This is a genomic window from Nostoc sp., assembly GCF_036918015.1.
GTDB lineage: Bacteria > Cyanobacteriota > Cyanobacteriia > Cyanobacteriales > Nostocaceae > Nostoc.
Genome location: NZ_JBALEO010000074.1, coordinates 230406 through 282764 on the forward strand (window position 1 = coordinate 230406; position 52359 = coordinate 282764).

44 protein-coding genes, 1 tRNA gene and 2 pseudogenes (1 of these 47 cut by a window edge) are annotated in these 52359 nt (G+C 41.3%); 24 read left to right on the plus strand and 23 right to left on the minus strand.

Going from position 1 to position 52359, the window contains the following annotated elements:
• Positions 1–798, minus strand: partial view of an oligosaccharide flippase family protein gene (locus tag V7K61_RS21315; protein WP_335056261.1) — the 5' portion only. 636 nt of this gene lie to the left of the window's left edge; 798 of the gene's 1434 nt are visible here — the first part of the coding sequence; its start codon is at positions 796–798; the stop codon falls past the left edge of the window.
• Between the two features lie 240 nt (positions 799–1038).
• Positions 1039–2481, minus strand: a complete 1443-nt coding sequence (locus V7K61_RS21320; RefSeq protein ID WP_335056263.1) for a sugar transferase — start codon at positions 2479–2481, stop codon at positions 1039–1041.
• A 985-nt stretch (positions 2482–3466) separates the two neighbouring features.
• Between V7K61_RS21320 and V7K61_RS21325 the strand changes: the two genes are divergently transcribed.
• The 3 genes from V7K61_RS21325 (at position 3467) to V7K61_RS21335 (ending at position 12046) form a co-directional block, all read left to right on the plus strand.
• Positions 3467–4369, plus strand: a complete 903-nt coding sequence (locus tag V7K61_RS21325) for a methyltransferase domain-containing protein (RefSeq protein ID WP_335056265.1) — start codon at positions 3467–3469, stop codon at positions 4367–4369.
• Between the two features lie 259 nt (positions 4370–4628).
• Entirely contained in the window at positions 4629–10583 is a 5955-nt protein-coding gene (locus V7K61_RS21330) for an amino acid adenylation domain-containing protein (RefSeq protein ID WP_335056267.1), read from the plus strand.
• A gap of 281 nt (positions 10584–10864) precedes the next feature.
• Complete coding sequence (locus tag V7K61_RS21335; protein ID WP_335056269.1) at positions 10865–12046, plus strand: aldo/keto reductase; 1182 nt, start codon at positions 10865–10867, stop codon at positions 12044–12046.
• Positions 12047–12106: 60 nt separating this feature from the next.
• On the opposite strand, the gene V7K61_RS21340 is transcribed toward V7K61_RS21335, so the two are convergent.
• Entirely contained in the window at positions 12107–13435 is a 1329-nt protein-coding gene (locus tag V7K61_RS21340) for a hemolysin family protein (RefSeq protein WP_335056271.1), read from the minus strand.
• A 240-nt stretch (positions 13436–13675) separates the two neighbouring features.
• On the opposite strand from V7K61_RS21340, the gene mfd reads away from it, so the two are divergent.
• The 3 genes from mfd to V7K61_RS21355 all read left to right on the plus strand — a co-directional run bounded on the left by mfd (position 13676) and on the right by V7K61_RS21355 (position 17867).
• On the plus strand, positions 13676–17275 hold the full coding sequence (mfd, locus tag V7K61_RS21345; RefSeq protein ID WP_335056273.1) for a transcription-repair coupling factor: 3600 nt from the start codon (positions 13676–13678) through the stop codon (positions 17273–17275).
• 119 nt (positions 17276–17394) lie between these two features.
• Positions 17395–17607, plus strand: coding sequence for a hypothetical protein (locus V7K61_RS21350; RefSeq protein WP_335056275.1), 213 nt, complete (start codon positions 17395–17397; stop codon positions 17605–17607).
• 14 nt (positions 17608–17621) lie between these two features.
• A complete protein-coding gene (locus V7K61_RS21355; protein ID WP_335056348.1) occupies positions 17622–17867 on the plus strand; it encodes a type II toxin-antitoxin system RelE family toxin in 246 nt (81 codons plus the stop codon).
• Positions 17868–17940: 73 nt separating this feature from the next.
• On the opposite strand, the gene V7K61_RS21360 is transcribed toward V7K61_RS21355, so the two are convergent.
• Together V7K61_RS21360 and V7K61_RS21365 are read right to left on the minus strand one after the other, a co-directional pair.
• Positions 17941–18732 (minus strand): hypothetical protein, encoded by a 792-nt coding sequence (locus tag V7K61_RS21360; protein WP_335056277.1) that lies wholly within the window; start codon positions 18730–18732, stop codon positions 17941–17943.
• A 146-nt stretch (positions 18733–18878) separates the two neighbouring features.
• Positions 18879–20825, minus strand: a complete 1947-nt coding sequence (locus V7K61_RS21365; protein ID WP_335056279.1) for a DEAD/DEAH box helicase family protein — start codon at positions 20823–20825, stop codon at positions 18879–18881.
• A gap of 566 nt (positions 20826–21391) precedes the next feature.
• On the opposite strand from V7K61_RS21365, the gene V7K61_RS21370 reads away from it, so the two are divergent.
• From V7K61_RS21370 to V7K61_RS21380, 3 genes are read left to right on the plus strand one after another with little or no spacing between them, the layout of a single operon-like run.
• On the plus strand, positions 21392–21616 hold the full coding sequence (locus V7K61_RS21370) for a hypothetical protein (protein WP_335056281.1): 225 nt from the start codon (positions 21392–21394) through the stop codon (positions 21614–21616).
• Positions 21617–21745 carry a hypothetical protein gene (locus V7K61_RS21375; protein WP_335056283.1) on the plus strand — a complete coding sequence of 43 codons (129 nt, stop codon included), beginning with the start codon at positions 21617–21619 and terminating at the stop codon, positions 21743–21745. It abuts the gene before it with no gap.
• 3 nt (positions 21746–21748) lie between these two features.
• Positions 21749–22036 carry a type II toxin-antitoxin system VapC family toxin gene (locus tag V7K61_RS21380; RefSeq protein WP_335056285.1) on the plus strand — a complete coding sequence of 96 codons (288 nt, stop codon included), beginning with the start codon at positions 21749–21751 and terminating at the stop codon, positions 22034–22036.
• Positions 22037–22066: 30 nt separating this feature from the next.
• Here V7K61_RS21380 and V7K61_RS21385 read toward each other — a convergent pair whose 3' ends face one another.
• Positions 22067–22537 carry a DUF29 domain-containing protein gene (locus tag V7K61_RS21385; protein ID WP_335056287.1) on the minus strand — a complete coding sequence of 157 codons (471 nt, stop codon included), beginning with the start codon at positions 22535–22537 and terminating at the stop codon, positions 22067–22069.
• A 223-nt stretch (positions 22538–22760) separates the two neighbouring features.
• Here V7K61_RS21385 and V7K61_RS21390 point away from each other — a divergent pair, with 223 nt between their 5' ends.
• From V7K61_RS21390 to V7K61_RS21400, 3 genes and pseudogenes are all read left to right on the plus strand, one after another.
• Positions 22761–22979, plus strand: coding sequence for a hypothetical protein (locus tag V7K61_RS21390; protein ID WP_335056289.1), 219 nt, complete (start codon positions 22761–22763; stop codon positions 22977–22979).
• Between the two features lie 146 nt (positions 22980–23125).
• Positions 23126–23326: pseudogene (locus tag V7K61_RS21395) on the plus strand (type II toxin-antitoxin system HicA family toxin); the annotation flags it as partial.
• Positions 23292–23675 (plus strand): type II toxin-antitoxin system HicB family antitoxin, encoded by a 384-nt coding sequence (locus tag V7K61_RS21400; RefSeq protein ID WP_335056291.1) that lies wholly within the window; start codon positions 23292–23294, stop codon positions 23673–23675. The pseudogene V7K61_RS21395 and the gene V7K61_RS21400, both read left to right, overlap by 35 nt.
• Before the next feature lies 1 nt (position 23676).
• Here the strand turns inward: V7K61_RS21400 and V7K61_RS21405 are convergent, their stop codons facing one another.
• The 3 genes from V7K61_RS21405 to V7K61_RS21415 form a co-directional block, all read right to left on the minus strand.
• Positions 23677–24132 (minus strand): NUDIX hydrolase, encoded by a 456-nt coding sequence (locus V7K61_RS21405; RefSeq protein ID WP_335056293.1) that lies wholly within the window; start codon positions 24130–24132, stop codon positions 23677–23679.
• A gap of 8 nt (positions 24133–24140) precedes the next feature.
• Positions 24141–24593 carry a DUF3531 family protein gene (locus tag V7K61_RS21410; protein WP_190897349.1) on the minus strand — a complete coding sequence of 151 codons (453 nt, stop codon included), beginning with the start codon at positions 24591–24593 and terminating at the stop codon, positions 24141–24143.
• A 74-nt stretch (positions 24594–24667) separates the two neighbouring features.
• Complete coding sequence (locus V7K61_RS21415; RefSeq protein ID WP_335056295.1) at positions 24668–25624, minus strand: Sll0314/Alr1548 family TPR repeat-containing protein; 957 nt, start codon at positions 25622–25624, stop codon at positions 24668–24670.
• A gap of 307 nt (positions 25625–25931) precedes the next feature.
• On the opposite strand from V7K61_RS21415, the gene V7K61_RS21420 reads away from it, so the two are divergent.
• Positions 25932–26606, plus strand: coding sequence for an ABC transporter ATP-binding protein (locus V7K61_RS21420; RefSeq protein WP_094353410.1), 675 nt, complete (start codon positions 25932–25934; stop codon positions 26604–26606).
• A gap of 196 nt (positions 26607–26802) precedes the next feature.
• A complete protein-coding gene (gene rsmG, locus V7K61_RS21425) occupies positions 26803–27540 on the plus strand; it encodes a 16S rRNA (guanine(527)-N(7))-methyltransferase RsmG (RefSeq protein ID WP_335056297.1) in 738 nt (245 codons plus the stop codon).
• Between the two features lie 144 nt (positions 27541–27684).
• Here rsmG and V7K61_RS21430 read toward each other — a convergent pair whose 3' ends face one another.
• The gene (locus tag V7K61_RS21430) at positions 27685–28464 is read right to left on the minus strand and encodes a superoxide dismutase (protein WP_335056299.1); all 780 of its coding nucleotides are present in this window, start codon (positions 28462–28464) and stop codon (positions 27685–27687) included.
• Positions 28465–29167: 703 nt separating this feature from the next.
• A complete protein-coding gene (locus V7K61_RS21435; RefSeq protein ID WP_335056350.1) occupies positions 29168–29791 on the minus strand; it encodes a Uma2 family endonuclease in 624 nt (207 codons plus the stop codon).
• A gap of 161 nt (positions 29792–29952) precedes the next feature.
• Between V7K61_RS21435 and V7K61_RS21440 the strand changes: the two genes are divergently transcribed.
• Entirely contained in the window at positions 29953–30171 is a 219-nt protein-coding gene (locus V7K61_RS21440) for a hypothetical protein (protein ID WP_335056301.1), read from the plus strand.
• Here the strand turns inward: V7K61_RS21440 and V7K61_RS21445 are convergent.
• From V7K61_RS21445 to V7K61_RS21455, 3 genes are all read right to left on the minus strand, one after another.
• Complete coding sequence (locus tag V7K61_RS21445; RefSeq protein ID WP_335056303.1) at positions 30126–31247, minus strand: ABC transporter ATP-binding protein; 1122 nt, start codon at positions 31245–31247, stop codon at positions 30126–30128. The two genes, V7K61_RS21440 and V7K61_RS21445, sit on opposite strands and share 46 nt — an antisense overlap.
• A 316-nt stretch (positions 31248–31563) precedes the next feature.
• Positions 31564–31734 (minus strand): type II toxin-antitoxin system HicB family antitoxin, encoded by a 171-nt coding sequence (locus V7K61_RS21450; protein WP_335056305.1) that lies wholly within the window; start codon positions 31732–31734, stop codon positions 31564–31566.
• Positions 31735–31759: 25 nt separating this feature from the next.
• Positions 31760–32488 carry a GUN4 domain-containing protein gene (locus V7K61_RS21455; protein WP_335056307.1) on the minus strand — a complete coding sequence of 243 codons (729 nt, stop codon included), beginning with the start codon at positions 32486–32488 and terminating at the stop codon, positions 31760–31762.
• A 276-nt stretch (positions 32489–32764) separates the two neighbouring features.
• Between V7K61_RS21455 and V7K61_RS21460 the strand changes: the two genes are divergently transcribed.
• Positions 32765–34186, plus strand: coding sequence for an NADP-dependent isocitrate dehydrogenase (locus V7K61_RS21460; protein ID WP_335056353.1), 1422 nt, complete (start codon positions 32765–32767; stop codon positions 34184–34186).
• A gap of 888 nt (positions 34187–35074) precedes the next feature.
• Here the strand turns inward: V7K61_RS21460 and mtnA are convergent.
• Positions 35075–36154 carry an S-methyl-5-thioribose-1-phosphate isomerase gene (gene mtnA / locus V7K61_RS21465; RefSeq protein ID WP_335056309.1) on the minus strand — a complete coding sequence of 360 codons (1080 nt, stop codon included), beginning with the start codon at positions 36152–36154 and terminating at the stop codon, positions 35075–35077.
• 322 nt (positions 36155–36476) lie between these two features.
• On the opposite strand from mtnA, the gene V7K61_RS21470 reads away from it, so the two are divergent.
• The 3 genes from V7K61_RS21470 to V7K61_RS21480 all read left to right on the plus strand — a co-directional run bounded on the left by V7K61_RS21470 (position 36477) and on the right by V7K61_RS21480 (position 40747).
• A complete protein-coding gene (locus V7K61_RS21470) occupies positions 36477–37484 on the plus strand; it encodes a DUF2235 domain-containing protein (RefSeq protein WP_335056311.1) in 1008 nt (335 codons plus the stop codon).
• 77 nt (positions 37485–37561) lie between these two features.
• A complete protein-coding gene (locus V7K61_RS21475) occupies positions 37562–39193 on the plus strand; it encodes a peroxidase family protein (RefSeq protein WP_335056313.1) in 1632 nt (543 codons plus the stop codon).
• Positions 39194–39565: 372 nt separating this feature from the next.
• Positions 39566–40747: a catalase gene (locus tag V7K61_RS21480; protein ID WP_335056315.1), complete on the plus strand. Its 1182-nt coding sequence runs from the start codon at positions 39566–39568 to the stop codon at positions 40745–40747.
• A 167-nt stretch (positions 40748–40914) separates the two neighbouring features.
• Here V7K61_RS21480 and V7K61_RS21485 read toward each other — a convergent pair whose 3' ends face one another.
• From V7K61_RS21485 to murA, 4 genes are all read right to left on the minus strand, one after another.
• Positions 40915–42099, minus strand: coding sequence for an NAD(P)H-quinone oxidoreductase subunit H (locus V7K61_RS21485; protein ID WP_094353398.1), 1185 nt, complete (start codon positions 42097–42099; stop codon positions 40915–40917).
• Positions 42100–42742: 643 nt separating this feature from the next.
• The gene (locus V7K61_RS21490; protein ID WP_335056317.1) at positions 42743–43186 is read right to left on the minus strand and encodes a type II toxin-antitoxin system VapC family toxin; all 444 of its coding nucleotides are present in this window, start codon (positions 43184–43186) and stop codon (positions 42743–42745) included.
• Positions 43174–43395 carry a hypothetical protein gene (locus tag V7K61_RS21495; RefSeq protein ID WP_335056319.1) on the minus strand — a complete coding sequence of 74 codons (222 nt, stop codon included), beginning with the start codon at positions 43393–43395 and terminating at the stop codon, positions 43174–43176. Before V7K61_RS21495 ends, V7K61_RS21490 begins: the two co-directional genes overlap by 13 nt.
• 696 nt (positions 43396–44091) lie before the next feature.
• A complete protein-coding gene (gene murA / locus V7K61_RS21500) occupies positions 44092–45459 on the minus strand; it encodes a UDP-N-acetylglucosamine 1-carboxyvinyltransferase (RefSeq protein ID WP_335056355.1) in 1368 nt (455 codons plus the stop codon).
• A 411-nt stretch (positions 45460–45870) separates the two neighbouring features.
• On the opposite strand from murA, the gene V7K61_RS21505 reads away from it, so the two are divergent.
• Both V7K61_RS21505 and V7K61_RS21510 read left to right on the plus strand, forming a co-directional pair.
• Positions 45871–45951 (plus strand) — tRNA-Leu (locus V7K61_RS21505).
• Positions 45952–46030: 79 nt separating this feature from the next.
• On the plus strand, positions 46031–46813 hold the full coding sequence (locus V7K61_RS21510) for a TrmH family RNA methyltransferase (RefSeq protein WP_335056321.1): 783 nt from the start codon (positions 46031–46033) through the stop codon (positions 46811–46813).
• A 14-nt stretch (positions 46814–46827) separates the two neighbouring features.
• Here V7K61_RS21510 and V7K61_RS21515 read toward each other — a convergent pair whose 3' ends face one another.
• Positions 46828–47076 (minus strand): hypothetical protein, encoded by a 249-nt coding sequence (locus V7K61_RS21515; RefSeq protein ID WP_335056323.1) that lies wholly within the window; start codon positions 47074–47076, stop codon positions 46828–46830.
• A 372-nt stretch (positions 47077–47448) separates the two neighbouring features.
• On the opposite strand from V7K61_RS21515, the gene V7K61_RS21520 reads away from it, so the two are divergent.
• Both V7K61_RS21520 and V7K61_RS21525 read left to right on the plus strand, forming a co-directional pair.
• A complete protein-coding gene (locus V7K61_RS21520; RefSeq protein ID WP_335056325.1) occupies positions 47449–49119 on the plus strand; it encodes an ABC transporter ATP-binding protein in 1671 nt (556 codons plus the stop codon).
• A gap of 140 nt (positions 49120–49259) precedes the next feature.
• Positions 49260–49763, plus strand: a complete 504-nt coding sequence (locus V7K61_RS21525; RefSeq protein ID WP_335056327.1) for a GNAT family N-acetyltransferase — start codon at positions 49260–49262, stop codon at positions 49761–49763.
• Between the two features lie 39 nt (positions 49764–49802).
• Here V7K61_RS21525 and V7K61_RS21530 read toward each other — a convergent pair whose 3' ends face one another.
• Positions 49803–50030: a hypothetical protein gene (locus V7K61_RS21530; RefSeq protein ID WP_335056329.1), complete on the minus strand. Its 228-nt coding sequence runs from the start codon at positions 50028–50030 to the stop codon at positions 49803–49805.
• A gap of 24 nt (positions 50031–50054) precedes the next feature.
• Positions 50055–51161: an IS630 family transposase gene (locus V7K61_RS21535; protein ID WP_335056331.1), complete on the minus strand. Its 1107-nt coding sequence runs from the start codon at positions 51159–51161 to the stop codon at positions 50055–50057.
• A gap of 60 nt (positions 51162–51221) precedes the next feature.
• Here V7K61_RS21535 and V7K61_RS21540 point away from each other — a divergent pair.
• Positions 51222–51437: pseudogene (locus V7K61_RS21540) on the plus strand (XisI protein); the annotation flags it as partial.
• 15 nt (positions 51438–51452) lie between these two features.
• On the opposite strand, the gene nadC reads toward V7K61_RS21540, so the two are convergent.
• Positions 51453–52319: a carboxylating nicotinate-nucleotide diphosphorylase gene (gene nadC / locus V7K61_RS21545; RefSeq protein ID WP_335056357.1), complete on the minus strand. Its 867-nt coding sequence runs from the start codon at positions 52317–52319 to the stop codon at positions 51453–51455.
• Between the last annotated feature and the right edge of the window lie 40 nt (positions 52320–52359).

A 52359-nucleotide genomic window follows, 5' to 3' on the forward strand; every position in this document is an offset into this window, starting at 1 on the left:
TAAACCTATACTGTTAGCAATAATCATAAAGGGTTGTAATAATTGTGTTATACCGCCAAATAAACCTACTAAAATCTCATTTCCTAACAATGAAAGGATCAATATTTGAATTCTGCCACTTACTACAGCTATTGCTTCAATAGCAAAAAATGTACGTGCACTTTTAATTGTATTAAAGACAAAACTCCTATCAATTTGCCATTGTATTTTTACTAACCGGGCGATAAAAATCCATTCAATTACCAAAATTAGTGTTTCTGAAAAAACTAGGATCGCCCCCAAATATTCAATTCCATATTTTAGTTGCATCGCCCAAATCATGATTATTAGGCGTAAAATATAAACTGGCACTGTAGCGATCGCAATCAGATGCATCTTTTCTTTCGCTTGAAAAATTGCCTCTGTTATATTAGAAAGCGCAAAGGGAATGATCGTTAAACCCATTATGTAACAAACATCCGAAGTTTTGGAACTATAGGGAAGTAAAAATACTACAATCACCAATGCCGCATAACTGAAAAAACTAAATATTAACTGTAGGCAAGTACCACTGATTAAATAGACTGGTGTTTTTTGTGGCTCACGAGCTAGTTCTCTAGTAAACAATGTTTTTAGCCCTTGTGAAGCAATGCCCACAAAGATAAAATAGTAGCTATATGCTAGTAGATACTGCCCTAAAGCTTCAGCTCCTAGAGTACGAGCAATCGAAGCGGTTAATACAAAAGCTGTAACACTTTGTGCTAACCGATTGAGTATCATCGAGAAGGAATTACTTATGAATTTGTACTTTTCTACCATTCTTAATAATTCTTAATTCAGCTTAATTCTTTTATTTTGAGTCACCACAATTTTTCTCGGATATATCCTTATAGATTTTTCGAGAGCATCCTCAAACAAAACAAGTAACTAATTACTCAGTAATGTAGAAAAATCTAAACTTAATCCGCTATAAATTAAACTGAACACTGCAATAAATTTATTGATGGATACGGAAAGTAAATTCTATAATCCTAGCCGTCATGCTATGGATTTTTTCTGTTAGTAAGCACCATCTTTTTTCAAAACCACCATAACTGTTTTAAGGAGAATTTCAAAGTCTAACCCAAGCGACCAATTTTCGATATAGCTAATATCTAGATGAATCACTTGTTCAAAATCTAAAATATCTGAGCGACCTGAGACTTGCCAAAGACCTGTAATACCAGGTAAAATTTCATGCCGAATAAAATGGTGTTCAGAAAACTTTTCGACATCTCTGGTGGGTAAAGGTCGAGGTCCTACTATACTCATTTCTCCAAGGATAACGTTAAAAAGTTGAGGTAATTCGTCTAAACTGTAACGACGGAGAAATTTTCCAACACGGGTAATGCGAGGATCATCTTTAATTTTAAAGATAATTCCATCTTTTGTTTCATTTAAAGCTTCTAATTCTTTCTGTAATTTTTCCGCATCAGACCTCATCGTTCTGAATTTCCATACTTTAAACTGTTGTCCATGTAAACCTATACGCGTTTGTCTGTAGAATACTGTGCCTGGAGAGTCAAGTTTTATAGCTATAGCTATAGCTATATAAATCGGGAATAAGAACATTACAAATAAAGTCGCAAAACAAAAATCACAACTACGCTTGATCCAAAAATCTTTACCTGTAATTATCGGACAATCCAAACTCAGGCAAGGCATTCCCCCTATTTTGTTGAATTGTACATTTTTATAAATTGGTTTTAATTCCATCGGTAAAATATGTACTTGTATCCCAGATGCTTGAAATAACCAGCACAAAAACATTCTATTTTTTAGCGCATCCCAAGATATAAAAACTTCTGTCACTCCTAGTTGATTAAGTTGAGACAATGTTTGCTGACGCTGATATCTGTCTAGTGAATTAGCATTCGCCGTTCCAGATATAATGTAATGCTTTTCTTTTTTTATAAAACTCGCAATCTGCTCGTGATCTTGAGGATCGCAAATAATGAAAACAGAAGAACGAACTATTTTTTTCTGTTTGCGTAGATATTCAAGAGTAATATTTACAGCGTATCTACCAGTACAAACCAAAAATATACTTAGCAACCAAGGCAATAATATTAATCTTGGACGTGTGATATCAACAACTGGTTTATACAAAAAACTAACTAAAAGGATTAATCCATGAGCAAAAGTTAGCGATTTGATAATATTGAAATAGTCATAGCGTTTTTGACCTTCTCGATAAATACCTTCTATAGCTAGCGATCCTATTTGAATCCCAATAGCTGTTAATATTGGTAAATAATAAATCGGTATATACCAATAAAAATGTCCATCAGTAGATTGATAGGCTGCTAAAACCCAAGCTAGAAATAAAAGAGTGCAGTCTACTAAGAATAATGTTGTTAATCTCAACCACCATGAACCCTTACGTACCGTGACAAATGTCGATGCACGTAAATCCAAAGGTACTTCACTGAATTTATTTGTTGTAATGCTTTGATTACTCATAGTTAGGAACACTTGGTGTAGGTAAAATTTGATAGGATCTTAGATATATAAGAGAATTTGGGTATCTCACTATTTTTATTTACAAAGAAGACTTGACTTTTTAGTCTAGTCTTAACAATTTTCTTCGGAGTAACTTTAAGTTTTTTATCAAAAGCATCCTCCAGGGTCGGTTTGAGTGCCGTTACTACCGAAATACCTAGGTTTGATTGCAGCTTATAATCACAATTTTAGTCTGTAAAAATTCATGAAAAAAAGTATTTGTTGTCCAACTTTAGATTAGTAGTTAATCAAAACTGCTGATGTTAACAATCAAGCAAGTAGGCAAAATAAAAATATTATAATTTTAGAGGTTACTAATACATCAGCTGAATTAATTATGGATATCGCAGATATGTTAGAGAGTTTTTCTTCATTCGAGGTATAGAATGATTGATATCACCTCAAGGATTACTCTAGCATATTTATTCGGACTGATTCAGCTTTGAATATAAAGTTGTCTTATTTTATTGACTTTTTTTACGCATAATTACTGATTAATAAAACCTACACATAACTTATAACAAAATGCATCAAAAATTTGATATTTGTAATAAAAGTTTACATTATTGAATATTGTTAAACTTGAGTCAGTTTCATAGACATTTCTAAATGAAGTCTTAAAACGGCAACAACCTCAACGATGAGACTGTAGTTTAGAGTAGAAGACTGATGTTACAAACGTAGTTGGATTTTATAAGGTTCGCCTAAATTCTTCAAAAAAATAATAATATTACGACTTTACATTAATTTTATATAATTAGAGACAAAATGAAGATTTGGTAAAAACTATTTTTCATTCAGTAGATTTTACTGAGATAGGATAATGTACTTTTATAATTGCGTGTATAGTGTTTGTGTTTGTTGGCTAAAACAAAAATTTGATTTTTTGGATTCAATTGTAATAATTTAGAGTTTCATTTCAATCAATAAAACACGGGGTGAAAGTATGGTGACTAGTAAATTAGATATATTAGATCGATTGGGCAGGTTTTTAACCAGTAAAAAGTGGAGTTTCCTGACAAATTTGCGTCTCAATAATTTAGAAGTTAATAAAATTTTACGAGCCACAAATGATTCAGAAATAGGAAAAACACAGACAGAAATAAATAGTTTATCTTTTTCAGAAAAAGATTATAGGGATTTTGTAAATTCAGATGTACTGAGTAAATATAATCAGCTTGATTACATCCATTCCAAGCCACTTGAATATTTGACGACAATGACTCTGTTAGATTTGAAAGAGGGTGATAAAATACTTGATGCTGCTGGTGGTGAAAAAGCTGAATATATAAAGGCTTTAATGGCAGTTTCGGACTTCAAATTGAATGCTTACTGTCAAGACTCTTTATTGGATGGAAAAGTCACAGATGGAATTAAGTACATTGGTGGCTCTATTGATGCGATCCCTCTCCCAGATGAATCTTTAGATGGAATTAGCTGTCATCACTCTTTTGAGCATTTTCGAGATGATTTGGATATTAAGTTTATTAAAGAGGCGGTACGTTTATTGAAAGTAGGCAGGAAACTTGTCATTGCACCGCTATTTTTAACTAACGAATATGCAGAAATCTGGAACAATAAACGGATTCAGAAGTCTAATGTTGACAAAGCAATCACAATTTTTGACAATACTGCAAGCTTTGCTGGATGGGGTGCATATGAAGGCTTTGCTAGAACTTATAGTCCTGCTGCATTTAAAACAAGAATTATTGATAATTTACCGAGCAACTGCCATGCAAAAATCTACAAAGTTATTGTAGATGGAAAACCTGTGCCAGACCTCCAAAAAAATTATCATCAACCTCTACTCAATGCTGAAATGAAGGCACTGGTAATAGTCAAAAGCTAAATAGCAACTTAGCAACTTTTGAGTTTGGTAAGTGTTATAGCAATTTGCAATTGCTTAGAGTCCAAATAATTAGTAGGGGTGCACAACGTATCTGTGTGCTCCTAGTGTGTGTATCATTCAAAATTGCTATTATGTTGGTTATCTGAGAGTTATTAATAGTATTGTTCTCATTTTCTATATATTGGGGGCTATATTTACTCATATCTTGTTTAGTCATAAACCTTTAATTATTTATACCCACTGGAACTTAATATAGAAAATGCAGATAAATAGTCAGACATCAGAATATAAGCAAAATATTACCTTAAATACCTTAACTAACATCATCGGCACTCAAGTTTTACAGGAATTGAATGACACCCAAGTAGTTCATCATCAGGATCTGTGCATTCATCAAATGTTTGAGATGCAAGTGGAGCGATCGCCCCAAGCCATTGCAGTAGTATGTGAAAATACACAACTTACTTATCAACAGTTAAACCAGCGGGCAAATCAACTAGCGCACCACCTACGTGCTTTAGGCGTTGGGCCAGAAGTACTTGTAGGTATATGCCTAGAGCGCTCCTTAGAGATGATTATAGGACTACTGGGTATTCTCAAAGCTGGAGGCGCTTATGTGCCTTTAGATCCGGCATATCCCTCAGAACGTTTAGCTTTTATCTTGGAAGACACCCAGACACCAGTATTGTTAACCCAAGAAAAATTGGTGAATAAGTTAGCACCGCATCAGGCGCAAGTGGTTTGTCTGGATTTAGACTGGCAAGGGAATATTCAAAATAGTCAAGAAAATCCTGTAAACCAAACTACGGCTGATAACCTCATCTACGTAATCTACACATCTGGTTCTACAGGACAACCCAAGGGTGTAATGATCCCTCACCGTGGTATCTGCAATCAACTTCACTGGAAGCAAACAACTTTTGGATTAACTCACGCAGACAAAGTTTTACTGACTATTTCTTTTAGCTTTGATCCCTCAGTGTGGCAGATATTCTGGCCATTGTGCTTTGGGGGGCAATTGTTCATAGCTCGCCCCGGTGGACATCAAGATACAGCCTACCTTGTGCAAGTGATTACTGAGCAGCAAATCACAGTTCTGGCTTTAGTACCTTCCATACTGCGTGTCTTGTTGCAAGAGAAGGGAATTGAGAATTGCCGATTCATCAAACACATTACCTGCGGTGGTGAAGCTTTACCTAGCGAACTTATAGAACGCTTCTTTGCCCAACTGAATTTGGACAATGTTTTACACAATTGTTATGGCCCGACAGAAGCTTCAATTGATACTACTTTCTGGAGTTGCCAACGTGACACTAATTATGCTGTAGCACCCATTGGTCGTCCGATTACCAATGCAGAGATTCACATCCTCGATGAAAATTTGCAGCCAGTGCCTGTTGGTGAATCAGGTGAACTGCACATTGGCGGTATTGGTCTAGCGCGAGGCTATCTTAACCGTCCAGAATTGACCACAGAGAAGTTTATTTTCAACCCTTTTAGCTCTGAACCTGGGGCACGCCTTTACAAAACTGGGGACTTGGCACGTTATTTGAGCGACGGTAATATCGAGTTTCTTGGTCGGATTGACTACCAAGTTAAAATACGTGGCTTCCGAATTGAATTAGGAGAAATTGAAGCCATACTAGCTCAACATCCGGCACTGACGCAGACTTTAGTCATAGCCAGAGAGGATGTGCCTGGGGACAAGCGACTCGTGGCATATATTGTTGCTAGTCCAGAGCAAATTCCTAGTCAGGCTGAATTGCGTCGCTTTTTGGAAACTCGGTTGCCTGAATACATGGTGCCTAGTTTCTTTGTATTTTTGGATACTCTACCATTAAATCCCAACGGTAAAATAGACCGCCGCGCCTTACCTGCACCGGATACATCTGATATTAGGCTGTCAACTAACTTTGTTCCACCTCAGAATTCGACAGAAGAAGTTTTAGCTGACATTTGGGCGAAAGTTTTGCGTCTGGAACAAGTAGGAATCCACGACAATTTTTTTGAATTGGGAGGGCATTCACTCCTAGCCACTCAAGTGATGTCTAGGGTTCGCCAAGCTTTTCAAATAGAAATATCGTTCCAACTCTTATTTGAGAATCCCACGATCGCTACTTTAGCTCAAGCAATTGCCCAAAACCAAACTCCAGAAAACGATCCCCAAAATCAGACTATTCCCCAAATAGCCAACCGAGAATCAGCCCCTTTATCCTTTGCCCAACAGCGAGTCTGGTTTTTGGAGCAGTTGGAACCTAACAGCCGAGCGTATATTGTCTCCAATGCACAGCGCTTAACGGGCAAGTTAAACCTGGGTATATTGCAACAGTCACTAGATGCGATCGTTGTCCATCATGAGGCATTGCGAACCAACTTTGTTACATCACCTGATGGTAGCCCCATACAAGTAATTGGCACGCCTCGGTCAGTAGAACTCAAAATTATTAAGGTAACAAAAGATCGAGTAGAATTTCTCCTCAATCAAGAGGTGCAACGCCCCTTCAACTTAGAATCTGACTTGATGCTGCGTGCTACTTTGCTCCAGATAGACGAGCAGGAGCATATATTCTTGTTAATGATGCACCACATCGCCTCAGATGGCTGGTCAATCGGTATTCTTTGGCAGCAGCTAATAGCGCTTTATGAAGCCTTTTTGAGTAGTAAGCCTTCTCCCTTGGCAAAATTGCCTATTCAGTATGCGGATTTTGCTGTGTGGCAGCACCAATGGCTATCAGATGAGGTACTTTCCAAGCAAATTAACTATTGGAAAACCCAATTAGCAGGTGCTAATACTGTACTGGAATTGCCCACCGACCGACCACGGCCACCAGTACAAACTTACCAAGGAGCAGCCCAATCTCTGATGCTACCGCAAACTTTGAGTGCATCACTCACAGAACTCTCGCATCAGGAGGGTGTCACTTTATTCATGACATTACTGGCAGCCTTTGGGACAATACTGCACCGCTACACTGGGCAAGAAGACATTATTATCGGTTCTCCCATTGCCGGACGTAACCGTTCTGAGATTGAAGAGTTAATTGGATTTTTTATTAACACCGTTGTTTTACGGACTGATTTTGCTGAGAATCCCAGTTTTCGTTCGGTGCTAAATCGAGTTCGCCAGATGGCATTAGATGCTTATGCCCATCAGGATATGCCCTTTGAGAAACTGGTAGAAGAACTGCAACCAGAGCGAGATACCAGTCGCAACCCACTATTTCAAGTGTGGTTTAATATGCTCAACTTAAGGGACATCCACCTAGAACTACCTGGAGTGGTTATCGAACCAGTCTCGATCCTAGAAACAGCTTCTAAGTTCGACTTAACCCTTTACGTTACAGAACAAAATCAAGGAATCCAACTTGATTTAGTCTACAACACCGATCTGTTTACTTCAGAACGGATGATGGAAATGCTTCATCAATTCCATCACTTGCTAAATCAAATTGTTGCTGCTCCAGAGAGGAAAATTAGTTTATATTCCCTGGTGACACCAGAAGCACGACCTTTGCTGCCAGAGCCAAGGGCGGTTTTACCAGAACCACAGTATGAATTGACAACAACAATGTTTACCTCTTGGGTGAATCGTACCCCAGAACATTCATCACTTCGTCAAGGAATTCGCACTTGGAATTATGGGGAGTTGGGCAAAATCGCTCAAACCTTAGCACAGGTTTTGTTATCTCACGGAGTAGAGCGGGGAGATGTCGTAGCCGTATATGGTACACGAAGCTTTGGGCTAATTGCCAGTATGCTGGGCGTACTTTTGAGTGGCGGTGTGTTACTCACCCTCGATCCCAAACTTCCCAGCCAACGCCAGCGGCTGATGCTAGAGGAAGCTAAAGCTAAATACATATTATATATTGATGGTCAGCGTCCAGAAGACGAAAAGATATGGGAGTCTTTAACTAGCATTTGTGTCAACCCAGACACAGGAGAAGCCATAAATTTATCCAAAAAGAGTATTGAAGCAGTAAATCTACCTGAAATCACTGCCGACGATGCAGCTTATATTTTCTTTACTTCCGGCACTACTGGTGTACCGAAAGGGGTGCTGGGGTGTCATAAAGGGTTGGCGCATTTTCTAAACTGGCAGCGACAGACCTTTGAAATTAATCAGCAAGACCGCGTTGCTCAATTAACTGGTCTTTCTTTTGATGTCGTTCTTAGAGATATTTTCTTACCTTTAACTAGTGGTGCAACCCTATGCTTGCCAGAAGAAGAGGATAACTTAGAACCGACTAGAATTCTGCGTTATTTGGAAAATGAGCAAATTTCTGTACTTCATACAGTTCCTTCGCTGGCGCAATTATGGTTAGCGAATGTGCCGTCAGGAGTATCTTTACGTAACTTACGCTGGTTATTCTTGGCTGGAGAACCTTTGAAAGAAACCCTTGTAGTTCGCTGGCGGGATGCTTTTCCAGAATCAGGTGAAATTATTAATCTCTATGGCCCGACAGAGACAACTTTGGCGAAATGTTATTACCGAGTACCTGTTGAGTGTAGCCCTGGTGTACAGCCAGTAGGATTACCGCTGCCGCAAACTCAAGCACTGGTTTTCACACCAAATCAACAACCATGCGGTATTGGCGAACCGGGCGAGATTGTAATCCGAACTCCATTCCGCAGTTTGGGCTATATCAATGCCCAGCAAGAAAATCATTCTCGGTTTGTCAAAAACCCTTTTCGGAACGATCGCCAGGATTGGCTTTATTATACAGGCGATCGCGGATGCTATCGTCCAGATGGCTCTCTAGAAATTCTCGGTCGCCGAGATCATCAAGTCAAGATCCGGGGAATACGCATTGAGCCAGGGGAAATTGAAACGGTGTTAGCCCAACACCCAGATGTACTCCAGACTGTAGTCATTGCCCGTGAAGATGTTCTTGGCGATCGACGTTTGGTAGCTTATATTATACTAAATCAAAACTCAGTAATTGCAATTACTGATATCCGGGGCTTCCTCTCGACAAAATTGCCACAGTACATGATACCTTCGGCTTTTGTCGTGCTGGACACCATGCCCTTAACCCCCAACGGCAAGGTAAACCGGCGTGCCCTACCAGCACCAGACTTATCGAGGCAAGAGCCAGAAGCCAGCTTTGTTGCTCCCCGCAATGAAGTGGAACGCCAGTTAACCCAGATTTGGGAACAAATTTTAGGTGTCCAACCCATTGGTGTTAGGGATAACTTCTTCGAGCTAGGAGGACATTCTATCCTAGCAGTAAAACTGTTTTGGCAAATTGAAAAGACATTTAGTAAAAACCTGCCACTTGCCATTCTTTTTCAGTCAGGGACTGTAGAGGCTTTAGCCAAAATAATCTCTCAAGAAGAAGATTTAACAACAAACTCGGTTTTAATAAATACCTTAGACCAATCAAAATCTAGCTGGTCATCCTTAGTAAAAATTCAACCCAACGGTTCCAAACCACCTTTTTTCTGTATTCACGGGCTGGGTGGAGAAGTCTTATGTTTCCGTGAATTGGCATTGCATCTGGGGACAGAACAACCATTTTACGGATTACAACCACGGGGACTAGATGGAAAACACCCTCTCCATACCCGCATTGAAGATATGGCAGCGTACTACATTCAAGAAATTCAGACCCTTCAACCTCATGGCCCTTATTTTCTCGGAGGTTATTCTTTTGGTGGTACAGTTGCCTTTGAGATGGCTCGGCAACTCCAAAAGCAAGGCGAACAAGTCGGCATTTTAGTTATGCTTGATAGTTGTCGTATAGGTTATAGCTGGCAGGCGTCATTTCTCAAGCGAGTTTTTTTGCATTTAAATAATATTGTTCAACAAGGGCCTAACTACCTTTGGCAAAAGGTTGTGAGATGGAGTTATTGGCGTCAGCAAGAACTGCAAAATACATATAACCGTTACTTGGAAGACGTACTTCATGTACCTGAAACTGACAAGCATTTAAAGGTTATAGATACTAACACTCAAGCCCTAAGGGACTATATTTTTTCACCTTACCTTGGTCGAGCTATTCTTTTACGAACAGAGGATAAAAATCGGGACGAAGCTATAGGCACAGAATACGATCCTCAATTCGGCTGGGGCGACCTAGTAGTTGGAGGATTAGATATTCATTACCTTCCCGGATCTCACCTTGACATACTTAAAGAACCTCATGTACAAGTGTTAGCTGAAAAATTGAGAAATTGCTTAACTCACGCGCAGTCTCAGATTGCAAAAAATTAATTTGAACTTTTTTGTTAGTTCACCCTCGCACAACTCAGCACTACTGGGTCGTTTTGCCATTTCTTGGTCTAAACTTGAGAAAGTGGTAACTACGATGAGATAATTAGTCTGTGGAACTGGAATATTGGTAAAAATCCAATAACCAAAAGACCTGACCGATTTAAGAATGCGATGAATATTGCTAGTGTCACAGATTGAACAGAGGGAATGATTGTGGCACTACAAGCTGGAATGACTATCGTTGTTAGATTTTAAGTTGGTAAGCAATCCACAATCCACTGATGCTATATAGAAGATTTGGACGCACAGAATTACAGATGCCAGTGTTTTCCTGCGGTGGCATGAGATATCAGTTCAAATGGGAGGATGTTCCCAATCATGAAATTCCTGCTGATAACCAGGCGAATCTGGAAGCGACTATTAGAAGGGCAGTTGAAGTTGGCATTAATCATATTGAAACTGCCCGTGGTTATGGCACTTCTGAAATGCAATTGGGAAGAATATTACCCAAGTTTCCCCGCGAAAAGTTGATTGTTCAGACCAAAATCAGTCCAAAGGCAGATGCGAAAGAATTCCGGGAAACATTTGAACAATCATTAAAAAATCTCCAGCTAGATTATGTTGACCTTTTAGGGTTGCATGGCATTAATCATCCTGAGTCGTTAGATGAAAGCATCCGTCCCGGTGGGTGTTTGGAAGTAGCGCAGCAGTTGCAAGCAGAGGGAAAAGTTAGATTTATTGGCTTTTCCACACATGGCTCGACAGATATGATTGTCCAGACAATTAATACCAATCAATTTGATTACGTGAACCTGCACTGGTACTACATTAATCAATGGAATTGGGCGGCAATCGAGGCAGCTAAACGCCATGATATGGGGGTGTTTATTATTAGTCCATCTAATAAAGGAGGTTTGTTGTATGAACCGCCACAAAAATTAGTAAATCTTTGCGCCCCGTTGAGTCCAATGGTGTTTAATGATTTATTTTGTTTGAGTCATCAAGAGGTACATACCTTGAGCTTGGGAGCAGCAAAACCACAAGATTTTGATGAACACCTGAAAACTTTAGAATTAATAGACCGGGCATCAGAAATTTTGCCGCCAATTTTAGCAAGGTTGGAAGAAGAAGCGATCGCGACTTTGGGAGAAGATTGGGTAAAATCCTGGGAAACAAATCTACCAACCTTTGACGAAACCCCTGGTGAGGTAAATATTCGGGTGATTTTGTGGCTGCGAAATTTAGCGATCGCCTACGACCTAGTAGACTACGCTAAAATGCGCTACAACCTGCTTGGCAATGGCGGCCACTGGTTCCCCGGCAACAAAGCCGACCGGCTAGATGAATTAGACTTAGGGAAATTTCTTACCCGTAATCCCCATGCCGACAAAATCCCCCAATTTCTGAAACAAGCTCATCAGATGTTAGCGGGTGAAGAGGTCAAACGTCTATCTCGCACTTAGAGGGATTGGGAAGAGACAAGGGAGTGACTTTTTGAATAATTCCTCCTTTGCCTCCTTTTGCTAATCAGATTTTTTCGTATCTGCTGATTTAGCTGCCTTTGGTACGACTAGCACCTTATCAACGCGATTACCATCCATATCCATTACTTCAATTCGCATACTTTGCCATTCAAAATGATCTGCTGCGGCAGGAATACGACCTAAATGTGTGATCACAAAACCGCCTAATGTTTGATAACTGCCGCGTTCCTCAGATTCCCACTGTTCCATACCAAAAAGTTCCAAAAACTCCTCTACAGGCAACATCCCATCCAAAAGCCAGGAACCATCTTCGCGTTGTACAGCTTGTGGTTGATCCTGTCCATCTGTTGAAGGAACATCACCCACGATTTCGCTCATGATGTCATTGAGAGTGACTAATCCTTGAATTACGCCGTATTCATCCACTACCAGCGCCATGTGAGTGATGGTTTGCTTGAACAATTCCAAAACTTTCAAGCCACGGGTGCTTTCTGGCACAAATACGGGCTGTCGCAATCCCACTGTTAAATCTAGTGGTTCCCCTCGGAAACTCCTGGCTAATAAGTCGGTGACAGGGATAACACCTAACACATTGTCAAGTCCCCCCTGACAAATTGGATACCGAGAATAGGCACTATCAACCATTTTTTGGCGATTTTCTTCGGCAGAGTCGTCTAAGTCTAGCCAAACAATATCGGGACGGGGTGTCATTAAGTAGCTGACAGGGCGATCGCCTAAACGAAAGACTCGCTCTACCATATCCTGTTCAGCTTCCTCAAAGGTTCCCGCCTCAGTGCCTTGCTCAATTAAGATTTTAATTTCTTCTTCGGTGACTTGCGGCTCGGTAGAAGCTGTAATTCCCAGCACTCGTAAGATCAAATCTGTTGAAGCACTTAAAAGATATACCATTGGCGAAGCGATCGCCGATAAGGCACGCATTGGAATAGCTACAGCCGATGCAATTTTTTCTGGGTTATTTAATGCCAGACGCTTTGGTACTAATTCGCCAACAATGAGTGACAAATAGGTAATGATCAAAACCACTACTCCAAAAGATATCGGTTCACTATAAGGTGCTAACAAAGGTACAAGTCGCACATAGACTGCCAGTCGGTTGGCAATTGTTGCTCCTCCAAAAGCACCAGTTAGGATACCGATCAGGGAAATACCCACTTGAACGGTTGACAGGAAATGATTTGGAGACTCCGCTAATTTCAATGCTGCCATTGCCTTGGCATCTCCTTGATTGGCAAGCTGCTGTAGCCTAACTTTCCGTGCCGAGACAATCGCCATCTCAGACATAGAAAACACGCCATTGGCAATAATTAGCACCAAGATGATTAAAATTTCAAAAGTAATGGAGGACATGTTTAAAATTGCCGCTTATCAGAGCGAACGTAGCTCAATCCCTAGTATCTAGTATTAAAGGTGCTTCGATAAATACTTTGACTATATACAAAGTAGTAGTTATAGTTCTTAAGTTTATTAGTCACTGTGGATTATTCTTCCACTGAAGGAATAAGAAAGCTGTTAACACTTTTAAAATAGTTGACATAAACTGCCTCAAGATTTGCTGACCCACAAAGACTCCCATCGCTAGTAGTACTTATGTCATTTTCTTCTATTGTGCGTGCCTTAGGCCGATCGCCGCTCACCACTGAATTTATTTCTAAGCTGAATCGACAACAAGAATTGCGGTTAAATGGCATTCCCCGGCTGCCCAAAACTCTGGTGGCTTCGGCATTAGCGCAGTCTCAGGGCAAGGATTTGTTTGTGGTTTGCGCCACTCTGGAAGAAGCTGGACGCGTTTACGCACAACTGGAGGCAATGGGATGGCAAACAGTACATTTTTACCCCACCTCCGAGGCTTCTCCCTACGAACCTTTTGACCCGGAAACTGAAATGAGTTGGGGGCAAATGCAGGTTTTGGCAGATTTACTCAAAAATCAAGAGTCATTAGTCATTAGGAGCCACTGCGTTGCGGGGGTTCCCCCCGTTGAAGCAAGTGGCGTTCAGTTGTCATTAGAAACAAACCAAGAACAAATGACAAAGGACAAGGGACAAAGGACAAATTTAGCGATTGTGGCTACTCAAGGGGCATTGCAACCTCATTTACCACCACCAGAAGCTTTTGGGCAATTCTGTCTTACCCTGAAAAAAGGGATGGAATTAGACCTGAATAGCTTCAGTGAGAAAATAACTATTCTGGGGTACGAAAGAGTTCCTTTGGTGGAAATGGAAGGGCAATGGAGTCGGCGGGGCGATATTGTTGATGTGTTCCCGGTTTCTTCGGAATTTCCAGTCAGGTTGGAATGGTTTGGTGATGAAATCGAGCAAATGCGGGAATTTGACCCAGCAACCCAACGTTCCGCCCTCGACAAAGTTGACCAGTTAATTCTTACCCCCACTAGCTTCACTCCTGTGGTGATGGCTGCACTGAAAAATAGTGCTGAGTTCCGAGTGCTGAGTACTGAGTCAGAATTTAACTCAGCACCCAGCACTCAGCACTCATCGCTGATTGAAGGTAGTCGGCGCTTTTTGGGGTTAGCATTCGAGCAACCAGCATCTCTGCTAAACTACTTAGCAGAAAATACCTTGATTGCCATTGATGAGCCAGAACAGTGTCATGCTCATAGCGATCGCTGGGTAGAAAATGCTGAGGAACAATGGGGAATGGCGCATGGAGAAGGATCAACTCCCCTAACATTGCCGAAAATTCACCGTTCGTTTGACGACTGTCTGGTTGATGTTGCCAAATTTAAAACATTATATTTATCGGAACTGTCAGAGGAAAATAGTGGGATCAATCTTGCCAGCCGTCCTGTTCCAGTCACGCCGCACCAGTTTGCTAAACTAGCTGAAACCATCCGCCAAGAACGCGATCGCAATTTCTCGATCTGGCTGCTTTCTGCTCAACCTTCGCGTTCTGTCTCGCTGTTACAAGAACATGATTGTCCGGCTCAGTTTATCCCCAATCCCCGCGACTACCAAGCGATAGATAAGCTGCAAATCAACCATATTCCCATAGCCCTCAAATATTCTGGGCTTGCGGAACTAGAAGGTTTTATCTTGCCGACATACCGAATAGTAATCGTTACAGATCGGGAATTTTTTGGGCAGCATTCCTTGGCGACTCCCGGCTATATCCGCAAGCGCCACAAAGCGACATCTAAGCAAGTCGATCCCAATAAGCTGCGTCCAGGCGATTATGTAGTTCACAGAAATCATGGTGTTGGTAAATTTGTCAAGCTGGAAAGTTTGACGATTAACAATGAAACCCGTGATTATTTGGTGGTGCAGTATGCTGACGGGTTACTTAGAGTCGCAGCCGATCAAGTAGGGGCTTTATCGCGGTTCCGCGCCGCAGGTGATAAAGCACCGGAACTCAACAGGATGACTGGTAAAGCTTGGGAAAATACCAAGAATAAAGTCCGCAAAGCGATTAAAAAATTGGCGGTGGACTTGTTGAAACTGTATGCAGCGCGATCGCAACAACAAGGTTTTAGCTTTCCCAATGATATGCCTTGGCAGGAGGAATTGGAAGATTCTTTCCCCTACCAACCCACAACGGATCAGCTCAAAGCTGTACAAGATGTAAAACGCGACATGGAAAGCGATCGCCCAATGGATCGCTTAGTTTGTGGCGATGTCGGTTTTGGGAAGACGGAAGTGGCGATTCGTGCTGTTTTTAAAGCAGTCACCGCCGGTAAACAAGTGGCACTCCTTGCGCCAACTACTATTTTAACACAGCAGCATTACCATACACTCAAAGAACGTTTTGCTCCCTACCCGGTAAATGTCGGTTTACTCAACCGTTTTCGGTCTGCTGAAGAACGCCGCGAGATTCAAAAGCGATTGGCAACGGGTGAATTAGATGTAGTAGTTGGTACACACCAACTTTTAGGTAAAGGCGTGACATTCCGGGATTTAGGACTGTTGGTGGTAGATGAAGAACAACGATTTGGGGTAAACCAGAAAGAGAAAATTAAAAGCTTGAAAACTCAAGTGGATGTGCTTACCCTCTCCGCCACACCCATTCCCCGAACTTTGTATATGTCCTTGTCAGGAATTCGGGAAATGAGTTTGATTACCACACCGCCCCCAACTAGACGACCGATTAAAACCCATTTATCACCGATTAATTCCGAAAGTATCCGCACCGCAATCCGTCAAGAATTAGACAGAGGTGGACAGGTGTTTTATGTAGTTCCACGGGTGGACGGAATTGAAGAGACAACAGCCAATTTGCGAGAAGTTTTACCGGGAGCTAGGTTTGCGATCGCTCACGGTCAAATGGATGAAAGCGAGTTAGAATCAACCATGCTCACTTTCAGCAATGGCGATGCAGATATCCTGGTTTGTACGACAATCATTGAATCTGGCTTAGATATTCCGCGAGTCAACACGATTTTGATTGAAGATGCTCACCGCTTTGGATTAGCACAGTTGTATCAATTACGCGGTCGTGTGGGACGTGCAGGTATCCAAGCTCATGCTTGGTTATTTTATCCGAAGCAACGGGCATTATCTGACGCAGCACGGCAACGATTACGAGCGATTCAGGAATTTACTCAGTTAGGTTCTGGGTATCAGCTAGCGATGCGCGACATGGAAATCAGAGGCGTGGGTAACTTGTTAGGTGCAGAACAATCCGGTCAAATGGATGCCATCGGTTTTGATTTATACATGGAAATGCTAGAAGAAGCAATTCGGGAAATCCGCGGACAAGAAATTCCGAAAGTGGAGGATACCCAGATTGACCTTAACCTGACAGCATTTATTCCAGCAGATTATATCACCGATTTGGATCAAAAGATGAGTGCTTACCGGGCGGTAGCTACAGCCAAATCTAAATCAGAATTAAAGCTAATTGCAGCCGAGTGGAGCGATCGCTATGGTACTCTACCTGTCCCTGCAAATCAACTTTTGCGAGTCATGGAACTTAAACAGCTAGCGAAAAAACTCGGATTTAGCCGCATTAAACCAGAACAAAAGCAACACGTCGTTTTAGAAACACCAATGGAGGAACCCGCTTGGAATTTGTTAGCGGCAAATTTACCAGACAATCTGAAGACGCGCTTTGTGTATTCTCCAGGTAAAGTGACAGTGCGCGGGTTAGGAGTTTTTAAAGCGGATCAACAATTACAGAATTTGATTGATGCTTTTGGGAGAATGCAAGGTGCGATTCCAGAGGCAGCTAGTGTTTGATTGGGATAAAGAGATAGTCATCAAGTGAAAACATATCTCAGACTTACTGAGAAGTATTTTAGAGTAAAATAAGGTGTTCAAAGCATAGACAATGACGAGCAGTTGAAAAGAGTGGAAACATGGAAACTACAACTAAAAAACAAGCGTTAATCAAGGCTATTAATGAACAATTAGAACTGGCTTATGAGGATACATTACAAGAGATTTTATCACTGTTAAAAATCCGTAAGCAGGAAGACGAGTCCGACGAAAGAGACTTTGAAGAGGGATTAAAAGATATTGCAGAAAATGGTACTTTAACTTGGTCAGAACATCAGCAAAAAAATGCATGAGCTACCAAGTATAAATTTCTAAAAGTGCATCTAAACAACTCAAAAAGTTACCCGTAGATATTCAAGAAAGACTAGAAAGCAAAATTCAACAATTAGCTCTTGAGCCTCGCCCTGATGGTGTTGGTAAATTAAAAAATGGTGAAAATGGTTATCGCATTAGGGTAGGAGATTATCGGATTTTGTATCATATTTATGATGATGTTCTAGTCGTAACTGTTGTCAGAGTAGGGCATCGTAGAGAAGTTTATAAAGATGATTGACGCTGGAGCAAGCGGTAATTCCAAGTTAAACATAAAGGTAACGATACCAGCAATTTGAGTTTAAGGTATTCTGTTAGGAGTGGCTAGTTTCATCATGACAATTTGTAGTGTCAATGGACTGTTGATTCAATGATTTTCCTATATGATTATAAAGTTCTCTCAGTTGATCAACATCTAAAGATTTAATTAGTTCCTCTGCCGCTTTTTTGGAATTGCAGCGAGGAATCGTTAGCCATAATTTATAGTTTGTATCATTGGATGGCTCTTTTTCTAACCAATTTTGTACCAGTCTTCTTCCTTCCTGCGTGATCTGGTAATAGCCATCTCTTTTACTTGATAATGGTTCAATCCACCCTAGATCGAGCCATCGCTTCCTCCAGATGTGAGCTTTGCTAGAAACAATATGCAACACTTCGCCGATTTTACTTACATTAATAGGTTGATTATCTGCACAATTTTTAGCCAGTTTAGAAAACCTTTGCAAATAACCCTCTAAATTGCCCCAACTATTAGGTTGCTGTTCTTCTCCTTGAATCTGCTTTGCTTGAACTGATTCCAGTTCCTTGAGAATCTGGTCAATTACTTCTGGAGGGTAGCCAAGACCCCAAGGTGGTTTAGCATTGCAGAATGAACCATAAGAGGGGAATGGTTGACCGTTCTCATCTATCAGCTGACGATATCCAGCGTGTTCCTCTATGCCCTTGAGCCAAGTTCGTAGATGTTTGACACTGCTTGCATTGTCCTTCAACAGAGATTGTATTTGCAATCGCACTGCGATCGCCCAAGGCTGAGAACCTGGAGGAGCCGCAAGATTCCCAGGGTCGCCAACCGTTAGTGTTCTTACCTTGGAAACATTAGATTTCACAGGTGTTCTACAAATCATCACATTTCTAGGTTAGCTAGATTAGCAAAGTCCCTGCATCACAGTCACTTTCTCTAGAGTTAGGAAAAGGCAAAATGCAAAGAGTAATAGTACTATAGTACTATATAATATTTTTTGGTCATGTTACGCTATGGGTCAATAGAATAATTTTGCTGAATCCATGCCCAGACCCGCTTTAATTCCTCTATAGTCATTTCCTCACGGGGTCTGCCGAATCTTTTCTTAATTTCTTTATTAATGCTTCCATACGGTTGCTGATTTTGATATTCATACTTCCGATTGTGGTTCTCAATGGACTGCCTGAGTTTCTCTTCAATTCCACTAGAAGTCAAAACGTTGGACTCAGTAATACCATAAGGATCACCCACTGGTTGAGAAGACTGATAAATTTCCATTGCTTTTTTGAACTGGATTGGACTAATACCAACACATCCAACTCCTGCCATTGCTGCCATAAGACGCTGAGTTTCTTGGTAGTCCAGAGCTTCCCCATTGATACCACTTGCTCTTTCACGAGTTGCGGCAGAAGCTAAAGGGATGATGTCATTAATAGTTAACTTAGATTCGTTTTGTTCATTACCAGAGTCAGATGATTGATTCCTAAGTTTTTCTTGTTGTTCTCTTAAAAACGGTTCTTGTTCCACCTGAATACTAGCAATACAATCTTGAAATAATTGATCGTCTGGAGCGTAAATATATCCCAACTGGTGTTCATAGATTAGAGAGCCTGAACCACGATCAACACGTGCAGCCCGCGTTACCATTTGCTCAATCCAAGGAGTACTTCTAATATGGGTCAAACAAGCAATATGGGTTACAGCAGGTACATCTAAACCCTCGTATGCCATTGCCACTGTTACTAAAATATCTACAGAATTTTTACCGTGAGTTTTGAAACGTTCAATTGCTTTCTTTGCTTCTTTGGTATCAGAACTCGTAGCGATAGCAGCCATAACATTCATGTCTTTAAGCCACTCCAGGAAACGCTTTGCATTGGAAATGTTGGCGGCTACTACTAGCATCCTGGCTCGTCCATTTAACTGTCTATGAGCTTGCCAGTCATCAAGACAGCGCCTCAATAACTCAAAAGCATACTCAGTATTTAAAGCGGTATGCAAACCATCCCCACTGTCATCTCCAGCTTCTGCCAAACTGTCGATTGTCCGAGCTTCTCCTTCCTTGTCTATCCATTCAGCGCGACAATCAAGAAGTTGGAAATGCAAAGGAATAATAGCATGTTCAACCAAAGCATCCCGGCGGGTATACCGAATTACAGCAATTTTAGGATCGCTCAAATTTTCAAGGTTGAGAGTGATTCCACCCTGAACTTTTTGATAAGGTAAAAATGCAATAGGCTGGCTGTTACCACGTTCATAAGTGCCACTTCCTAAAATTACAACTTCTGCCCGATCTACCAGAGGTTGAATTGCTTCATGGGTGGCGCTATCCAGTTCAGCATGATGAACTTCATCTAAAAATAAAATATATCGCTTAGTAGCAAATTCTTGAGCGTTAATGCGAGTACCTCGATCAAAACTCAAGGCTTGATAAGTTGTAACATAGCCAGAAAGACCACGACATGGGTTATGTTCATTAGTAGCAGAGCGAATAATATGATTGTGCTTCAAAAAATTCCTCAATCTACCATCTGCAAAAGCCTCTTCAGCCTGTTTCTGTAATGACTGACGCGGCGCAATCCAACAGATGGCATCAGCTACAGTTGGAATTAAACGAGCGGCAGCAATTACTGGTAAAAAACTTTTCCCACCTCCTGGAGTGACGCTGACAATAATTGTCCTAACGCTGCTGACTTCAGCTTTAATTTGTTCACAAATTTGCAGCATATCAGTTTGGTGTTTTCTCAATTGCATCGCACCTTTCTCCCTATTACATTTGTGACATAATGCTTGCATTTGGTGAAAATTGGTTTGCTTGCTGATAGAGTAAGGAATCACATGGTCAGCAGCAAAGTCGTCTAGCAACTGGCAGCCGCATCTTGGACATTTACCACCAGCGCCATACCATAATAGGGCGCGAAGACGCTTAGAGCGGAGGAATCGGTTTTGTTTAGGCATATACTTATCTCCTAAAGTTCTATATAAAAGAACAATTACAGAATTTCCTCAGCGTACCTGCCAGATGCTAAGTAAGTAGTATCTTAAAAGACTACCATTTTTAATTTAGTTTTATAAGACAATACAATTGCTTTTTACCTTACAACACAAAAAGCAATGGCCTGACTGTGCAAGAATAGTAAACTGATAGCAAAGTTATGCTAAAGGCAGACAAAAGATTACATTTTAGATTGCCAGAACAGAAGTTAAAAATATTGGAGTCTTTATTGTTCTGCAACACACATAAAGAAATTGGCCTTAGCTTAGGAAATTAAACATTGCTACTTAAACCCTATGAATTCTGCTGTTGAGAGCGATCGCGCTTTGCTCTCACTCTAATTGATCGCACCCTAGCAACCCCAACAGAGTGCAAACAGAGATAATCTATATATGACTTTCGTAACGATTGACAGCCATGACTGAGCTACTCGAAGAAGCGATCGCCAAACTAAAAACCTTGTCTGCCAATGAACAAGATGCGATCATAGCAATAGTTAGTTGTGAAATATCTCGAAGATAAGTAAGTTATGTCAACAATATCGGGAAAATTAGAAGAAAGAGTAGCGATTCTAGAGGCAGAAGTTGCACGCCTCAAAAGTAAATTGGAGGTTGTTTCCTCACCGACAATACCTTGGTGGGAAAAGATTGCTGGAACATTTACTGATAACTCAGCTTATGATGAAGCTATGCAACTAGGGCGCGAATATCGTGAATCCCTGCTCTCAAATTCTGTAGAACCACACGATATATAAATGTACGTTTTTGATACCGATCATCTCAGCGTTTTGGAACGTAGAGGAGCAGGGGCACAACGTCTTCTCATGCAGTTGGCAAATGTCAATCCGAATGAGGTTGCAGCAACAATCATTAGCTACGAATAGCAAATGCGAGGGTGGTTGAGTTATATAAAAAAAGCTCAAACTGTTGAAGCACAAGTTGCAGCCTACAAACAGTTAAATAGGCAACGAACCAATTACTGTGCTATCCCAATTCTAGAATTTGATGAACCAGTAGCTCAAGAATTCCAACGTCTAAAAAAGGCGTATCCAAGACTTGGCACAATGGATTTGAAAATTGCTGCGATCGCCCTAGTAAATCAAGCCATTCTATTGACTCGTAATTCCTCTGATTTTGGACAAATTGTGGGTTTACGCACAGAAGACTGGACATAAAAGCGATCGCTTTACTGCTGTAATTTCAAATTACTGCTCTGATTCATCCACTAACTTGCTTGGTTCACCGGGGTAGAAATCATAGTCCACAATCTCTGACAAACTGTAAGGACACTCTACCGGAAAAGTCCGTTTGGGCAAATCTGTTTCTCCAACAGCTAATTCGACACCTTTAAGGTAGGCTTTGCGAAGTGCTTCTTCAAGGTAGGGCTTTAAGCTAGGATTGTCTTCGAGCAGTTCAGCAATATCTAAGCGTTGAATCCGAAGTGTTGATAACCAGCTACGGCTACGACGCCCTGACTGATATTGCCATTTTAGTAAATGTCCAATCAGCACACTCAGACGGTTTCGCAGTTCTTGACGTTGCTGTTTACCCAAAGATTGAATCTCCTCAATCAGATTGTGCAGATCAATCTGACTCCACTGCTCATTGCGAAGTAAAGTTACTTGCTCCTGTGTCCAAGCGTAAAAATCAGTTTCGTAGAGGCTTGGTGAAAGCATTGGTATCTTTGGGTTTGTTTCAGGTACACCCATTAGGTTAGTTCAACCTCAACGTCTTTGCTTTTATTGTAGAACTGTCTCAAACTCTCTTAGTGCTATTGAGAGAGATTGCTTGCTCGTACTCAAACCTACTCTTCGGCTATAGAGCGATCGCACCCTAACAACCCCAACTAAGTGCAAGCAGAGATAATTTATAGTATGACTTTCGTAATAACTAACAGCTATGACTGAGCTACTTGAACAAGCGATCGCTAAACTAAAAAATTTGCCTGCCAATGAACAAGATGCGATAGCAGCGATGATTTTGGCAGAACTAGAAGATGAACAATTTTGGGATGAAGCTTTTGCCCGTTCTCCAGACATACTTGCCAAACTTGCAGCCGAGGCAATGGCTGAATACCGTGCAAGAAGTGTGGCAAAATCTAAAGCAGAATTAATATAGATTGCTGTTAATTAGAGCGATCGCTTTTTTATCTCTCAAAATTTTGATACTATATATAGTATCATTTTTGAATGAGCAGATTAAGAAAATTAGTAGATCAGTTCCTAAAACGACCTCCAGAAGTGCGGTTTTAGGAAGTTTACTATCTATTGGAAGCTTTTGGTTTTGAAGAGAAAAGGTCTAAGGGTAGCCATCATAGCTTCCGAGACTCCCAAGGTAAAACCATCACTGTACCCAAAACAGGAGGGCAAAAAGTTAAAGGAGTTTATGTACAGCAAATAGTTGAACTATTAAATTTAGAAGAGTGGATTGATGAAGACACTGAACCAGAAGAACCAGCAGATTGAGAAACCGTCCTTAGAATATTATTTAAATCTTCAGTACCCTGTAACACTTTACCCCGACCCAGAGGGGGGATATGTAGCTCAAATTAAAGATTTACCTGGATGTCTTACCCAAGGTGAAACCCTTGAAGAGACAGTGGCAAATCTCAATGAAGCGCGAGAATTGTGGATTGAAACAGCTTATGAAGCTGGCGATGAGATTCCTTTACCAAGTAGTAATGATAACTATAGTGGGAAACTGCTACTACGGATGCCGAAATCTTTACATCGACGTTTAGCTGAGACTTCTGAACGGGAAGGCGTTAGTCTCAATCAGTATATTGTGTCTTTGTTGAGTGCGATTTCCAGATAATTTATAAATATTCAAAAAATACTTCAGGTACTAATCTGAATTCCCCAGATTTCAAACGAGATATATCTATCCATAATGCTCTATGTTTATGATGTGGTGATTCGGAAAAAACTAAACTTTCCAGTTGATAAAATTTAGAATCAGCAAAGTCACATTGATAAAGCTGAATAATTTCATGACCTTGCCTACCATTAAATGTAAACAGGTTCTCTATACAACCTAGATATTTAATATTCGTTAACTCTGCTTGAATTTCCTCTTGAAATTCCCGTTCTAAGGCGGCGCGGCTGGTTTCGCCAAATTCAACACCACCGCCTAAAGCACGATAAAATGTTTCTTGTTTTACGGGATCGTAGCCTTCAGAAAGAAATATGCGATCGCCCTTGGCGTTGGCGGAGCCATTGCCATTCCGAATTAACCCCAAGGCTATTACCCGAATTTCACCTGCTTTACTCATTTTTATAACTAATTATCATAAATAGACTGAGGACGACTTTCGCTATCCTCAATAGGCCAATCTGGATTTTCACCACCGATGTACAATTCTTCAATGGTTACATATTCCTGACTTAGCTGGCTGAGGGCGTTGATTAAAATATCCAGAGCGATCGCATCACTGGTTCCTAAATCAAACCAACAACGCCCCCACTGTCCCTCATATTCAAACTCACCAATGTTGTGCATCAGTGCTAGTAGGCTTTTGTCATAGCCTTGTTCATCATAATTCATGTAACTGATATCCAGTCCAGTGTCCTGCACCTGGAGATTTTCTGCATTAAATGCACCCAATTTACCCAGATAAAACCAGGAATTGAAGACTTCTTCTACATACTGCTTTTCACGCGCAGAAGGATTTGTGCTGAATTTCAGCCAAATCCACATATCAAAAGGATTAATTTCGCGGAACTGAATCTCCATTTTGGTCTAATATCTCAAGTACACTTCTGCAAATAAGCATATCAAAGTAGGGAGTGGAGAGTGGGGAATGGGTGTTAAGGATTCTTCAAGCTAACAGCACTTCTGCGTTCACGCTCAATTTGTTTGACTAAATCGCCTGGGAGTTGAGATTTTTTACTCAATGCTTTGTCAAAATTAGCGATCGCTTCCTGGATTATCTGCTGGCTTTTTTCTTTTTGCCCCAGTTGTTTAAGGATTTGAGCTTTAAGATAATAAATTTCTGGATTATCAGATGTCGTTTTGATCGCCCGGTTGACATATTCTAGTGCCTGTGGATACCTTTTTAAATCCCGGTAAGCAAGAGCAATACCCCGATCCACGAGATACCCAGGAGCAGCATTTTTTTCTAAGCGTCCAATTGCCTGATCTGGACTAGCAAAAGGCAAATTAACCGCCAATAATAAATCCATATAACCCTTGATTAAATTCAGTTCTGGATCGTTGGCAGAAATTGCTTCGGCTTTGTCTAAATATTCATAAACTTGTCGCAACCGACTAAAAGCTTGTGGTACACCGTTGACTGTACCCTCACGGGTGATAACTACTGCACCTTCTAAAAAATGACCAACAGCAGTGTATAAATTACCACGCAATGGATCGCTAGGAATCAGTTTTTGTCCTGTTTCTAGAGTTTTCTGACTATATGTGTCAAGTTTAGCCCAATCTTTATTTCCGTATGCTAAAGATGCCTTCATAGCATAGGCTAGAGGTTCATTTGGCTCTTTGGATAATGCTTGTTCCAGATAACGATCTGCTGCTGGATAGTTGCCCTGTTGGAAAATTGCTTTAAAAGCTGCTTCTGTTTGGTCGCCAATTTGATGAGGTTCGCGATCGCGAAATGGATCGCCAGCCAGGGAGGGATTTACCCAGATATTAAGTGCGATTGCCCAAGGGGCAACACCAAAGGCGATCGCAACTGCAAAAGCAGTCTGAGCAAAGGTAGTGAGTTGAGCAGACACTATTAATCGAGGCGAAGAAAACCTTTTAGTCATTTTAACCCTCAGAATAATTGCGGTTGAAATAGTTGTATGTGTTACTTAGAATGCAAAAATGGTTAATTTCAACTTGCCTTTGCTTCAACCAAAATTTTCTTATATATTGGTAATCTTTCCATGTTTCCAGGCTTGCTCTAGCCATTATTTCAGGCTAGTCTGCCACAATGGAGAAAAAGTGGATAATTCTTGCTGCTGAATTAAGGTGTTAATCCAGGTAATGCGCTGTAAATTTTTTTCTAGAATTTTGCAGACACTCTCAGTGTAGCTAATTAGTAATTTGCTGACTTTTTGGTAATCTTAACAAATGCTTTATCTCCGAAATGTAAATTATCATCCCACAGCGTGCCCAACAGCGATTCTCAAATCGATCAATTTAGAATTAGCACCCCAGCAGCTAGGTCTGATTATTGGCCCAAGTGGTTCGGGTAAAAGTACCTTACTAGAAATTTTGTCGGGACTAGCCGAACCCACTACTGGCGCTCTCTTCTGGCGGGAACAAGAACTGATAGCCGAACAGCTACAACAATTAGCTGGGTTAGTATTTCAGTTTCCAGAGCGACACTTTTGCGGTGGTTCAATTTTAGAAGAATTGCGTTTAGGACATCCTGAGCTAGGGTCAGAACGAGTCAGACAGGCCCTAAGTGAGGTGGGATTAGAGCATTTATCGCTTTCTGCTGCTCCCCATGCTTTGAGTGGTGGTCAGCAACGACGTTTAGCTTTGGCAGTCCAATTAATTCGCCAGCCCAATTTACTGTTATTGGATGAACCCACAGCTGGTTTAGATTGGTCAATGCGTCGGCAACTGGTAAATTTATTAGCGAAACTCAAACAAGATTGGACATTGTTAATTGTGACACACGATGCTGGGGATCTGTTAGCGATCGCAGACCGTTGCTGGACACTCAACCACGGCGAACTAGAATCAGTAGACCCAAAGTCACTAGAATCCAAAGTTAAAGAACCTCTACCAACGGTGTGAGAGCAGGGGAGCAGGGGGAGCAGGGGAGCAGGGGAGCAGAGGAGCAGGGGAGGAAGGAGAATAACTATGCTAAATGCTTCATGACAAATACTTCTCTACGAGAGGCTGCGCCAACGGCTTCTCTGCGAGACGCTACGCGAACGCGGTAGTTGAGCGCAGTCGAAACTCAGTACAAGTGACAAATGACAAATGACAAATGACAAATGACAAATTGCCTGAAATGGCAGAAATCTGGCAGCAAACTCTCAATTGGCAACCAACTCTTCAACAGCAAGCGCAATTCCAAAAGCTTTATGAATTAATCCTAGAAGGTAATCGCCAACAAAATTTAACTCGGATCGTTGAACCCCAAGAGTTTTGGGAAAAACATCTCTGGGATTCTCTGCGAGGAATTGCACCCCTGTTATCAGCAAATTTCTCCCCCGCTTCCCCTGCTCTCATCGATATTGGTACAGGTGCGGGTTTTCCGGGTGTTCCCGTAGCAATTACTGTAACTAATTGCCCAATTACTCTTCTCGATTCCACTCGGAAAAAAATTACTTTTCTCGACAATATATTAAGTGAACTTGCCCTTTCCAATGCCAAAACTTTTGTTGGTAGAGCGGAAGAAATCGGTCAGCACCGCCAACATCGACTAGCTTATGATATTGCATTGATCCGTGCTGTAGGGGCAGCCTCTGTCTGTGCAGAATATACCTTACCACTGCTCAAACAGGGAGGTTTAGCTATAATTTATCGTGGTAATTGGACAGAGGATGAAACATCTGCTTTAAAGAATGCTGTGAAGCAGTTGGGTGGGGTTATCGAATCAATCGAACAATTTACGACACCCCTAAGTCACAGCATCCGTCACTGTGTGTATTTGCGTAAGGTAGCTACCACTCCAGCTAATTTTCCTCGTGCTATAGGTGTACCGACTCAAAAGCCTCTTTGAGCCGCAAGTGCGAGAAAAAGGACAAAGTATTAGCTCTAATTCCCAATAAGAGAGCGTTAGATTATCACATCAAAAAACTGGCAACAGAAACAATATTCTGTCGCCAATTTTTAAGCACATATAACCCTAAATTGTTGTCTGGTTTCAGGCAAATTTGCTTGCTGCTGCAAACCGCTTGTTAATCTCATCCCAATTAACCACGTTCCACCAAGCATCTAAATAATCAGCACGGCGATTCTGGTAATTGAGATAATATGCGTGTTCCCATACATCATTACCCAGGATGGGATATTTACCTGCACTCAAGGGAGTATCTTGATTAGCTGTAGTTGTCACTTCTAACTTGCCACCCTTGCTACGTACTAGCCAAACCCAACCACTACCAAAACGACCAGCACCAGCTTCGTTAAACTGTTTTTTGAAGGCTGCAAAAGAGCCAAAACTTTGATTAATTGCGGAGGCTATATTTCCTGTTGGTTCTCCACCACCTTTCGGCTTCATTATTTGCCAGAACATTGAGTGGTTGACATGACCGCCGCCATTATTGCGTACTGTTCTACGAATATCTTGTGGCACATTGTCAATTTTTTGCAACAGTTCTTCAATAGTTTTACCTTTGAGTTCTGGATGTTTTTCTAAGGCTGCATTCAGATTTTTCACATAAGTTGCGTGATGTTTGTCGTGGTGAAATTGCATCGTTTTAGCATCGATGTGCGGTTCCAGTGCTTCGTAGGCATAAGGTAAAGGCGGTAGTTGGATAGCTCCTGTTGTATTTGGTGTTGTATTTGCTATTGTGTTTGGTGTTGTTTCAGGAATTGCAGTGTTTCTCTCAGGAGATGTCTCTGCTGATGCACAAGCATCTAATGCAAAAGTACCCACACCTGCTGTGAATAAAAACAAGAAATTACGTCGATTAATAGTCATATAAGTTTTTGCAGCCAATCCATTAAGTCTCTATTGCCGTTTTTATTTTCTTAGATTTTGGCTACAAAAAATTGTTAATTGTGATTATTTCTGGCAGTTTAAGAAACTATTTACAAGACTTGTAATATTAAGTACTAACATTCAAAACGTTATGTATTTTTACTTAAACTCTCTTTTTACAACTAATCATAGGTTCGCACCCAAGCACCAAAAACAAACCCTATCGTCACAAGAGACGCTACGGGGTGTTAAGGGAATTGTGGGGTATTGGGTAGTTAATCGAGGTCGTCAGGCATTTCATCCACATTATACTTTCTTCTTATTTTTTTCCTCGCTTAAAATCAAATATAGGCTGATCAAGTCCTGGGGGTAAGTGTAAATGAAACACATACTTATCTATGTTAGTAGGATCAGACGGGTCAACAGTACGCTTAGTCCCGTATCCCCATACACGTTTTATGTATTTACCGAACAATGCTCGCGATCCTTCCCATCCGGTTCCGATATTCCTTTTCTCATTATCAAATTCATCGAGCGTTGCTCCTTTCGTGAGCAGGGTAACAATTATATGTATTTGACTATTTTCTTTAGTAATAGGTTTAAGTTCCTCCTTAGATTTAGGAGCAACATCGGCGTATTTATCAACATTCTTAGTTGTTTGGTGTTTTGTATTTTTGGTGAAATGTCGGGAAATGCCTGTTTATCAATAACGTACTGAAAAAATTTGTTCAACAGTTAGATTTAAATCTGGAAATGTTGGCGACTCTATACGATCGTCTCCTCTAAACTGTTTCCCACGATATTCACCCTCATCACTTAAAGAGTAAATTGTGATTGTTGGCTGTTTGGGGTCGCCTATCAATTCTTTGCTACCCAAAGCAGCATAATCCACAATCCAATATTCTTGAATACCCATTTCTTCATAGTCAGCAAACTTTTTATGATAATCATCTCTCCAGTTAGTACTGACCACTTCAATCACTAATGGAATTGAATCTGGTTTACTAAGAATAGATTGTTTCTCCCATAATGGTTCATTACCCAAGTTAGAAAAATTCATTAATAAAACATCAGGATAGTACCCTGACATTTTATTTTCTGGCTTCACTGTGGCGGTTTTTGGTATACCGTAATTAAGTTTAAGACGAAGACACTCATACCCTAACATTATTGTTAAAAATGCTACTATTTGCTCGTGTTTACCTGATGGTGGCGGCATTTTAATAATATCTCCATCGTGTAATTCATAACGAATGTTTTCCGGTTGTGTTTCTAAAAACTCTAAATATTCATCAAATGTAAATAGTTTTTGTAGTGATTGAATCATTATTTCATCCTGATTATGGATATAAACACTTCCCACTGCTGTAACCTGAAAATTAAGAGTTAACGGGGTGTAGCGGCCAAAGGTGAAAGTAAATCGGCATGGACTAGCCAAGGTTCTTACTCAGCAAGAGATACAGCAAATTTTCGCTATTGGGTTAACAAATGACCGCGATCCGCAAGGTCAGAGTTACGGTCAAAAATTGGATTAACGGTGGTGTGGTGATGATTCTGGATGCGATCGCTAACCTATCCCTCGTCACCAATTACAGCGATTGCCCCTACACCCCATCACAGCGATCGCACACAAAACAATTATATTTTACACTCCGAAGCGCTTATAAAATTCTGTCCCCAGTTTTGGGATCAAATACAAACAAGTAATTTAAATCGAGCTGTAGAGAAAGCCGATCGCCTGGACGAAGACGCACATCACCGCCTACCTGAATATTCAACATCACCGCCGAACCAGGTAAACCAGCGCGAATCAAAGTTTCTCTTCCCAAAGGTTCTACAACTTTCACTTCAACTAATAATAATTCTGAGTTTTGAGTGCTGTTATCGGATAGCTGTTGTTCAACCTGTTCTGAGTCAGTGTTTATTTTTATATGCTCTGGACGAATCCCCAAATCATAACTGTGTCCTTGACGTAACTGTAATTTTTCTTTCACGTCTGCTGGAATTGCTAATAACTGCCCACTCACATCAAAACTATTATTTTGATAAATTGCAGGCAAAATATTCATTGGTGGACTGCCTAAAAAAGTTGCCACCATCTGATTAGCAGGACTTGCATAAATAGTTTGGGGATCGCCGATTTGTTGAATCCGCCCGCGATTTAGTACGACAATTTTATCAGCCAAAGTCATGGCTTCAACTTGATCGTGGGTGACGTAAATTGTTGTAATGCCTAATTCTTGATGTAGTTGTTTCAATTCTGCCCTGGTATCATCGCGCAGTTGGGCATCTAAATTAGATAAAGGTTCATCAAGTAAAAACACTTGGGGTTCACGAGCGATCGCTCTACCTAATGCTACTCGTTGTTGCTGTCCCCCGGAAAGTTGTTTGGGTTTACGATCCAGCAAGTGATCCAGAGAAAGCGATCGCGCCACATTCATCACCCGTTCTTGAATGATTTTTCGGTCAACCTTCCGCATTTCCAAGCCAAAGCCGATGTTTTGCGCCACACTCATGTGAGGATAGAGAGCGTAGTTTTGAAACACCATCGCCACATCCCGTTGTCTGGCTGGGATATTATTTACCAAGCGATCGCCAATAAAGAGTTTGCCAGATGTAGCGGTTTCTAAACCAGCGATCGTTCGCAAAATTGTAGACTTACCACAACCCGATGGCCCGACTAAAACCCAAAATTCGCCATCAGGAATTTCAAAGGTAATATCCTCAATAGCAGTGACATTATTAAATCTACGCTTAATATCTTCTAGACGAACGTTTGCCATTATCTGATTTGATATTTTCAGTTTGGGATCTGCGGTTAAGTAACCTCCAATTCAGCACTAGGGGATTTTATCAGCCCCTTTAGAGGAACTGTGAGGCTGCTTTGTAAGTGCAGAAACTTGGTTGTCCTGCACAACTCTAATCAGAAATATTAGAGCCTCATTCACGGCATCGGTATTAGAAAAAACCTCTCCAACATCAGGTTCTAAACAAATTGTTGTCTTACCAAAGCTATTTCGTTCAGGGCCGAACTTTCTCACCTTTAGGTTCTTTAAGTCATACTCCGCTCGCAGACTACAGCATGACATTTCTGACTCCTCAGACATCCTCTAAACAAAGTTCAATTACTTCTTTCATGTTAGCCATCAACTCATCAATTGTTTCTCCCTGACTGTAACAAGCTTTTAGCTGAGGTACTTCTCCGACATAGTAGCCATCTTCATCCCGTTCAATGATGACGTAGAATTCTCGCTTGGTGGGATTGATCATAATCTGTTTGTACGTAGACTCAAAATCATTTGTCTGGATTCTTCAACCAAGCTGGGTGAGAAAGTAAAGAAGCAAAAACTCGTACTCCCCGAAGTTGATTAGAAAGGGGTAAGTGACCTTTAGGCGCACTCAAATCCCAAGTAAACTCGTTAGGGTATCGCGTCCAGGTGTTACCTGCTTTCCAGCCAATTTTCGGCCAGAAATTCTCCCAGTTTTTACCCAAACTTAACCAGATTTCTCGCTGTACTGAAAAACCAAATTTACCTTCGGAGTGGACTAACCAGAGGTTGTTAATGGTTTGCAAGTCAACAGCCGAGGTATTTTCTACCTCAGTAAAGTACAACCATTTTCGTTGTACAGCCGTTGGCCCTGATAGTTCGCACATTTTTTCGATGGTGACGCGATCGGCTGCTTGGAAGTCTTGAACAGCAAGTAGCTGTTGCAAAGAATTATAGTTAATCCCGCACTCTGATTTTAGAGGTACAATTCCTTCAGGAAAACAGGAGCGCAAAAATTCTTTGACTTGAGGTGCATCAGAACTGTAAAGGACTTGGTAAGCTTTGCCATCAATCCAAGTCGCTGGGTTCTCACGTCGTTTCAGTAAAAATTCCATCAACACGTCTAATCCCTCATTACCCAACTCAGCTAACTGTGGGATTATCTGTTGTTGGACTTTTTCAGACCCAGCGATTAACGGTTGTCGGAGGGAGTCGATGTCATTTGCAGGGCCTGATAAAATCATTGGGTCTGTCATGCCATTCTTGTGTTAACGGTCAGTGAAAGAGCGGTAAGCTATCGGGCATTCTCTAAAGTGAAGCACTGATAGCGAAAAGTAGTTTACTATTTTTGATCGTACAAAATTGCGATCGCTTCACTGAAATCTCACACTTAATCCCCAAATAATGTACAAGGGGAATAGGGGGAAAATCTGTGCCTTATGGCTTGGCGAACAAAAGACATAGCAAAATATACAAGCCTGCCACATAAAGATTTTTTGAATAGCAGCGTATCGATTAGGAGTGTGTGAATGATGTACGAAAAGATTACCCCCCCCGCAGCCGGAGCAAAAATCACCTTCAAAAATGGTGAACCAATCGTACCGGACAATCCAATTATCCCCTTTATTCGCGGCGACGGCACAGGTATAGACATCTGGCCTGCTACCCAAAAAGTTCTCGATGCTGCTGTAGCCAAAGCATATAAGGGTCAACGTCAAATTAGCTGGTTTAAGGTTTACGCTGGAGACGAAGCTTGCGATTTATACGGGACTTATCAGTATTTACCTCAAGACACTCTTACAGCAATTGAAGAATATGGTGTAGCTATTAAAGGGCCTTTGACTACTCCTATTGGGGGGGGAATTCGTTCTTTAAATGTGGCATTACGGCAAATTTTTGACTTGTATGCTTGCGTGCGTCCTTGCCGTTACTATGCAGGTACGCCCTCACCCCACAAAAATCCCGAAAAGCTGGATGTAATTGTTTATCGGGAAAATACAGAAGATATTTATTTAGGCATTGAGTGGCGACAAGGTAGCGAAATCGGCGATCGCTTAATTAAAATTCTCAATGAAGAATTAATCCCCGCCACCCCAGAACATGGGAAAAAACGCATCCCTCTTGATTCTGGTATTGGCATCAAACCCATCAGCAAAACTGGTTCTCAGCGCCTAGTTAGACGTGCCATTAAACACGCCTTGCTATTGCCCAAAAACAAGCAACAGGTGACTTTGGTGCATAAGGGCAACATCATGAAGTACACCGAAGGGGCTTTCCGCGATTGGGGTTATGAACTAGCAACTAGTGAATTTCGCCAAGAAACTGTCACTGAACAGGAATCCTGGATTTTGAGTAACAAGGAAAAAAATCCCAATATTTCCTTGGAAGAAAACGCCCGCCAGATTGAGCCTGGGTTTGATAATCTCACTCCAGACAAGAAAGCGCAAGTTGTCAAGGAAGTTGAAACTGTTCTTAACACAATTTGGGCAACCCACGGCGATGGCAAATGGAAAGAGAAAGTTTTGGTGAATGACCGGATTGCTGACAGTATTTTTCAACAAATTCAAACCAGACCGGATGAATATTCGATTTTGGCGACGATGAACTTAAACGGCGATTACTTGTCTGATGCTGCTGCCGCCATTGTTGGGGGATTGGGAATGGGGCCAGGGGCAAATATTGGTGATTCTAGTGCCATATTTGAAGCTACCCACGGCACTGCACCCAAACACGCCGGCTTAGATCGGATTAATCCAGGTTCAGTGATTTTATCTGGTGTGATGATGCTGGAATTTCTGGGTTGGCAAGAAGCCGCAGACCTAATTAAGAAAGGTTTAAGCGATGCGATCGCAAGTAGTCAAGTCACCTACGATTTAGCCCGATTGCTAGAACCGCCAGTTGAACCCTTAAAATGTTCTGAATTTGCCGACGCAATTATTCAACATTTTGGTTAAGTTTACTAGGGTTAATTAGTCAATTGATACTCCCCACCGTATGGGCAAGTTGAATTACCCCACCCTAACCCTCCCCTTGTAAAGGGGAGGGAACTGGATTTATTGTTTCCCCCCTTTACAAGGGGGGATTAAGGGGGGTAATTTGACTACACGCTTTTTTAAGGGGGGTTAGGGGGGATCAACAAATATTTAATACTTCTCAGACATCCTCTGATAAATCAACCATTTTAAACAAGCGAAATGGCATTTTATTTGCAGAAAACACCAAAATCAGAAAGCAAACTGAGGTTTGAGTAAGTCAAAGCTTATTTTGAGAAAGCAAAAGCTTATTTTACTTGCGGAAAACACCAAAATGAGTAAGTAAACTGGGGTTTGAGAAAGTAAAAGCTTCTTTTACTTGCGGAAAACACCAAAATGAGAAAGCAAACTGGGGTTTGAGTAAGTCAAAGCTTCTTTTACTTGCGGAAAACACCAAAATGAGAAAGCAAACTGGGGTTTGAGAAAGCAAAAGCTTATTTTGAGAAAGTAATTGCGGATTTTGCTTATTGAATTTAGTCCAAATATGAAGTTTAGATAAAATTATTGAAAAATTACTGATAAATTTTGATCCGTCAGATTTCAATACGGTTCGGATAAGGTTTTTTGATGACACACCCTAGATTGTAGAGACGCGATAAATCGCCGTCTTTACAAGAATCAGTCCTTTGTAGAGACGGCGATTTATCGCGTCTCTTGCCTTAACCGAACCGTATTGCGTCAGATTTAAAACTAGTCAAAAAACAAAGTCCCCGGCTTTTCTAAAAAGTCGGAGATTTTTTTGGGGCAATTCCCTATAAAGTTTCCGTTATTCGGATTTAGAGTTATCGAGAACTCGGCGCAAGTTCTCCATTAATTCGGATTTAAGCCAATCGGTAATTGCTTTAGCTGTGATTTTGCTAATTTATCAGGTGCGATCGCTCCATTCTCTGTAATGATGGCTGTAATCAACTCAGCTGGAGTCACATCAAAAGCTGGGTTGTAAAAATCTACACCCGCAGGTGTGAGAATGGTATCGCCAACTTGATAAATTTCTGTTGGTTCGCGTTCTTCAATGGGAATTTGGCTGCCATCGGCTAATTCAAAATCAACGGTGGAAAGGGGTGCAGCGACAAAGAAGGGGATATTATGTGCCTTAGCTGCGATCGCTACACTATACGTACCAATTTTATTAGCAGTGTCGCCATTAGCAGCAATTCGGTCAGCACCCACAACTACAGCATGAATCAAACCCTGTTTCATGCAATGGGCTGCCATATTATCAGTAATTAATGTAACTGGAATACCTTCTTGCACACACTCCCAAGTGGTGAGTTTTGCGCCTTGTAAGCGAGGACGGGTTTCATCGGCAAATAAACGTTCTAAACGTCCCTCCCTCCAAGCAGAACGCACTACACCCAAAGCAGTGCCATATCCAGCAGTAGCTAGCGCCCCAGCGTTGCAGTGAGTAAGTAAAGTCAGCTTTTGTGGAGTATTGGGCAAGACTGCTAAACCATTGTCGCCGATCGCCTGACAGGTTTGCAAATCTTCAACATTGATTGCTTGGGCTGTTTGGAACAGGGTTTGCTTAATCTCTTCTACTGTTCCCAGCGTTTCGTAGGCGGCTTTCAGCATCCGGCTAATTGCCCAAAATAAATTTACCGCCGTTGGACGAGTAGAACGCAACAACTGGGCTACTTTATCCAAGTGTTGCAAAAATTCGGTGCGATCGCTTGTTTTAATTTCCCTTGCACCAAGATACATTCCATAAGCCGCAGCCACACCAATTGCAGGCGCACCTCGCACAATCATAGTTTTAATCGCCCGCGCCATATCTTCACTGCGGTGAATTTCCACAAATGTATATTCGTTGGGTAAGCGTGTTTGATCAATTAGTGAAACTGAGTCATTGTGCCAAATAACGGGATAAACCTGGTTTGTCGAAGGTGTCATAGAAAAAGGTCGTTAGTAAAGGTCAATATTTTTTACTTTAATGCACTTAGATGATTTCATTTTAAAAAACAAAATTCAATTAATTATTTTTTAGCTATTGATAATTTTGCTGTGCGAATGATTACTTAATATTTATTTATTTAATTTACTGCTTAAATGTCCTTGCATTTTCATTAGAAAAGTGGGAGGATATTTCGCTAAAGCATTTATAAAATGTCAGCATTTCTAAGTTGATATATAAAATGCTTTTGTCCTAACTAAATAGCGAATTCACACCTTGATAAAAGTTTAACTAATTATTCAAAGCCTTTGAAATAGAACTATGAAACGTCTTGTTATTTGCTGTGATGGAACTTGGCAACAGTTAACCAGTCGTTATCCAAGCAATGTGGTAAAGCTAGCTCAATCTGTGAAATCGATTGCCAGTGACGGGGTTACACAAATCGTCTTTTATGACGAGGGCATTGGAACCGAGGGTCAAAAGGTTTTAGGCGGAGCTACCGGACTAGGAATCGATAGAAATATAGAAGATTGCTACCGATTTCTTAGTCTCAATTATGTTTCTGGTGACGAAATCTATTTGTTCGGCTTCAGTCGTGGTGCTTACACAGTTAGAAGTTTAGCCGGCATGATCTATTGCTCTGGTCTTCTAGATCGCCCCCATGTTACTAAAGCACATGAAGCCTACGAGCTTTACCGCAACCGAAATATTAAACCTAAAGATAATGTAGCAGTAGAATACCGTCAAGCTTATGGCGATCGCGTCCCGATCGCCTTACTCGGTTGTTTTGACACCGTTGGCGCTCTTGGTATTCCTGGGATACCAGCCTTTAGTAGGTTAAGCAAACAGCTTAATATGCGCTACAGATTCCATGACACTACTTTAAACAAATGTGTTCAGAATGCATTGCACGCGATGGCGATTGACGAAATCCGTGAAATCTTTGATGTCACTCCCATGAAAAAGCATTCTGAGGCTGAAAACCAGCGGGTGATTCAAAAGTGGTTTCCAGGTGTACACGGTTGCGTTGGTGGTGGAACCGAAGAACATAGTGGGTTATCAGATGCTGCCTTACAGTGGATGATTGATTCCATCGGTGAACTAGGATTAGGACTTGACTTAGATCCAAATGTGATTCCCACAGGCATCAACCCTAATTATGAATGTGACTTTAAGAACGATGCTGGATTCTTTAAATTAGCAGGAATTAAGTTTCGTGAGGTCAGCGATGTCATTGAAGACCTTCATGAAAGTGCGATCTATCGTTTGAAAAGTCGCAAGGACTATCGACCAAAAAATCTAGAAAAGATTATTTCCAAACTGAAATAAGTTGAATTAATTTGGCTGCTCGAAGCAGAGAAAATTCGAGTGCATTGAATCCAAAACTGAAAAAAGTAAAAACAATTATGGCTGGAAAAAGAGATACATCTAAAGACGGGTTAGGTAACAAAATTCAAACATTAGTTTTAACAAACTTTAAACCGATTTGGAAACTTCTACAAAGTAACGAATCTATAAAACGTAAAGTTAACAAAACTCTACTCAATAGTCTCATCTACAAAATTCCAACTCGTCCTAATGCCTACAGTATGATGACTCTAGATGAGTATATTCCTGATACTAAAATTCCTAAGAAAACTGATGCTTATACTTCCTGGGAATCACTCAACGATCGCACTTATACCGGACGACATTTACCACCCGATCCCAAGTTAAACGCTGAGGGTAATCTCCCAAAAGTTGAAGACCTAGCTATCTTATTTCGTAAAAGAGATGGTAAAACTATTTATTCTACCAAATCAACTATGCTGTTTCCCTATTGGGTACAGTGGTTTACTGATAGTTTTCTCCGCCTCGATCACTACAATAAATTAAAAAATACTTCCAACCATGAGATTGATTTGTGTAATGTTTATGGTTTAACCAGAAAACAAACACACCTTTTAAGAAGCTTTAAAGGAGGTAAACTAAAATCTCAAAAACTTAAGCGCCAAGATGGTGTAGAAGAAGAATATCCCTTGTTTTATTATGCCGATCCAGCACAGGGTAAAGTTGACGCTCAATTTGAGGGTCTTTATGAACCTGTCAATGATGAAAAAAGACAGCCCGTAGAAAAAAAACAATATCTGTTTGCGATGGGAGTAGAACGAGCAAATGTGCAAATTGGCTATGTCATGCTCAATACTCTATGTTTCCGCGAGCATAATCGTCTTTGCGATGAATTAGCAAGTAATTATCCAGATTGGGATGATGAACGCCTCTTCCAAACCGCGAGAAATATTCTCATGGCGATTATTCTCAAAATCATCATGGAGGAGTACATTAACCACATAACTCCTTATCACTTTAAGTTGTTTGCCGATCCTGAAGCTTTCACTAAGGAAAGTTGGCATCGTCCTAATTACATGGCAATTGAGTTTGACTTTGTTTATCGCTGGCATAGTGCGATTCCAGAAACCTTTAAATATAACGGGAAACCAACCCATATTGTTGCATCTCTCTGGAACAACAAGATGTTCATCGATCGAGGTTTGGGAGCATTGATGGAGGAAACTTGTTCCCAAGCAGGTACAAAAATTGGTTTATTCAACACGCCTGATATATTGGTTGAATTAACCGAGTTACCCGCTATTAAACTAGGACGGCAACTGCAATTAGCAAGCTACAACGATTATCGCCAATTGTGTGGTTTCCCCAGAGTGACCAGATTTGAGCAAATTAGCGGCGATGAATTTGTACAAGAGAAACTCAAAGAATTATATGGTCATGTTGATAATATTGAATTCTTTGTGGGACTTTACGCCGAGGATGGGCGGAAAAATTCAACTATACCTTCCCTAGTAGCACGCTTAATTGGGATTGATGCCTTTTCTCAAGCACTAACCAATCCTTTACTATCACCCAATATCTTCAATGAAAAGACTTTTTCTCCTGTGGGTTGGAAAATAATTCAAAATACCAACACAGTCTCAGATTTAGTTAATCGCAACGTTCCGCCATCAGGCAGAAAGTACAAAGTTACTTTTGACCTTCAATAAACATTGACTTTTAGTGCGATCGCTTTACCCCTACTATTAAGCAAGCTATGCGTAGCGTCTTGTATGGCAATACGCTTGGGTTAGCGCCAAAAACTTTAAGTTGTGTAGTTGCGTAGGTTGGGTTGAGGAACGAAACCCAACATTTTCATAGCTTTGTTGGGTTGCGCTTTGCTTCACCCAACCTACAATTTTTCACAAAGCCAAGCGTATTGTCTATATGGTGGAGCGATCGCTCTTAATAATATTCTTCTCACTCTGTCACTCGAAGCTGACTAGACAATAACTGCAAACAAGCAAGCGATGTCTACGACGGGCTGCGCCTACGCAGCTTGGAACAAACTCAATTGATTAATTAATTCTGCTTTCAAAAAAATGAAACTATTTACTGAATACCCAGAAAAAGATGAAGCCAAATATTGCGCTCTTATGAGTGAGCTAGTCAAAAAGAACATGGAAAATCTTTACGGAGGTGAGAAGAAAAAAACTGCAAAGAGAGATACTCATTCTAAAACTAACGCTGCTGTACAAGGAACTCTAGAAATCTTTGACTTTGATGAAGCAGCAATTAAGCAGGAATTGAGCAAACGCACTTCATTAACTGAAGCTCAATTTCAAGCCATTTCCCTAAAACAAGGTTTATTTGCCAAACCCAAACAATATCCGGTTTGGCTACGATTTGCAAATGGTGCGTTTTCAGTAAAGAATGATTATGAAGGCGATACCCGCTCCATGTCCGTAAAGGCGATCGGGGTAGAAGGAGAAAGACTACCGCAAAGTCACGAGTTAAAAACCCAAGATATTATTGTCCACAATACTGAATTCTTTTTTGTTAGAACCATCAAAGACTTCCACAGCTTTTTTATGGCGGTTTATCGAGCAGGGCTGTTTCCGCTTTTTAAGCTGTTGGTGCTTTTTTGGCTAAAGTTGCATCCCTACGAATCCACTCTTTTGCAAACTAGTTTCAAACGTTTTCCCAAAAGTTTGCTCACAGAACGCTATTGGAGTGCTTCAGCATATTCTTTGGGACTCAAATCTGATTTTGCTCCATCCCAACCAGGTCGAGTTCCTGTGGAATATCCGGTTGTGATTAAATATGCATTTACTCCAGTTTCCAGTCAACCACCTCATCAACAACTTCCTCTCGAATCCAGACCAGAAAGTGAGCTTCAGCGTGCCAAAGCCTCCGGTTCAGAGGACAACTATTACCGAGATGATATCATTCAAGCTTTAGCAAAGCCTGATGCTGAATATTGTTGGGACTTTCAAATTCAATTTCAAACTAGCCCAGAAATGTCCATTGATGATACCACCATTGTTTGGAGTGAAGAGGAATCACCCTTCATTACAGTTGGTCGCCTAACAGTTAAGCATCAGAAAGTTAATTCTGCTAAAGATAATGACTTTGGAGAAAATCTCAGTTTTTCTCCTGGGAATGGTCTAGCAGTGCATCGTCCGGTCGGTGCGATCAATCGGTTACGCAGCATTGTTTATCCTATCGTTGCTAATGACCGTCATCAGAAACGAGGAGTTAAATACCAGGAACCAACTGTCTGACTTTCAATAGACTAAAACGACAGGTTTGCAAATCTTCAGCAATGTATATTCGTTTGGTAAGCGCCTTTGATCGATTAGGGACACTGTTAAGTCCTGAAAAATCAAAAAAATAGAGCAGTTGCATTGTAATACAACTGCTCTAAAAATTACTGAGATAGATATTTACTCTACCTATCCACAGACCCCATAATTACGTCAACACTACCGAGAATCACCACAATATCTGCAACCTTCATCCCGCGCAGTAAATGTGGAACAATTTGGAGATTGTTGAAATCTGCGGCGCGAATCTTCCAACGTGCAGGGAAGACATTATCATCGCCAACCAAATAAATTCCCAATTCACCTTTGCCACTTTCGACACGGGCGTAGATTTCACCCTTGGGAATCTTGAAAGTGGGGGAAACTTTTTTGCCGATGAATTGATAATCAAATGCGTCCCACTCAGATTTTTTACCTGCGGCTAAACGCTTCGCTTCCAGATTTTCGTAAGGGCCGCCAGGAAGTCCTTTAATTGCTTGGCGAATAATCTTCACAGATTCGCGCATTTCCCGCATCCGCACCACATAACGGGCAAAGCAATCACCAGCTGTTTCCCACTGCACATCCCAGTCGAAATCGTCGTAGCATTCGTAATGGTCAACTTTCCGCAAATCCCATTGCACGCCAGAAGCACGTAACATTGGCCCAGAAAGTCCCCAGTTAATTGCTTCTTCACGGGTGATAGTCCCAATACCCTCAACACGTCGCCGGAAGATAGGGTTATCGGTTACTAAGCGTTCGTACTCATCAATTTTCGGCAATAGGTATTCGCAGAATTCCAGACACTTATCTACCCAACCGTAAGGTAAATCGGCTGCTACTCCACCAACACGGAAGTAGTTATTATTCACCATCCGATAACCTGTGGCAGCTTCCCACAAATCATAAATCATCTCCCGTTCCCGGAACTGGTAGAAGAAGGGAGTTTGTGCGCCTACGTCAGCTAGGAAGGGGCCAAACCATAGCAAGTGGTTAGCGATGCGGTTCAACTCCAGCATGATGACGCGGATGTAGCTAGCGCGTTTGGGGACAGCGACACCTGCAAGCTTTTCTGGGGCGTTGACGGTTACAGCTTCGTTGAACATTCCCGCCGCGTAGTCCCAACGACTAACGTAAGGAACGTACATAACATTAGTGCGGTTCTCAGCAATTTTTTCCATTCCCCGGTGCAAATAGCCGATGACTGGTTCACAGTCAACGACATCCTCGCCATCCAGAGTCATGATTAGCCGCAGAACCCCGTGCATTGAAGGGTGGTGTGGCCCCATGTTTAGCACCATCGGTTCAGTGCGGGTTTCTAGTCTGGTCATAGATTTCGTGTTCTCCGTTCGTGAAAATATTGAATTCAACCGCGCAGATGCCAACTAGACCCAATTTATCTTGTTTGTCAAGCCAAAGTAAGGGTTGTGGGAAGAGGAATTTGATTTGATGTTTAATTTTGTTGCACTTCTTCAACTATTATATGGAAGCTCGATATGCACTTAATTAAGGCATCGAATTTTTTTATCTCATGGTGCTGGGAGAACGGGGTAAAAGAAGATGCGTTTTCTCAATGATAACTATTGACTTCTGAGTTTATACGTAAGCTATAGAGATATTGTGTCAGCTATATTACAGTTTCATGAGGCTGATACATATTTATGCTTTCAATCAAGAGCGTTTTGATCGGCTAATTTAAAAGTTATAAGTTTTTGCTAACAAACAACCCCATCTTTATAAATCGCACGTTGCTTTTCTGGCTACTTTGGAAATTGTCACAGCAATTTTTCATGGTCGCAGAGATCCAAAATCTTGGCAGATGCGAACCTAACAGGGGAATTTAGTGGACAGACGAAAGCTGCTACACGTCTACGCTTTGTTTTTGAGGTTTTCTGTAAGGCTTAGGCGTAGCCCGTCGTAGACATCGCTTACAATGCCATCATACAATCAGCGATCGCAACATACAAAAAAGACTCAAACTATGAGTGTATCGAACACTAACACTGATAATGCTGGTAAAGACGGCAACCGCGCATCATTTGTCAAGAAAAATGATGCACCTCCACGAATAGCAGTAGCCATTTGAATAGCATCTGGGGTTCTTAAGTTATAATCTGCCCTTAGTTGTGCTGCATTTTCAGCAATGTCGGGAAAAACTTCGATAGCTGTTAAACCTTGAGAATTAAATAGAATTTCACGATATTGTTGAGCTAATCCTGTATTTCCTTGTCGCAAGGGATAGACTAATACTTCCGTAATAGTCAAAACTGATGTTACAACGCTAAACTCACCACGAAACATAGCTTCAAAAAAAGCATCTGTAACATCCAAATAATTAGGATTTTCTTCAATAAAGTAAATCAGTGGAGCAGTGTCCAAACCCACAATTTGCCCCTGTAGCTGGACTAGCCATTCCATGAATCACGTTCCTGGTTAACGTATTCTTGAACATCAATGCCATTCCAGATTTCTTTACCTAAGCCACGTAATTCGAGGATATTACGCTTTGGCTTAGGTGTCATCATCATCTGTTGACGAATTAAGCTTGATAAGTCTTCAATTAAGCGTATTTGCTCTTCGGGAGTTAGGCTTTGAGCTTGCAGTAGTACTTCTTGATAATTAGACATAAAATTTAAACTTCCACTTCTCTGGATTTTAAGTTAAATATACACAGACAGACTGCATTTCTTTATTTTACAAATAAACGTAGATAGGTTTGATATCTGCTTGTTTATCAGAATAACTGTTGCGATCGCACACTCTTCCACAACAGGTAATCGCTTTGTTTTTGAGGTTTTCTGTAAGGCGTAGGCGTAGCCCTTTGTAGACATCGCTCTTTACAATGACCCCACCAACGACTTCCGTCCGCTAATCTGAAGTTTAAGGTGGCTGGCTGGCAACTGCAATAAATCTACTCTGATGCTACCGATTTAAGAATGTATTACAAACCAATAAAACAGCATGAGTATTATACCCAAAGTGATAAGTATAATTTGTGAGGACTTGAAATATAAAAAGACCAGCCTCCCACAGCTGGTCTAAAAAATGTTTTTGCGTTGTCTTCTCAAGAGAGTTAAAACCCAATTACGCGTTCCCAAAATGCAACGGGCAACTTTTCTTAACAATATTGTAACAGCCAACACAGATTTTTCTAGAATATTCATCAAAAAAAGATATGGACAAAGCTTAAAAGCCTCTATCTATCAGGAGAATTCAGCAGATCGCAAGGTATAGATGGGAGAGAAGAAGGCAGACAAGGGAGAAAATTTTACCTTGTCTGCTTTATTCTTCTTATCCTTTGCGTCAGTCTCAACCGATCGATTTCAACTTGACAGGCTACTGATGCTGGGAGCGATTTCTGCATCTTTTGGTGTTTCGCCCACGCGGAGGATTTTAGCCCCCAATTGCTGCAACTTCATATCAAGTCGATCGTAGCCGCGATCGAGGTGCTGTAAACCTTGAATTGTGGTTTGTCCTTCTGCTGCTAGTCCGGCGATGACTAACGCTGCCGATGCTCGTAAGTCTGTACCTAATACTGGTGCGCCAGATAATTTTGGTACTCCCCGAACGAAAGCAGCATTGCCTTTGACACGAATATCTGCCCCTAAACGATTCAACTCAGAGGCATGACGCAAGCGATTTTCAAAGACGGATTCGTTAATTACGCTGTCGCCTTCTGCCACTGTCAGCAAAGCCATGAATGGCGCTTGCATATCTGTGGGGAAACCTGGATGGTATTGAGTTTCAATATCCGTTGCCTTAAGGCTTTCCGCTGGCAGAATGTGTAAGTGGTCAGGCTTTTCATCAATTATTGTCACTCCAATATCCCGCAGCTTGGCAATTACTGGGATGAGATGTTCTGGAGCCACTGGCGAGAGAATAAGTTCTGAGCGAGTAATTGCTGCTGCCAGCAAAAACGTCCCGGCCTCAATGCGATCGGGAATAATGCTGTAGTCAACAGAATGCAACTTGGGGACTCCTTCGATAATAATTCTGCTAGTCCCCGCGCCCTTAATCTTCGCTCCCATTGCGTTACAGAAGTTAGCTAGATCGACTACTTCCGGTTCTCTGGCAGCATTTTCGATGATCGTTTCACCCTCTGCGAGGGTAGCCGCCATCATCAAGTTTTCCGTTGCTCCAACGCTGGCAATGTCTAAGTAAATCTTCGCACCTTTTAATCTCCGGCTGCTGCCAGGGACGTAGGCATTACAAATGCCATGCTCAATTTGTACTTCCGCTCCCATTGCTTGCAGTCCTCGAACATGCAAGTCAACTGGTCTTGCCCCAATCGCACAACCGCCTGGTAAGGGCATCTGTGCTACTCCCAGTCTTGCCAAAATGGCTCCAATGGCGAAAAAACTCGCTCTCAACTGGGTAACTAATTCGTAGGGAGCTTTTGATGTTTTAATCTCGCTGGCGTTGATATCTAAAATGTCACCTTGTCGGGTTAATTGCACACCCAAAGCTAATAACACCTGACCCATCCGCTCTACGTCCGCTAACAAAGGGACATTACGGATACGACAATCGCCCGGACACAGCAAGGCTCCAGCCATGATTACCAATGCTGAATTTTTTGCCCCGCTAATTTTTACATGACCCCGCAAAGGATGCCCACCCCAAATTTGCAAGACTGAGGAGTCTGCTTCTGGAGCAATTTTGGCATCTGGTAAGCTGGTAGAAGGATTAATAAGCCTACCTCCAAAAGTAATACGTATTTTATATGTTTGAAGTTGGTTTTGATTCTACAGTAAAGATTCAAAATGTCCACGTTTTAAAGCACTGTTTTGTATAAAAAAATTGCTTTTTGGGTGAAAATCTAGGCTGTAAACAAGCAATAGCAGGCTTTTTGAGTTTTTTAAAAAATTTAAAAAAAGAATCAATAAACAGTAGTTTTAAGCAAAATTAAATACTCAGTAAAATAACTTAAGTATTCTCTAAAAATCAATGCTGTACTGTACTGTTCAGTTAATATTTTGATTCGACGTTGTGCCTGAAAAACTCGTTTCCAGTTAGAGACTTTTAACGAGGCATTATGCTTTTACTTGACAAAGGTAAAACATAACGCAATAATAAGAAATTGTCGATAAGCACAAATGCCAGCGGAACTGGCGGAATGGCAGACGCGCTAGATTCAGGTTCTAGTGCCGCAAGGCTTCCGGGTTCAAGTCCCGGGTTCCGCATAACCAGTGCTGAGTGCCGAGTAGTGAGTGCTGAGAAGGAAAAACTCAGCACTCACTACTCAGCACTCACAACTAAAAAATGTTGACCAGTTTACAGAATTCCCTAGTCAAACAAATTCGCAAGTTGCACTCCACTAAGGAGAGGCACAAGCAACAGTTATTTTTACTAGAAGGGACGCACTTGTTAGAAGAAGCTTGTGCGGTCAATTACCCACTAGAAACAGTGTGTTGTACCCAAGATTGGCAAGTAGCCCATCCTTCGCTATGGGAAGAAGCTTGTAGCCGATGCGATCGCGCCGAAATTGTCAGTAGAGAAGTCTTGGATGCGATCGCTACTACAGTCCAACCAGATGGGGTGGTGGCAACGGCAAAACGCAGGGAACGCCAAACTCAAGTACCATTGACTGGTTTAGTGCTAGCTTTAGAAACGATACAAGATCCCGGCAACCTGGGTACAATGATTCGCACCGCCGCCGCAGCTGGAGCATCGGGGTTGTGGGTAAGTGGAGATAGTGTAGACTTGGATAGTCCTAAAGTTCTACGTGCTTCCGCAGGGCAATGGTTTCGCCTCGCAACAGCCGTAACCGAAGATTTAAAAGCGACAGTCCAACAAAGTCAGCAGGCAGGAATGCAGATAGTGGCAACCTTACCCGATGCGACTTTAACTTATTGGGAAGTGGACTGGCGAAAACCCAGTATGATTTTACTGGGAAATGAAGGTGCTGGATTGTCAGCAGATTTAGCAGCGATCGCAAACCACCAAGTCAGAATTCCTTTGAGTCCTGGAGTGGAATCTTTGAATGTGGCGATCGCAGCCGCTTTAATGTTGTACGAAGCTCAACGGCAATTGATTTGTCAGTAGTGAATTTTAACTTTTTACCCCAATTGGGTTTTTGTTTTTTCTTCGAGATATTGTTCAATATCAGCAACTGCGTCCTCAAGAGCCGCTAAATCAATATCTATCAAGTCTTCGTCGAGTTCTACTTCCGTGAAATTACTAGTGTGCAGTTGGGGGATCTCTTCTTCCTCTGTCGAATTTTCTTGTAAGATATCCTCCAACTGTTCAAGGGATTGTTCAAACACTTGATCGGCGACGCGGCGCTGTTCTGGCTGATTTTGCTCCATAATATTGACTTAAAAATCCTGATTTCCTGAATTAATTTTGATTCTAGTTTTTACAGATTGGAATTTTACACTTATAACATCATAGTTGTGTGCTGTATCAACTTTAGCAGTGGTTATCAAGAATATCGATAGCTGTCTGTAATTAAGAGAAGGCAGGAGGCAGGAGTCAGAATTCAGAATTCAGAATTGCTTATTACTCTACCAATAAAGGGATAGAGTAATAAGCAAGGAAAAAGATTCAGCTGCGCTATCACCCAGTCATACAGAATTTATTCTGAATTCTGACTTCTGAGTTCTGAATTCTTCTTCATTTGATAGACTATCCTAAATTTGAAATTATAAAAATTGGTAGCTCAGGGCTGATAACTAACTATGAGTGAAGCCTTATTCTGTATCGAAAATCTGCGAGTTGCCTATCCGGCGCGGAGTGGAGAAGAAGCAAGCTGGGCGGTTGATGATGTATCTTTCACCTTGAAACCAGGTGAAAGAATGGGATTGGTGGGAGAGTCAGGTTGTGGTAAATCCACTATTGGACGGGCAGTAATGCGTTTACTACCATCCTCTAGTCGGATTGAGGGACGGGTGATATTTCAAGGACAGTCAGTGTTTGACTTGACACCTAACCAGTTGCGGAAATTTCGGGGAGAAGCGATCGCCTTAGTTTTTCAAGATCCCATGACACGCCTCGATCCGTTGATGACTATTGGTAAGCATTGTATCGAAACCCTCCAGGCGCACTCACCAGAATTATCAACGCGGGAAGCTAAAGAAAAAGCACTTGCTACTTTAGCAAAGGTAAATATTCCCGCTAGTCGCTGGAATCAGTATCCCCATGAGTTTAGCGGTGGAATGCGCCAACGAGTAGCGATCGCATTAGCTTTACTCCTCAACCCCAAGTTTATTGTTGCTGACGAACCCACCACCAGTTTAGATGTCACCGTTTCCGCGCAGATATTGCAAGAATTAACTCGCTTGTGCGGTGAAGAAAACATGGGATTATTGCTGATATCTCACGATTTAGCAATGGTGGCTGAGTATTGCGATCGCATTGGCGTGATGTACAACGGCAAGATGGTTGAAATGGGTGCTACAGAAACCGTATTTAGGCAACCTCAACATGAATACACGCGATCGCTCCTAAAAGCAGCTTTACACATTCAAGCAGTAACTGATAGTGGAGAATTGATCATTGCCAATGACGAAGAAAAGCAATTACCGATTATTAATCAGCAATCTCCAATTTTGAGTGTTACAGAACTCAAGCAACACTACACCATAGAACCTAACTTTATCGAACGACTGTTTAATACACAAACGCAGACGATTAAAGCAGTAGATGGAATCAACCTGGATATTTATTCAGGAGAAATTCTCGGCTTAGTCGGGGAATCTGGTTGTGGCAAAAGTACACTATCACGAACAATTTTGCAACTAATTCGTCCCACTAGTGGCAAAGTTGAGTTTTTAGGACAGGATTTAACTAAACTGTCGCGTCAAGAAATTCGTTCTTCACGGCGACAAATACAAATGGTTTTTCAAGACCCTCATGCTTGTCTCAATCCAGCGATGACTGTGGGACAAAGTATCGCAGATCCTTTATTTATCCACAATTTAGCCAATCCTGCCAAGGCGAAAGAACAGGTTTTGTGGATGCTAAATAAAGTTGGGTTAACACCGCCAGAATTGTATTATGAGCGTTATCCCTCGGATTTGTCTGGGGGACAACAGCAACGAGTTGCGATCGCTCGTGCTTTGATTACTCACCCTAAACTTTTAATCTGCGACGAACCAGTGAGTATGCTAGATGCTAGCGTCCAGTCGCAAGTACTGGATTTAATGTTGCAATTAAAGGAAGAGTTTGAGTTAACTTATCTATTCATCACTCATGATCTTTGGTTAGCTCGATTTTTGTGCGATCGTATTGCCGTGATGAATGGCGGTAAAATTGTCGAACTCGGTGATACAAAAAAGATTTTTGCAAATCCTCAGCACCCTTATACCAAAACCTTACTAGCTGCTGCTCCCTTACTAGCACGTGCATAAAATCAGGAGTTATGAGTTTAAAATTCCTAACTCTTAACTTCTAACTCACATAACAAGTACGATAGAAGCCGTAGAATTGCTACTGTTAACACTGTATTATTTTTGAATATTTTCTGAAAATTTTTTCCGAGACGGTAGCAATGACTATTCGCCATGCGGCTGAAACTGACTTACCTGCAATTGTGGCAATTTACAATGCCGCAGTTCCCAGCCGCATGGCAACGGCTGACTTAGAACCAGTATCCGTAGAAAGTCGTCTTGCTTGGTTTAAAGGGCGATCGCCTTCGCAACGCCCACTTTGGGTAATTGAAATAGACGGAATAATCGCTGGATGGCTTAGTTTCCAATCCTTTTATGGGCGACCCGCCTATAGTAAGACTGCCGAAATTAGTATTTACATAGCCCCTAACTTTCATCGGTCTGGCTTGGGACGGCAACTCTTAGCACAAGCAATTAACGAAAGTCCTAGTTTGGGTATAAAGAGCCTAGTATGCTTCATTTTTGCCCACAATCAGCCCAGTTTAAAACTCTTTGAAACGTTTGGTTTTGAACGCTGGGGACATTTACCTAACATTGCCGAACTTGATAGTGTTGAACGGGACTTAGTGATCGTGGGACTACGAGTTAGTAAACCTGTTGTTTAAAGCGATCGCTATTTTCTTAGACTTGTAAATTAAATTCGCTCACAATTGGTCTGGATTAATCCCCCGTTCTTGTAGTAAAGGACGGAGAGCTTCTAACTCGGTCTCAGCTTGCTCTGCTCGTTGTCTTTCTTGCTGTCGTTGTTGGTCTAGTTCCAAAAAGGTCAAAAAGCGATCGCCATCAGGACGATAAATTTGCAGTTCTTCCTCAGTTAAATCGAAACGCACCCCCAATCTAGGACTCACCCAACCAACCATTTGGTCAATCACTTCTAAGCTGTTACGTAGCTAAATTTAATAAACAGCATTACCTTTATTTTTAATTTTGCGTTCCCATTTAATAATAAGACCTCCTTCATTTAACAATTTATTTAACAACTCTTCTAGCTGTGAGACTGACTCGAACAATCTATGAGCTATATATTCTTTTGCTGAATGCCAAACCAATTCAATTAAATTATAATCTGGACTATAAGGTGGTAGAAATTCCAGGATAATATTTGGCATTTCTGCCTTGATACGAGCCAAAATATCTTTTCTTTTATGGAAGCTGGCATTATCTAAGATAATCACTATTTTCGCAGAACATTTATTGAAAGTCTCAATTGAATTTTCTTGCTCTATCCATTCTTGCAAGAGAAAATTATTCAAAGATTTAAGCTGCTCATAAAATACATCTGCATTTCCTTTTTTAATTACAAAATTCATTCTCTTCTTGTCGTGATAACGTAACCCTCCCATAATATTTACTCTTCCTCTTCTTCTTTGACCTGTGATTTGTTTTCTTGTACCTTTCTTACCCCAGTTTTTTCTTCTTATCACTCTTAAACTAAATCCACTCTCATCCCAAAACCATACCTGTAAACGCTCTGGAGCAACATTTGTTATTCTTAAGTATTCTGACAATTTTTCTTTAAATGCCTTACGTATTTCAGGATTCTGTTTGTCCTCTAGGCTGTATTTTGCCCAAAGATAAACGTACTTTTTTCGCTCTAATATTCTCCCAACTTGCGAACCACTTAACTTAATTCCTGTTATCTTTTCGAGGTATGTGGCTAGTCTTGCTGCTGTCCAACTACCAATTTCATACCCATACTCTAGTGGTTCTTTCTCAATTATTTCTAATAATAAATTCTCATATTCTCTGGTAACTTTGCGGAAGTTACCTTCTCTTCTACCATCTAAAAAACTTTCTAGGTTATCTGGATCGCCGTGAACTGCCCAATATGCTACCGTTGGATATGCAATGTCTAAAAACTTACTAATTTCCTGATAAGTTTTTCCATCATTCATTAATAATAAAATCAATATTTTTTCTCTTACGTATGGATTCTCATGCTCTTTTAGAGTTTTTAGTAACCGTTCCTTCTGCTCTTTAGAAAGGTGGTTTTTTGCTGGCATAGGTGGCTGATGCTAGGTTAATTACTTGGCTTTATTATACAATCAAGCTGCGTAACAGCTTACCAACTAGTCTACGTTGGTTGGCGCGGCTCAAAGCGACTGTATGGCACTGTCCTTCACCTCGACATCATTGATCGCAAAATTTGGATTCAACAAGATGGTACCGAAGTTGGGATTGCAAACCAGTTAGTTGAACTCGGTGTCCCCAAAGAAGACATTGTTTTAGGCTTTGATCCTCCAAAAATGCGACATTACACCGACTTTGCAATAGGATGATTCACCTTATGATATTTAAAGTACAATCCTCATACTCAAATCCAGCCACTTCGATTGAGTAATCGGCGCACTGCTAGAAATATAGTCAACACCCGTTTCTGCCACACTGCGAATCGTTTCCAGAGTCACATTCCCCGAAGCTTCAATTTTCACTCGGTTATCCTGCTGGCGAATTAACTGTACCGCCTGACGCATCATATCCAAAGGCATATTGTCCAACATAATAATGTCAGCCTTGTGCTGCAAAGCTTCTTTCACCTGCTCTAAACTTTCCGTCTCAACCTCTATAGTCAAAGGATAAGGAATCTGAGAACGAATACGGGTAACAGCTTCTCCAATTCCCCCAGCCGCCGCAATGTGATTGTCCTTAATCATCACTGCATCATCCAACCCCATACGGTGATTAATCGCCCCACCCAAAGCAGTCGCATACTTTTCCAACAGTCTCAGCCCTGGTGTAGTTTTACGCGTGTCCACCAACTGAGCAGGTAAATCTGCAATTTTCTCTACATATATATGAGTCAGGGTAGCAATCCCACTCAACCGCATAGCCAAGTTGAGTGCCACCCGTTCCCCCATCAGCAGCGCATCAAGCGAACCATGAATTTCGGCTACCACCTGTCCCGGCTCACACCATGCACCTTCAGGCGTAACCGCCACAAAGCTGACTTTTTCATTCAAAATCTGAAACACACTAGCTGCAACTGGTAAGCCAGTAATTATCCCTGAAGCTTTAGCGATCCATTTAGCAGATCCTAGCGTCACATCTTCTACTAGAAGCGTATTTGTAGTGCGATCGCCCCTGCCAATATCCTCCACCAACCAGGTACGCAACAGAGGATCTAAAACTAGCCTTGGCGGCAAAACAGCAGAATAGCTCACAAACTTATTGCTTCCTAAGAGACTTCCAGGAATACTATAG

Coding starts and splice junctions, on each gene's coding strand:
- V7K61_RS21320 (WP_335056263.1), bottom strand. CDS start 2,481: ATGAGTAATCAAAGCATTACAACAAATAAATTCAGTGAAGTACCTTTG.
- V7K61_RS21325 (WP_335056265.1), top strand. CDS start 3,467: ATGGTGACTAGTAAATTAGATATATTAGATCGATTGGGCAGGTTTTTA.
- V7K61_RS21330 (WP_335056267.1), top strand. CDS start 4,629: ATGCAGATAAATAGTCAGACATCAGAATATAAGCAAAATATTACCTTA.
- V7K61_RS21335 (WP_335056269.1), top strand. CDS start 10,865: ATGCTATATAGAAGATTTGGACGCACAGAATTACAGATGCCAGTGTTT.
- V7K61_RS21340 (WP_335056271.1), bottom strand. CDS start 13,435: ATGTCCTCCATTACTTTTGAAATTTTAATCATCTTGGTGCTAATTATT.
- mfd (WP_335056273.1), top strand. CDS start 13,676: ATGTCATTTTCTTCTATTGTGCGTGCCTTAGGCCGATCGCCGCTCACC.
- V7K61_RS21350 (WP_335056275.1), top strand. CDS start 17,395: ATGGAAACTACAACTAAAAAACAAGCGTTAATCAAGGCTATTAATGAA.
- V7K61_RS21365 (WP_335056279.1), bottom strand. CDS start 20,825: ATGCCTAAACAAAACCGATTCCTCCGCTCTAAGCGTCTTCGCGCCCTA.
- V7K61_RS21370 (WP_335056281.1), top strand. CDS start 21,392: ATGTCAACAATATCGGGAAAATTAGAAGAAAGAGTAGCGATTCTAGAG.
- V7K61_RS21375 (WP_335056283.1), top strand. CDS start 21,617: ATGTACGTTTTTGATACCGATCATCTCAGCGTTTTGGAACGTAGAGGA.
- V7K61_RS21380 (WP_335056285.1), top strand. CDS start 21,749: ATGCGAGGGTGGTTGAGTTATATAAAAAAAGCTCAAACTGTTGAAGCA.
- V7K61_RS21385 (WP_335056287.1), bottom strand. CDS start 22,537: ATGCTTTCACCAAGCCTCTACGAAACTGATTTTTACGCTTGGACACAG.
- V7K61_RS21390 (WP_335056289.1), top strand. CDS start 22,761: ATGACTGAGCTACTTGAACAAGCGATCGCTAAACTAAAAAATTTGCCT.
- V7K61_RS21400 (WP_335056291.1), top strand. CDS start 23,292: ATGAAGACACTGAACCAGAAGAACCAGCAGATTGAGAAACCGTCCTTA.
- V7K61_RS21405 (WP_335056293.1), bottom strand. CDS start 24,132: ATGAGTAAAGCAGGTGAAATTCGGGTAATAGCCTTGGGGTTAATTCGG.
- V7K61_RS21410 (WP_190897349.1), bottom strand. CDS start 24,593: ATGGAGATTCAGTTCCGCGAAATTAATCCTTTTGATATGTGGATTTGG.
- V7K61_RS21415 (WP_335056295.1), bottom strand. CDS start 25,624: ATGACTAAAAGGTTTTCTTCGCCTCGATTAATAGTGTCTGCTCAACTC.
- V7K61_RS21420 (WP_094353410.1), top strand. CDS start 25,932: ATGCTTTATCTCCGAAATGTAAATTATCATCCCACAGCGTGCCCAACA.
- rsmG (WP_335056297.1), top strand. CDS start 26,803: ATGACAAATGACAAATTGCCTGAAATGGCAGAAATCTGGCAGCAAACT.
- V7K61_RS21430 (WP_335056299.1), bottom strand. CDS start 28,464: ATGACTATTAATCGACGTAATTTCTTGTTTTTATTCACAGCAGGTGTG.
- V7K61_RS21435 (WP_335056350.1), bottom strand. CDS start 29,791: ATGATTCAATCACTACAAAAACTATTTACATTTGATGAATATTTAGAG.
- V7K61_RS21440 (WP_335056301.1), top strand. CDS start 29,953: ATGACCGCGATCCGCAAGGTCAGAGTTACGGTCAAAAATTGGATTAAC.
- V7K61_RS21445 (WP_335056303.1), bottom strand. CDS start 31,247: ATGGCAAACGTTCGTCTAGAAGATATTAAGCGTAGATTTAATAATGTC.
- V7K61_RS21450 (WP_335056305.1), bottom strand. CDS start 31,734: ATGATCAATCCCACCAAGCGAGAATTCTACGTCATCATTGAACGGGAT.
- V7K61_RS21455 (WP_335056307.1), bottom strand. CDS start 32,488: ATGACAGACCCAATGATTTTATCAGGCCCTGCAAATGACATCGACTCC.
- V7K61_RS21460 (WP_335056353.1), top strand. CDS start 32,765: ATGTACGAAAAGATTACCCCCCCCGCAGCCGGAGCAAAAATCACCTTC.
- mtnA (WP_335056309.1), bottom strand. CDS start 36,154: ATGACACCTTCGACAAACCAGGTTTATCCCGTTATTTGGCACAATGAC.
- V7K61_RS21470 (WP_335056311.1), top strand. CDS start 36,477: ATGAAACGTCTTGTTATTTGCTGTGATGGAACTTGGCAACAGTTAACC.
- V7K61_RS21475 (WP_335056313.1), top strand. CDS start 37,562: ATGGCTGGAAAAAGAGATACATCTAAAGACGGGTTAGGTAACAAAATT.
- V7K61_RS21480 (WP_335056315.1), top strand. CDS start 39,566: ATGAAACTATTTACTGAATACCCAGAAAAAGATGAAGCCAAATATTGC.
- V7K61_RS21485 (WP_094353398.1), bottom strand. CDS start 42,099: ATGACCAGACTAGAAACCCGCACTGAACCGATGGTGCTAAACATGGGG.
- V7K61_RS21490 (WP_335056317.1), bottom strand. CDS start 43,186: ATGGAATGGCTAGTCCAGCTACAGGGGCAAATTGTGGGTTTGGACACT.
- V7K61_RS21495 (WP_335056319.1), bottom strand. CDS start 43,395: ATGTCTAATTATCAAGAAGTACTACTGCAAGCTCAAAGCCTAACTCCC.
- V7K61_RS21510 (WP_335056321.1), top strand. CDS start 46,031: ATGTTGACCAGTTTACAGAATTCCCTAGTCAAACAAATTCGCAAGTTG.
- V7K61_RS21515 (WP_335056323.1), bottom strand. CDS start 47,076: ATGGAGCAAAATCAGCCAGAACAGCGCCGCGTCGCCGATCAAGTGTTT.
- V7K61_RS21520 (WP_335056325.1), top strand. CDS start 47,449: ATGAGTGAAGCCTTATTCTGTATCGAAAATCTGCGAGTTGCCTATCCG.
- V7K61_RS21525 (WP_335056327.1), top strand. CDS start 49,260: ATGACTATTCGCCATGCGGCTGAAACTGACTTACCTGCAATTGTGGCA.
- V7K61_RS21535 (WP_335056331.1), bottom strand. CDS start 51,161: ATGCCAGCAAAAAACCACCTTTCTAAAGAGCAGAAGGAACGGTTACTA.